Origin of the sequence: Microcoleus sp. Pol7_B2, from assembly GCF_036701035.1 — a bacterium.
In the GTDB taxonomy this organism is placed as follows: domain Bacteria; phylum Cyanobacteriota; class Cyanobacteriia; order Cyanobacteriales; family Microcoleaceae; genus Microcoleus.
The window spans coordinates 1-54,445 of record NZ_JAUBQB010000047.1 but is presented as its reverse complement, the minus strand read 5'-3'; the positions used below and the strand labels follow the sequence as shown (position 1 = coordinate 54,445).

Annotated in this window: 30 protein-coding genes and 1 riboswitch; of the genes, 7 read left to right on the top strand and 23 right to left on the bottom strand. The window is 45.7% G+C overall.

What is annotated here, in order from left to right; all coding sequences use genetic code 11:
* Window positions 1-114 precede the first annotated feature (114 nt).
* The 4 genes from QUA57_RS17950 to QUA57_RS17935 all read right to left on the bottom strand — a co-directional run bounded on the left by QUA57_RS17950 (window position 115) and on the right by QUA57_RS17935 (window position 4,119).
* Window positions 115-1,164 carry a WD40 repeat domain-containing protein gene (locus QUA57_RS17950; protein ID WP_333062594.1) on the bottom strand — a complete coding sequence of 350 codons (1,050 nt, stop codon included), beginning with the start codon at window positions 1,162-1,164 and terminating at the stop codon, window positions 115-117.
* Complete coding sequence (locus QUA57_RS17945) at window positions 1,152-2,123, bottom strand: GTP-binding protein (protein WP_333062592.1); 972 nt, start codon at window positions 2,121-2,123, stop codon at window positions 1,152-1,154. The genes QUA57_RS17950 and QUA57_RS17945 overlap by 13 nt, the downstream gene beginning before the upstream one ends.
* Before the next feature lie 182 nt (window positions 2,124-2,305).
* Window positions 2,306-3,340, bottom strand: coding sequence for a cobalamin biosynthesis protein CobW (cobW, locus tag QUA57_RS17940; protein ID WP_333062590.1), 1,035 nt, complete (start codon window positions 3,338-3,340; stop codon window positions 2,306-2,308).
* 368 nt (window positions 3,341-3,708) lie between these two features.
* Window positions 3,709-4,119: a DUF1636 domain-containing protein gene (locus QUA57_RS17935; protein WP_333062588.1), complete on the bottom strand. Its 411-nt coding sequence runs from the start codon at window positions 4,117-4,119 to the stop codon at window positions 3,709-3,711.
* Window positions 4,120-4,141: 22 nt separating this feature from the next.
* A riboswitch (cobalamin riboswitch) is annotated at window positions 4,142-4,288 on the bottom strand.
* 134 nt (window positions 4,289-4,422) lie between these two features.
* Between QUA57_RS17935 and QUA57_RS17930 the strand changes: the two genes are divergently transcribed.
* Window positions 4,423-6,468 (top strand): serine/threonine-protein kinase, encoded by a 2,046-nt coding sequence (locus tag QUA57_RS17930; RefSeq protein ID WP_333062586.1) that lies wholly within the window; start codon window positions 4,423-4,425, stop codon window positions 6,466-6,468.
* 191 nt (window positions 6,469-6,659) lie between these two features.
* A complete protein-coding gene (locus QUA57_RS17925; RefSeq protein WP_333062584.1) occupies window positions 6,660-7,937 on the top strand; it encodes a protein kinase domain-containing protein in 1,278 nt (425 codons plus the stop codon).
* Here the strand turns inward: QUA57_RS17925 and QUA57_RS17920 are convergent.
* The 3 genes from QUA57_RS17920 to cynS all read right to left on the bottom strand — a co-directional run bounded on the left by QUA57_RS17920 (window position 7,921) and on the right by cynS (window position 10,671).
* Entirely contained in the window at window positions 7,921-8,562 is a 642-nt protein-coding gene (locus QUA57_RS17920) for a type IV pilin-like G/H family protein (protein WP_333062582.1), read from the bottom strand. The two genes, QUA57_RS17925 and QUA57_RS17920, sit on opposite strands and share 17 nt — an antisense overlap.
* Before the next feature lie 55 nt (window positions 8,563-8,617).
* Window positions 8,618-10,000: an ATP-dependent protease ATP-binding subunit ClpX gene (gene clpX, locus QUA57_RS17915; RefSeq protein WP_190662461.1), complete on the bottom strand. Its 1,383-nt coding sequence runs from the start codon at window positions 9,998-10,000 to the stop codon at window positions 8,618-8,620.
* A gap of 227 nt (window positions 10,001-10,227) precedes the next feature.
* Complete coding sequence (cynS, locus tag QUA57_RS17910; RefSeq protein WP_333037104.1) at window positions 10,228-10,671, bottom strand: cyanase; 444 nt, start codon at window positions 10,669-10,671, stop codon at window positions 10,228-10,230.
* Between the two features lie 445 nt (window positions 10,672-11,116).
* On the opposite strand from cynS, the gene QUA57_RS17905 reads away from it, so the two are divergent.
* Window positions 11,117-11,461: a slr1659 superfamily regulator gene (locus tag QUA57_RS17905; protein WP_333037105.1), complete on the top strand. Its 345-nt coding sequence runs from the start codon at window positions 11,117-11,119 to the stop codon at window positions 11,459-11,461.
* 147 nt (window positions 11,462-11,608) lie between these two features.
* Window positions 11,609-13,744 (top strand): ATP-binding protein, encoded by a 2,136-nt coding sequence (locus tag QUA57_RS17900; protein WP_333062581.1) that lies wholly within the window; start codon window positions 11,609-11,611, stop codon window positions 13,742-13,744.
* 591 nt (window positions 13,745-14,335) lie between these two features.
* Here QUA57_RS17900 and QUA57_RS17895 read toward each other — a convergent pair.
* Complete coding sequence (locus QUA57_RS17895; protein WP_333062580.1) at window positions 14,336-14,593, bottom strand: hypothetical protein; 258 nt, start codon at window positions 14,591-14,593, stop codon at window positions 14,336-14,338.
* 102 nt (window positions 14,594-14,695) lie between these two features.
* On the opposite strand from QUA57_RS17895, the gene QUA57_RS17890 reads away from it, so the two are divergent.
* On the top strand, window positions 14,696-17,281 hold the full coding sequence (locus tag QUA57_RS17890) for a PAS domain S-box protein (RefSeq protein ID WP_333062579.1): 2,586 nt from the start codon (window positions 14,696-14,698) through the stop codon (window positions 17,279-17,281).
* Window positions 17,282-17,351: 70 nt separating this feature from the next.
* Here QUA57_RS17890 and QUA57_RS17885 read toward each other — a convergent pair whose 3' ends face one another.
* The 12 genes from QUA57_RS17885 to QUA57_RS17830 form a co-directional block, all read right to left on the bottom strand.
* The gene (locus tag QUA57_RS17885) at window positions 17,352-17,813 is read right to left on the bottom strand and encodes a VOC family protein (RefSeq protein WP_333062577.1); all 462 of its coding nucleotides are present in this window, start codon (window positions 17,811-17,813) and stop codon (window positions 17,352-17,354) included.
* 495 nt (window positions 17,814-18,308) lie between these two features.
* Window positions 18,309-18,794: a glutathione peroxidase gene (locus QUA57_RS17880; protein ID WP_333062575.1), complete on the bottom strand. Its 486-nt coding sequence runs from the start codon at window positions 18,792-18,794 to the stop codon at window positions 18,309-18,311.
* Between the two features lie 300 nt (window positions 18,795-19,094).
* On the bottom strand, window positions 19,095-19,988 hold the full coding sequence (locus tag QUA57_RS17875; protein WP_333062573.1) for a DUF2382 domain-containing protein: 894 nt from the start codon (window positions 19,986-19,988) through the stop codon (window positions 19,095-19,097).
* A gap of 221 nt (window positions 19,989-20,209) precedes the next feature.
* Window positions 20,210-21,067, bottom strand: coding sequence for a DUF2382 domain-containing protein (locus tag QUA57_RS17870; RefSeq protein ID WP_333062571.1), 858 nt, complete (start codon window positions 21,065-21,067; stop codon window positions 20,210-20,212).
* A 390-nt stretch (window positions 21,068-21,457) separates the two neighbouring features.
* On the bottom strand, window positions 21,458-21,973 hold the full coding sequence (locus tag QUA57_RS17865) for a DUF1499 domain-containing protein (RefSeq protein ID WP_333062569.1): 516 nt from the start codon (window positions 21,971-21,973) through the stop codon (window positions 21,458-21,460).
* A gap of 68 nt (window positions 21,974-22,041) precedes the next feature.
* Complete coding sequence (locus QUA57_RS17860; protein WP_333062567.1) at window positions 22,042-23,700, bottom strand: adenylate/guanylate cyclase domain-containing protein; 1,659 nt, start codon at window positions 23,698-23,700, stop codon at window positions 22,042-22,044.
* On the bottom strand, window positions 23,675-26,245 hold the full coding sequence (locus tag QUA57_RS17855) for a response regulator (RefSeq protein WP_333062566.1): 2,571 nt from the start codon (window positions 26,243-26,245) through the stop codon (window positions 23,675-23,677). Before QUA57_RS17855 ends, QUA57_RS17860 begins: the two co-directional genes overlap by 26 nt.
* Window positions 26,242-26,634: a response regulator gene (locus QUA57_RS17850; protein ID WP_333062564.1), complete on the bottom strand. Its 393-nt coding sequence runs from the start codon at window positions 26,632-26,634 to the stop codon at window positions 26,242-26,244. Before QUA57_RS17850 ends, QUA57_RS17855 begins: the two co-directional genes overlap by 4 nt.
* A 210-nt stretch (window positions 26,635-26,844) precedes the next feature.
* Entirely contained in the window at window positions 26,845-28,269 is a 1,425-nt protein-coding gene (locus QUA57_RS17845) for a response regulator (protein ID WP_333062562.1), read from the bottom strand.
* A gap of 7 nt (window positions 28,270-28,276) precedes the next feature.
* On the bottom strand, window positions 28,277-32,221 hold the full coding sequence (locus tag QUA57_RS17840) for a PAS domain S-box protein (RefSeq protein ID WP_333062561.1): 3,945 nt from the start codon (window positions 32,219-32,221) through the stop codon (window positions 28,277-28,279).
* A gap of 457 nt (window positions 32,222-32,678) precedes the next feature.
* Window positions 32,679-35,420 carry a family 10 glycosylhydrolase gene (locus QUA57_RS17835; protein ID WP_445304488.1) on the bottom strand — a complete coding sequence of 914 codons (2,742 nt, stop codon included), beginning with the start codon at window positions 35,418-35,420 and terminating at the stop codon, window positions 32,679-32,681.
* Between the two features lie 376 nt (window positions 35,421-35,796).
* A complete protein-coding gene (locus QUA57_RS17830) occupies window positions 35,797-38,544 on the bottom strand; it encodes a DEAD/DEAH box helicase (RefSeq protein WP_333062558.1) in 2,748 nt (915 codons plus the stop codon).
* 243 nt (window positions 38,545-38,787) lie between these two features.
* Between QUA57_RS17830 and QUA57_RS17825 the strand changes: the two genes are divergently transcribed.
* Window positions 38,788-39,921: a succinylglutamate desuccinylase/aspartoacylase domain-containing protein gene (locus QUA57_RS17825; protein WP_333062557.1), complete on the top strand. Its 1,134-nt coding sequence runs from the start codon at window positions 38,788-38,790 to the stop codon at window positions 39,919-39,921.
* Window positions 39,922-39,990: 69 nt separating this feature from the next.
* Here the strand turns inward: QUA57_RS17825 and QUA57_RS17820 are convergent, their stop codons facing one another.
* The 3 genes from QUA57_RS17820 to QUA57_RS17810 all read right to left on the bottom strand — a co-directional run bounded on the left by QUA57_RS17820 (window position 39,991) and on the right by QUA57_RS17810 (window position 48,122).
* On the bottom strand, window positions 39,991-40,203 hold the full coding sequence (locus tag QUA57_RS17820; protein ID WP_333062556.1) for a hypothetical protein: 213 nt from the start codon (window positions 40,201-40,203) through the stop codon (window positions 39,991-39,993).
* Window positions 40,204-40,364: 161 nt separating this feature from the next.
* Window positions 40,365-42,497 carry a phosphodiester glycosidase family protein gene (locus QUA57_RS17815; RefSeq protein ID WP_333062555.1) on the bottom strand — a complete coding sequence of 711 codons (2,133 nt, stop codon included), beginning with the start codon at window positions 42,495-42,497 and terminating at the stop codon, window positions 40,365-40,367.
* A 132-nt stretch (window positions 42,498-42,629) separates the two neighbouring features.
* Entirely contained in the window at window positions 42,630-48,122 is a 5,493-nt protein-coding gene (locus QUA57_RS17810) for an AAA family ATPase (protein WP_333062553.1), read from the bottom strand.
* Window positions 48,123-49,486: 1,364 nt separating this feature from the next.
* Between QUA57_RS17810 and QUA57_RS17805 the strand changes: the two genes are divergently transcribed.
* On the top strand, window positions 49,487-54,223 hold the full coding sequence (locus tag QUA57_RS17805; RefSeq protein WP_333062552.1) for a glutamate synthase-related protein: 4,737 nt from the start codon (window positions 49,487-49,489) through the stop codon (window positions 54,221-54,223).
* Window positions 54,224-54,445: the final 222 nt, after the last annotated feature.

Below are 54,445 nucleotides of genomic sequence, written 5' to 3'. Positions count from 1 at the left end.
CTGGCACATCTCTTGATGAAGTTATTCGTGCTTATTGTGCAGAAAGAGTGTCTCATACTTATTTGAAATGACTATAACAGCTTGCTCAGCCCGAACTCTTTGCCGCCCATAGATTTATGACCAAACCAGCAATTCGCCTCCACAGCCACCAGCGACCAGAAACTGGCCTTCGGGATGCCATGCCAAACAGGAAAAACCCCCTTCTGCACCTTCTAGAATTTGCAGCAATTGTGCTGCTTCAGACCACAAACAAACTTGACCGTCTGCGGCTGCGGAAGCTAATAAAAATGTGTTAGGTTGAAACGCGATCGCATTTACCACTTTTTCATGCAGTTCTAACCCCCAAGAATCCCAACCGATACTTTCATCAGCGTGTTTTTCCCACACTGAAATACCTTCAGAACTCGCAGCAGCTAACAAAGGCGCACCCAAAGAATTAGTTTTATCCGACCAAGCTAACTGCCGAACCTTCCCCGGAAAACCCTGCATTACCCACGGTTCAAAATTGCCCCATTCATTAACAATTAGAGTATTGTCCATATTGCCGCAAGCTAAATATTCCCCTTGTGGCGACCAAGAAACTGCACCTGTTGCGGAGGGTACTGATAAAATTTCCGGGTCTTCGTCCCAGTCTTCGCCATGCCAAACTTTGACGCCTTTATAGCCGCTAACTGCCAGATATTGAACCATCGGATGCCATGCTAAATCGAGTATAGATGATGACTCGAAATTCAGCGTTACTTCCACAACATTATCCTCAACATTCCATACTTGAACGTAGCGACCCATACTGAAAGCTAACTGGTTGCAGTTGGGACTCCAAGCTAACTTATCAACCCAAACGCGCTGGTTATCCAAATCAGCAATTAATTCCCCAGAATTAACGCGCCAAATTCGCACTTTTCCATCTTGTCCGCCAGCAGCTAGGAATTGGCTGTCGCGGGAAAAAGACAAGCAATCGGCTGATTTACCCGTGGCAGTTTGTAGCGTTTGCAATGACAATTCATTAACTGCCCCTACTTTCGCCAGCATCACTTCGCCTGCCGCAGAACAGACTCCTAAAGTTGTGCCATCCCGCGACCAAGTAACAGCAGTTACGTAGTCAGACAGCATGGCTGCGGCGTGAAATTTCAGGGTTTGTTCGCTACTTTTTAAACTAGACACCGACGGAAATCCTCTCGCAATTGATTTTCGTTTAAGTTGCGGCCGATGAATACGAGTTCATTTTTCGGAGTTTCGGTGGCTTTCCAAGGTCTATCCGGTCGGCCATCAAACACCATGTGTACTCCTTGGAAAACAAATCGCTTGTTGTCTGCGGCAACATTCAAAATTCCTTTTGTCCGAAAGATATTCGGGCCTTGAGTTCGCAACAATTCCTCCATCCAATCGCTGAATTTGTTGCGGTCAATAGCGCCAGATTCTACTATTGCGACGGAAGTAACAGTTTCGTCGTGTTCGTGAGTGTGTTCGCCCAAAAAGTCTGGTTCGATTTCTAAGGCCCGGTTCAAATCAAATGCTTTGATGCCCAACAAAGCATCCATTTCTAATTCAGCGTTGCGGGTAGGGTGAATTTTAGCCATTGCATTCATGGCGCGAATTCGCTTTTCTAATTTTGCTAATTCTTCCTCTGTAACTAAATCAGTTTTGTTGAGCAAAACTACATCAGCAAAGGCAATTTGTTCTTGAGCTTCGTCTGCGTCCCAGTGCTGCCAGATGTGTTTGGCATCGACTACGGTGACAACTGCATCTAGCACTAATTTTTCCCGCATATCTTCGTCTACAAAAAAGGTTTGAATTACGGGTGCTGGGTCGGCTAAACCTGTGGTTTCAATGACTATGTGGTCGAATTTGTCTCGCCGCTTCATTAAGTTGCCGATAATCCGAATTAAATCGCCTCGGACTGTACAGCAAATGCAGCCGTTGTTCATCTCAAAAATTTCTTCATCGGCATCAATTATGAGTTGGTTGTCGATGCCTACTTCGCCAAATTCGTTGACGATGACTGCAACTTTTTTGCCGTGTTCCTGTGTTAAAATGCGGTTGAGCAGCGTAGTTTTGCCTGCACCTAAATAGCCTGTGAGAACGGTAACAGGAACTGATTCGATCGCCCCAGCAGTCACCATACTTGACCTCGATTATTGTACAATGATAACCATTATCGCTATTGTACACCAGACCTGCTGGCAGCGCCCACAATATTAAATAATGTTAATAAATTGTTTGTCAGAGCTTGTCGGGGCAAGTTTTACCAATAATATTTGCTGCAATTCAAAATATCGATAAACCCGCCCCTCTCAGATGACAATTAATTGTTAATCATAGCTGCAATTCGATCGCGCTCTAACTCTCGACCGATCAGCACTAATTTGGTTTGGCGGAGTTCAGAAGGTTGCCAAGGGCGATCGTAAAAATATTCTATCCGCGAACCCACACCTTGCAACACCATCCTCATCGGTTTCTTGGGAACCGCCACAAACCCTTTAATCCGATAGATTTCCTCCTGCTGCATCAAGGATTGCAGTTTTTTCACCAAAGCTTCAGGTTCAAATTCGCGATCGGCAATAAAGTAAGTCGAGTTAATATCATCATCGTGTTCGTGTTCCTCCTCAGCATCGTGGTGACTGGGGCGAGACTCCAAATCATCCTCAACCGCCGCATTAAATCCCATAAGCACATCAGGGTTAATTTCGCCACCTTTGCAGGGCACAATTTTCACACTCGGACGCAACTCTTGCTGCAACCAGCTTTGGACTTTCTTGTGAGTTTCCGCATCTACGCGATCGACCTTCGTTAAAAGTACCATATCGGCACAGGCTAACTGGTCTTCAAACAATTCCTCGATCGGAGTTTCGTGATCCAAACTATCATCAGCCTGTCGCTGTGCCATCAAAGCATCAATATCACCGACAAAAGTACCGCTAGCAATAGCTTCGCAATCGACAACAGCAACAACACCGTCTACAGTAGCACCCGTGCGAATTTCCGGCCAGCGAAAAGCTTGAATTAAAGGTTTAGGAAGTGCGAGGCCAGAAGTCTCTATTACAATACAATCAATTTGTTCTCTACGCTTCAACAATTCCTGCATAGTCGGCAAGAATTCCTCCTGAACAGTGCAGCAAAGACAACCATTTGTTAGTTCTACAATATTGCTGCTGACATTTTCTTCTTCGTCGCAAACTTGACAATCGCGCAGCAGTTCTCCGTCAATTCCAATTTCGCCAAATTCGTTGACCAGAACAGCAATGCGGCGACCTTGATTATTTTGCAATAAGTGGCGAATTAAGGTAGTTTTGCCGCTGCCGAGAAAACCAGTGATGACAGTAACAGGAATTTTGTGCATTGATAATTTTGTGCTGATTTGGTAATGGGATATCTAGTTCCCAGGCTCTGCCTGGGAATACCGATCTAGAGGCTCTCCCTCGCTGGAATAAAAGATCGGTTTTAATAGGAGGCACAGCCTCTAGGTATGTGTTACCAGGCAGAGATAGTAGGTGACAACTTAAGACTGAAGCCTACAATAAAAGTCGCTTTTCGGCCAAGTCTAGATCCCCCTAAATCCCCCTTAATAAGGGGGACTTTGAGAATATTTCTGGTCCCCCCCTTATTAAGGGGGGTTAGGGGGTATCTAGATTTCGATAAAAACAAGAGAGACGGTGGGTTGAACGTTAAGTTGTCACCAAGGGGCCGATCCTAAAAACAAGAAAAACTCTAATTAGGAAGCGGTGGAATCTTCGCTAAAACGCCTTTTTTCAGAGCTTGAGGACGCTCAGACCAAGGCAACAAACCGTCGGGTTTAGCATAGTATTGACCCGCGCATTCGAGTACAGCCTCGACGCTTTCCGACTCATTTGCTGGTAAATCGCCAAACAGATAAGTGTACTTTCCTACCGCAGCAAAAGACACCGCACAAGAGTGACTGCAAGCACTCATGCACTCAACCTCTTGAATCTCAAACTTATCAGAAAACTCCCAATTTTTAGCGAGTTGCGACAAATTTTCCATGAATTGTTGGCCGCCGCTTTTGCCTTCGCGCTTGCCGTTTTTCCAAACACTAGCGCAAGCAGTGCAAACAAATAGACTGTGCTTTGTGCGTACAGTCGCATTAATTCCATCCATCATCCGTACCTCGCAGATGCGTTCAAAAGTGAGTTAGATATCGGCGGGCATTCTGACTTTAGAAACCACAACGGTTTCATTACAGTTGCGGGACAGCGCCGGACTTGCACCGAACTTTCCCCGTTTCCTCTAGCGACTGCTCCCCGCTAGAACCGATCGCGAAATCAAATCCTATCACACTTGCCGCCTTTTTTCAAAAAAGTTATGTTTGTAGGAGCGATCGTTTCGTTCTTAGTAAGGACTTTAGTCCTTATAAGATAACGGCTTCAGGACTAAAGTCCTTACTACCAACCATAGTAATTACCTATGAACGCTTTTCCTGACTTTTCCCAACATGGCTATCAAATAAGTCGCGAACTCGGATACAACAGTTTGGGCGGTCGCGTCACCTATCTCGCCACAAAAATTAATACAAAACAATCCGTTGTAATTAAGCAATTTCAATTTGCCCAATTAGGTGCTAGCTGGGCAGAATACGAAGCTTACGAACAAGAAATTAAAGTTTTGCAAAATCTGGATCTTCCTGGCATTCCGCGCTATCTCGATTCTTTCCAGACTGACAGCGGTTTCTGCATGGTGCAGGAATACAAAAATGCCGAATCTGCTGTCGCCCGGACTTTTTCGCCGCCGGATATTAAACAAATTGCGATCGCCACTTTAGAGATTTTAGTTTACTTGCAAGCTCAGAAACAGCCGATAATTCACCGCGACATCAAACCGGAAAACTTGTTAATAGATGACGAACTCAATGTTTATTTAGTAGACTTCGGTTTTGCGCGGCTAGGAGGTGGAAATATCGCCGCCAGCAGCGTTGTCAAAGGTACGATGGGATTTATGCCACCGGAGCAAATGTTCAACCGAGAATTAACCAAAGCCTCGGATCTTTACGGCTTGGGGATAACGCTCATTTGTTGGTTAACTGGGACAAAATCTGCGGATGTCGGTAATTTAATTGATGCTAATTATGGCATTCATTTTCGGCATTTAGTACCGCCGTTGCAGCAGGGTTGGATGAATTGGCTGGAAAGGATGGTAGCGCCGAGAATTCAAGATAGATATCAGTCGGCGGCTGATGCTTTAACTGCACTAGAATCTTTGGATGTCCGCAGCTTGCCGAAAGTGATAATTAGGCGCGATCGCATTCAATTCACAGCTACTGAATATGGAGAAATCTTAACAGGGACGATTGACATTAGCAACCCAATTCCCGATACAATACTTTGTGGCCGGTGGGAAGTCGCGCCGCATCCGAACGATCCGCCCCATACGCCCTACGACCACTCTTGGATCTCCTTTGAACCGCAGGCATTTGAAAGCAATAATATCGAGTGCAAAATCGCAGTCGATACGAGCAAATTGCTGGAAAATCAAACTTACAACCGCCAAATCATCTTGCGCGCAAATTCTGAACCCGAAACTCATACAATAGAATTGCAAGCTACAACAGCCCCGCTGCCCGTACCGCAAAAAACTAATTTTTTGTCGGTATTCAGGCTGATTTTTATGTTCTGTTTGATATTAGCAAGTTTTATGTGCTGTTTGCTGTTAACAGTTTTGATAGTTGACTGGATTGATTATGGTTTCGTCGTCGATCCGCAGGTTGACATCTTTTTGTATTCGGGGACTACTACTATCATGCTTCCCATCAGTCTTACGAGTGGCTTCTTGGGATTTTTAGTCGCCGAAATCGCTATTACAGCCCAATCAAACAAATATGATTTTAATTGGTTTCTAGCTTTATGTGGAGGGTTAATAGGATTGATATTTTATCATGTTATTAGCAGCATATTAACCAGTATTGTTTTTGATGTCGCGAAGGGTACGATCGATTATAAATTAATGGGTTTTGTGTATGCTGGGTCAGTGCTGGTTTCGCTCGCAGTCACTTTACTTGGAGCCTTAATACTAGGAGAAAGGATTACGAATGTTACGATCAAAAATGTTACGATAGTAGCAGTTATTATGCTGCTTTTATCATTTTCCTTGTATGCTAATAGCTTTAGCGTCGTCTTGATTTTAGCGCTGGCATCCCTGATTTACAAGATAGTCACTTCGGTATTTAATAAGCTGATTGACCAGCAGATAGCCAGACAAATTCTTGAAGTAGATGCTACCAAAAGAGCTTTTCTTACTGCCGGATTTTGTATGAGTTTGTCAGTAGCATTTATAAACTTTTTAAAGTTAAAATCTCACTTAGCCGGGGTTGAACCCAGAGAAATATTAGTTGTAGGAGGAACGATAATAACATCTCTAGCCGTCACGGGAATTCCGTTAATTGACTCGCTCGTTTTTCAACCAAAAAGAATGCTTGCCAACTATCGCAAATGCCGACAAAATTTAATTAAACCGTAAAAAATTGTTCGCAGCAAGGACTTTCAACCTCAATGACTGAAGTCCTCACTAAAAACCTTACCAAACATTAAGAGTCTGCATTCCTGCCTGTTGTTAACGGATTGTTTCGAGAGTTCGCTTTAAATCCAACTCTTAAAAACCTCGCTATTAACTATCACAACTCTCAACTACTAACTATCAACTATTTACCTATGAATGCTTTTCCTGACTTTTCCAACTACGGCTATCAAATAACCCGCGAACTCGGACACAATCGCGCTGGCGGTAGAGTTACTTATCTCGCTACCGAAATTAATACCAAACGTTCCGTCGCCGTCAAACAATTTCAATTTGCCCAAACAGGCGCTAATTGGGCTCAATATCAAGCCTGCGGACAAGAAATTCAGATTTTGCGAGAACTCGACTATCCTAGCATTCCCCGCTATTTAGATTCCTTCCCAACTGCATCGGGTTTCTGCATGGTGCAAGAATACAAAAATGCCCCTTCCTTGGCAAATTCTAACCGCTGGAAGCCCGAACAAATCAAGCAAATTGCTATCTCTGTTTTAGAAATACTCAAATACCTGCAAAATCGGGTTCCGCCAGTCATCCACAGAGATTTAAAACCCGAAAATATCTTAGTAAATGACCGGATGAATGTTAGCCTTGTCGATTTCGGATTTGCTAGAATCGGCGGGGGAGAAGTGGCCGCCAGCAGCGTTGTTAAAGGCACTTTGGGCTTTATGCCGCCAGAACAAATGTTCAATCGGCAGCTAACTGTTGCATCGGATTTATACAGTCTCGGCGCGACGCTAATTTGCTTGCTAATCGGCATCAATTCTACCGAAGTTGGCAGTTTGATGGACGATACCGGGCGGATTAATTTTAAAGATCGCTTGCCGCAGCTAACTCCAGAGTTTCTTGACTGGCTGCAAAAAATGGTGGAACCTAATTTCAAACACCGCTATCCTTCGGCGGATGCTGCCCTCAATGCTTTGATTCCTCTAGAGGTAGTTCAGCAGCGTAACAAGTCAAAACTCGCACTGATATCAGTCGGATTATTAACAGCAATTGCTGCTATCTTTATTCCTTTGTTCGGGAAATTTCCCGAACCTCAAACAGCAGTCAATCTCAAACCAGTAATCAACGCAGTAAAGTTAAATCCTCAGATTCAAGTGATGTTAACTGACGAACTAGAATCGACAAAAACTCGAGATTTCTGGTCTTTGAAGCAAAAGAAAAAAGTCTATTTTGCTGTAAGTGCTGCTAACTTGCCAGAAGGAAAATATAGAACTTCTTGTAAGGTTGTCAACCCTCAAGGACTATTCGCAGCCCAGAGTCAATCTTATTTAAAAACGACGGACGATCGATTAAATACTTGGTGCTGGTACCATTTTCAAAAAGAGGACAAACCTGGCAATTGGCAGTTTCAATTTTACTTAGACGGTCAAAAAGTAGTGACGCAAAAGAGTTTCAAGGTCTTACCTTAACCTCGTTGGACACGGGTGGCAGTCCACCTGTTACCGGCGATAACGTTGTTCCTGGCGGGCAGTGAATTTTTTTGCCGTCAAAAGTTGGCGGACTCCAAGTTTCTGCATAACTTGCGTTCTCCCGATCGCTCTCGCATGTAGCATCAAAAATTATTATTAGATTGCTACCCTTTTTTTTGTAAGCAAATACTGCGCCCGTGTAGGATTTACCGGGGTTCCTATCAGTAGGTTTGGCGATCGCGATCGCGCTTTCAAATTGTGCTGGTTGGCGGTGATTGTGCCTAGTTTGAACCGGGCCCATTGATGAGACGATCGTGTAATTATATTTTTTGGTCTGTTCTTTAAGTCCAATACCCAATTTTGCAATGGAATCGCTAAATTGACCGTATTCTTCATAGTAAGCTGACTGCCCATGATTGATGGATGAAATATATTTTAGGGCTTCATAACCCCTTGACGGGGACGAGGGCAGGACGATCGTATTGAGTTTGAAATCGTAACCTGACGCCATGATGCCAGCCACAAGCGCGCTGTAAATTGCAATCCTCGGCAGCAAACTGGATACTGGCAATCTCGATTTTTTACTGGCTTTAGCTACATTGACTGACATTTTTTTAACTGTCATAAAGTAAATTTGCCAAGCTTGTAGGGTGCGCTGCACACACCCTACAAACTATAAATTATGCAGTTTCGTGCTGTTTGCGCCATGCTGGATGCCAAAGCAATTCAGCAGTCGATCGCTTCTCGACCATTTCAGGAGTAATCATACAGTGAGCCACATCCTTGCGAGAAGGTAACTCGTACATCACATCGAGCATTAACTCCTCTAAAATGCTGCGGAGAGCTCTCGCGCCAGTTTTGCGACGATAGGCTTCCTGGGCGATCGCCCGCAGCGCTTCCGGCTGGAATTCCAACTCCACGCTGTCCATCTTCAATAGCTTTTGATACTGCTTCACCAGCGCATTCCGGGGCTCAGTCAATATCTGCATCAAAGCTGCTTCATCCAGCGGCGAAATCACCGTCACCACCGGTATCCGCCCGACAAACTCAGGAATCAAACCAAACTTGACTAAATCGTCTGGCTGTACCTGCTGCAAAATATCAGCCGCCCGCTTGTCTTTCGCCGGCAAAGTCGAGTTGCTGTCGCTTTCTGTTGGCTGAATAAAGCCCAAGGATTTTTTACCCAAACGCTGTTCAACTATTTTTTCCAAACCGACAAAAGCACCGCCACAAATAAATAGAATTTTGCTAGTGTCAACTTGAATAAAATCTTGGTAAGGATGTTTGCGGCCGCCTTGCGGGGGTACGTTAACCACTGTTCCTTCCAACATTTTTAGTAGCGCTTGCTGCACTCCTTCTCCCGATACATCCCTAGTGATCGAAGTGTTTTCGCTTTTGCGAGCAATCTTGTCAATTTCATCAATATAAATAATGCCGCGCTGCGCCGCTTCGACATCAAAATCCGACATTTGCAACAGCCGCAGCAAGATATTTTCTACATCGTCGCCGACATATCCAGCTTCTGTCAGTGTCGTCGCGTCCGCTACCGCAAACGGCACTTCGAGCATTTGCGCCAAACTTTGCGCTAACAAAGTTTTGCCACAACCTGTGGGGCCCACAAGCAGGATGTTGGATTTTTGCAGTTCTACATCGCTGTCAGGGGAAGACTTGTCGCTATCTTTAGCTTGGTCAACGCTCAAGCGCTTGTAGTGGTTGTAAACTGCTACAGAAAGGACTTTTTTTGCTGAATGCTGGCCGATGACGTGGTTGTCTAAATGCTGCTTAATCTCTGTTGGTTTCGGAATTTGAGCTAAAACAATTTTCGATTTATTCGATCGACCCGGGCGCCGCGTTCCTTGTCCCTGAGACTCTCGCACCTCTGATTGGGGAATCTGTTGACCAATTGTTTTACTGGAGTCAAAGAACTCCTCCTCTAAAATTTCATTGCACAGTTCCACGCATTCATCGCAAATGTAGACGCCGGGCCCAGCTATTAACTTGCGGACGTACTCTTGCGACTTGCCGCAAAAGGAGCATCTGAGATGGGAGTCATATTTTGACATATTTGCCTCTTAATTTACGGTTGCGGTTGCTTGTTTCGACTGGGGAAGTTGCCGCGGGAGCGACCTTAGCTTTGCCCTAGAAGGGTTTCCCGATCGGACACCCAAGCCAGTCAAGCTTCGCGATCTCTATTTCTAAGTTAACACTTTTGAGGCTTTAGTCATTAGTCACGAGTCATTCGAGCAAATTTGAATTTTTCATTTTCACTTGAAAATAAAGTGGCGCGGGCTTACCATTTTTTGTATTCCAAAAATTTTCCCGACATAATTATTTTCACTCGATCGCCTTTTGGGTCTGCTTCTTTCTCGACATCCAAACTAAAGTCGATCGCGCTCATAATCCCGTCACCAAATTTTTCGTGAATCACTGCTTTGAGTGGCATCCCGTAAACTTGCATAATTTCATAGAAACGATAAATCAGGGGGTCAACCGGAACCGAGGGTTCCAAAGAACCTTTTAACGGAGGTTCACAGAGAACCGCAGCCGTCTCACTATCTAGTCCTAAAGCCGAGACAATTTTCTCGGCTTCATCTTGTGATGCGGTAGCTTGACGGTAAATAAGCGCGGCAATCCAAACTTCGTCGCGCCCTAAAACTTTTTCCAAATCTGCAAAACTAATTCCCTTAGCTTTTTTAGCCGCCAAAAGCTTTTCTGTAATTCCTGAAATTGCCATTAAATATTCTCCCCTTCACTTCTGTGTCAGATGTGAAATATGTCTCACATTTTGGTAATTTTGTCAATACTAAGTTGAGAAAAAAATCGAATTGATAGCTCGCAACTTCAGCAAAAGTTGGTCTCCTTAACCCCCGCAACTCATACAATTTGAGATTTGAGATTTGAGATGTTAGATTGGCAATGACTGATGACTACCAGGGTTGAGAGCTAGTCAACAGTTGCATTCTTTATTCCAACTGGTATCACAACCGATAAATCCTAAAATAAGTCATAACTGCCCTGTGGCAATGGTACAGTTGGCAGTATATGTAATAAAAGTTACACACGCAAAGGCCTTCGGCATTCGGCAAACGGCTGAATTTTGATCGTGCTAGCCTGAAGCTCAATCCTCGCTCACGCAGCCAAAGCGCCTTTACCACTCAAAACAGGCAATTGACAAAAGTATGGAGATTCAGACCAAAGATTACACGATACAGTACGATCGCGCTACGCAAACAGTCACCTGTAGTGGCTCGTTCCGACTCAGCCAGGTGGAAGAATACGCACCCATCGTCGATCTGCTCAACGAAGTGGCTGACTCCTGCCCAAACACGGTGACTCTAGACTTGCGAAAGCTAGAATTTTTAAATAGTTCTGGAATTAATATTTTCTCAAAATTTGTGATCAAAGTGCGCCAGCAAAAAAATATTCAAATCGCCATCAAAGGTTCTAAACAGATCCCCTGGCAGATAAAATCCCTGAAAAACTTGCAGCGGCTGATGCCTTCCTTGCACTTAGAATTGGAATAATAACGAAAAAGGTAAACAGGAATCCCCGGCTAAGTGCGAGAACCAGGATGAGGGTGGCTGAAGTTAATCGGAATAAGTCATAGTTAAACTAGCACAAAACCATAAAAATCTTCAGAACCGACTAAAAATTACCAATTTTCAATTGCTATGCAGGAAGAACCATCGACAGAACAGCTACTTTTCGACGTTCAGCGGCTGAGTGCGGAACTTGAAAACTTGAAGCGCGAAAAGGTTGACCTAGAACTTTTGCTGGAGACTACCACCGAACATTCAGATACGATGGAAGCTCACTTGCTGAGCAAAGCTCAATTGGCGCTGCGTTCAAGCGAAGAGCAGTTTCGGGCGATCGCCTCGGCAACTCCCGTGCCGATATTAGTTTCTCGCCTCTGTGACGGCTTAATTATGTATGCGAACGCTCAATTGGCTTCTCTCCTGAACATACCCCTAGAAAAATTGATCGGCTGCAGCACTCCAGACTTTTACTTCAACCCCGCCGATCGCCCAAAGGTACTTGAGGCACTTGCTAAAGAGGGATACCTCCAAAACTACGAAATCCACTGCAAAAAATCAGACGGCACCGCTTTCTGGGCGATGATCTCGGTTCAGTCGCTGGTGTTTAACGGGCAGCAGACGGCATTGTGCGCCTTGTACGACCTCACCCAGCGCAAGGAAGCAGAACAAACCCTCCAAGAGAGCGAAAAGCGTCTCCGCCGCCAGAGTTTGGCTTTGTTGCAGCTAGGTAGGCAGAGGACTCTCAACAGCGGTGCGCTGAATGTGGGAATTCGGGAAATTACCGAGGCTGCTGCCCGGACTTTGGATGTGGAAAAAGTCAGCGTCTGGCTTTACAACCATGGAAGATTTGGAACTCGGTACCCCAGCGATCAGCTAAATTTTACCGAGAGAGTTCTCGCCCAGAACCAAACAGAGCCACTCGATACAGAGGCCGCTGCCCCAGAGCAAAACGAGGGGGTGAATCATTCTAAGTTTAAAATGCCCAACCTCAAATTAGTTTGTCTTGACGTGTACGATCGCACCCAGGAGAATCATTTGAGCCGGGAGTGCATATCGGCAAGCGATTTAAATTTATCAATTTTAGATGTTGAAGGCGACGCACCGGGCGAAAATGTGCGATCGGACAATGGTTTAGAACCTACGACAAAGACTCAAAACTCTCTACAAACAAATTTGTCCCACTCATCTTCCCTAGCCGAACATTCCGCTGTGCTGCCAAATGCCAGCAAGCCCAATTCATCCATATTAAATGTAGCAATTAGGCTCGGTGGGCAGATCGTGGGCATCCTCTCTCTCGAACATATCGGCGCGCCCCGCCAGTGGGCTCTGGAGGAACGCACCTTCGCTGATTCTTTGGCAAATTTGGTAGCGCTGGCGATCGAAGGATTTGAGCGCCAGCGGGCTCAGGAAGCACTCTCCAAAGCCAAAGCGCAGCTAGAAATGACCGTCGATCAGCGCACCGCTCAACTCACCGCCGCCAATAAACTGCTCCGCATCGAAATTGCCGAGCGCAAAAGAGCCGAAATAGCCTTGCAAGAAGCCTTACACAAAGCTGAAGCAGCTTCGAGAGCTAAAAGCACTTTTTTAGCCAATATGAGCCACGAGCTGCGGACGCCGCTCAACGCGATTATCGGTTACAGCGAAATGCTACAAGAAGAAGCACGAGAATCGGGACTCGAAGAGATCATTCCCGATACCCAAAAAATTTATAACGCCGGCAAACACTTGCTGACTTTAATTAACGATATTCTCGACCTTTCTAAGATAGAAGCTGGTCGGATGGAGCTTTATTTAGAAAAATTTGACCTTAGTAATTTAATAGAAGAAGTCGTTGCAACTTTGCACCCTTTGGTCGAAAAAAATCACAATCAATTGCAAGTTTCTTGCTCTGAAAATTTGGGAGTGATGTATGCAGATTTGACTAAAGTCCGGCAAATTCTGTTCAATTTGCTCTCGAATGCCCTGAAGTTTACCGAAGGTGGAACGGTGCTGTTGAGCGCGACTCGCGAACCAGCCGGCGACAGCGATTGGGTTTATTTGCAGGTATCTGATACGGGGATTGGAATGTCGGCAGAACAGCAGCAGGGTTTATTTCAACCTTTTATTCAAGGGGACGCTTCAACTACTCGCAAGTACGGTGGCACCGGTTTAGGATTGGCCATTAGCCGCTTGTTTTGCCAGATGATGGGCGGCGATATCACTGTTGAGAGTGTGTTGGATGTTGGCTCTACTTTTACTGTTCATTTAAAGACAAAAGTTGATATTAGTTAGAAGCAAATTGGGCAACTAGCAATGTAGGGGATGTAACGGATTTAATGGGTGGGGGTTTTGCCAGGAATTGTGTAGGGGATTTAACGGATTTAACGGATGGCAAAAGATGGAATAATTCCCCCATTACCCATTCTCCCATTACCAATTACTCATTACCAATTACCCATTCCCTTTTTTATTGTGACACCGATCGCGATCAACCTCTGTTTTCGATCACACAGTAGCCTTTTTTTTCAGCCTAGAATACCTATATTATTCCAAGATTGTCCTGCAGGCACGATAGGGGGCCTCGCTGCATTCACAAGTCCCACCTCAACCTAATTAAGGCGGTGGGGGGTTGCTTCCAGAAAGGCAATTTGGTAAAAGTAATGCTATGGTCGCGAAGCAGTAGAAGGCAAAATTTAACAGGAAATCAGGAAGTTTCTAAAGTCTCTGGACGCAGAAACACAATTCTGCTTTTTGCCTTCATACTGCTTCTACGGGCGAGATAGCACTGCTGCTGAAAGCAATGCACAATTTCTCAGAATCAAAGGAGTGCATCTACATGATTAAACCTTGCAGTCAACCGCTAAAAATAAACCCTTTTACTTGTTATCGCGATCCGGCTACAGGCAGGTGGACTACTGTAGTTACAAGTGTTCCAAACACTTGCGAAACAGACTCTAGTTTAAAAGCAGAAGCCGAAGGCGAAAACGAAGGTAAAGCAGAAAGGATCGTTTCTGCTTCGCCTGCTGTCTCGGTGTCGAAAAAAGTCCTTTCTTTCTCCCTGCCTCCATTTAAACACCGTGCCAAAAAATCTGCTGTTAGTGTCAGCAGGTAGATATCGCAGGGGTCTAATCTAGTTTCCACGGTTAGTCCCCGACGATCGTCAAACCAAACAAAACAAACTTATCCATAGCTTAAACTGTCAAAAAGCGATATACTGGCAGCAAACTTTCTCCTTCAATATCCGTGAAGTATTTGCTCGATCGCTGCCTCCACTTTGTATGGACAGACCGACCAATTCGCCAGCGGGGAACAGTCATCATTGGTATTCCCATGATTTTTCTGTTTGCTTCGCTGCTAGCAATTGCAGCCCTCCGGGATAGTGCCATACAGATAAGAAAGCGAGGAGATACTAATAAGGCAATACTTCAGGAAACTAACCGCATGATAACCCTGGTGGTGGATGCGGAAACGAGCGTTAGGGGTTATGGCTTGACAAAGCGCCGCGAATTTCTATCACCCTACTTAGAAGCAAAGAAGAGTTTGCCTCCGCTGCTGGCTAAACTCAACGTTTTGGCTCAAGAAAACAAACTGCAAGCTCAGCGATTTGAAGAAATTAAAAAAAGTACCGAACAGCATATAAATTTCTTGCAAAACACTTTGAATAAGCTGGACAGTTCGGCAATAAGGATGCAGTCGCCGGAAATAATTGAGGTGTTCACTCAAGGCAAATTGAGGAGGGAGAACCTGCGCGCAAAAATTAATGTGTTTGCTAATGCCGGCGAAGCCTACCAGAAAAGTCTAGATCGGCAATTAGGGGAGTTGGTAGATTTCATTAATTTTGTGCAAGTTGCGGGTTTACTTTCCGGCTGTTTGGGTGCAGGGGCTTCCTGGTATTTATTTGATAGTTTAGAGAAGGAATTGAGCAAGCGGGAAGCTGGCTTGGAAGAAAGTAAAAGTCGCATTCAAGCTGTGGTAGACAATGCCGCTGACGGGATTATTACTTTGGACGCACAGGGAAATATTGAGTCTTTTAATAGGGCAGCAGAAAAGATTTTTGGCGAGAAAGCCGATCGAATAATTGGCTCTAACCTGCGGCGGCTGATAGCTCAACCGCTACCGCACAGCAGCGTGGGGGATTATTCAATCGAATATTTTGTGTTACATCCCGATACTACGCTGAAGACTTACCAGCAAGAAACAGTTGGAGTTCGCCACGACGGAACGAAGTTTCCGATGGAGTTAGCTGTCAGCGAAATGCGTCTGGCAAATCAACACTTGTTTATTGCGATTTGCCGCGATGCCAGAGGACGGAAACAAGCCGAGGAAACTCTGCGAAAGCAAGCGCAAATTCTGGATTTGGCAAACGATACGATCGCGGTACTAGACTTGAACGGGGCGATTTCTTATTGGAATTCGGGGGCAAAGTGGCTCTACGGCTGGCGGAAGTCGCAAGCAATAGGAAAAAATATTCACAAGCTTTTACAAACAGAATGGACCCAACCTTTTGAGGTAATTCAAAAAGTATTTTTCGAGCATGGTTCTTGGCAAGGAGAACTGGTGCGAACCAAGAAAGACGGCACAAAAATAACGGTGGCAAGCCGATGGACTTTGCAGCATGACGATCAAAATCAACCAGTGGCTATTTTAGAAATCAGCAACGATATTAGCGATCGCAAACGCTCAGAAATTGCTTTGGCCCAAAGCGCGCAGCGGTTTCGCGCTACTTTTGAGCAGGCGGCAGTCGGCATGGTTCAAGCCAGTGTGGAAGGCAAATTTCTGTTAGTCAATCAAAAACTTTGCGAAATTTTGGGCTACAGCCGCAAAGAATTGGGGGAGAAAAGATTTCAGGACATTACTTGGCCCGGAGATTGGGCAAGCGAACAGGAACTTTTGCGCCAATTGTTAGCAGGAGAAATTGAAAATTTCTCTCTGGAAAAGCGCTACATCCGCAACGACGGAGAGTTGGTGTGGGCAAACTTAACGGTTTCGCTGCTGCGAGAACAAGATGGCAGTCAATTTCTGATGGGTGTGGTAGAAGATATTAGGGATCGCAAACAAGTGGAGGAATCGCTGCGGTTGCGCGCTCAAGAATTGAGGTTGACAGCCCAAAGTCTGGCTCAAACGACGAATGTTTTAAGAAAGCGGAATCAAGAATTAGACCAGTTTGCTTATGTAGTTTCTCACGATTTGAAAGCGCCGCTCAGGGCGATCGCAAATCTCAGCAGTTGGATAGAAGAAGACCTCAGCGAGTCGATGACAGAGGATACTCTGCACCAAATGAACCTGCTGCGCGGCAGAGTTCACAGGATGGAAGGTTTAATTGAGGGACTGCTGCAATATTCGCGCGTCGGACGGATTCAAGTGCCTTCAGAAATGGTAAAAGTTGAGAATTTATTAGCAGAAATTATTGATTCGTTGGCGCCGCCATCTGAATTTGAGGTGAAAGTGGAACCGGGAATGCCAGCTTTTGTGACCGAAAAATTGCCGCTACAGCAGGTTTTTTCTAATTTAATTAGCAACGCAATTAAGCACAACCGAGCTGAATCGGGTCATGTAAAAATATCCGTTAAAGAGTTAGATGATTTTTACGAGTTTTCTGTAGAGGATGACGGGCCGGGGATTGCTCCTCAATATCACGAGAAAGTTTTTGTGATTTTTCAGACCTTGGAAGCTCGCGATAAAGTAGAAAATACTGGGATTGGTTTGTCGCTGGTGAAAAAAATTGTCGAAGGTCAAGGGGGCAGTATTTCCCTCGAATCTGCTGAAGGTGAGGGAGCAACTTTTCGGTTTACTTGGCCGAAGCAACCTATTAGCCAAGACGGAAAATAACACTACTCACGGCGATCCAAAGAGTAAATGTAGGGTGCACCCGGACTACCAAGAACCAGATAGCGACTGTTTAAACTGCATCACAACGGATTTCTATGATAAATCCATCAGGATCGTAAAAGTAAATGCCACGTCCTGTAGCGCGAGTGACGGGGCCGCTGTCGATCGCAATTTGATTTGACTTTAGCACTTCCAAAGCGCGATCGAACAAAGCCGGATCGATATCGAAGGCTAAGTGGTTGGCGCGGGTAAAAGCTTTCTCCGGGTCTGGGTTTGGCGGTTCTAAGTCGGGCTGCCAAAATAAGTCAATAACAGTGCCGTCTGGGGTAACGAAATTAGCAACTTTACCAGCGACTACCATTTCTGTTAAAGTTGCGGGAATTTCTGCACCTGTTAGTTCGTGGAGGCCGAGAATTGTACCGTAGAAGTGGCGGGAAGATTTCATGTCGCGCACGTTTAAAGCGATATGGTGAACGCGGCGCAAATTCCCCGGCGCGAGGACAATTTTGACGTTGTTTTCGGTAGTTTGCATGATTGTCAATTGCGAATGTTCAAATTGAATGCAGTTTGATTTATTCAGAGGGTGTCCTGTAAAATAAGCATTTTAAGTTGGTAGTGAGGACTGCTGCCATCCGATTTCTAGGAAGACTTCAGTCCTCACTACCAAAACTTTTATTCGAGTTGTGCGATCGCACATACTATCCATTAGTATTATTATTTTTCTTTAGGAAAGGACGCCATGCCTACAAATAACATGACTATACCGCCTGCAAGAATTGCGAAAGCAAGTACACCTACAACTAAATCTAATCCCGATGTATTTTCCATTAAATTAAACCGTTCTCCAATTAAATACAATCATCGGTATTTGTTCATGGTTGAGTGCTTGCACACAATGGGGAAGATCGCCAGAAAAAAATTAGCTCTTAACTTCTTAGAAAAAAAGCCTATTAATTTCTTCCGTCTTCCCTAAACATCCATCCCTTAAATCCGTTAAATTCTGTACACTGCTTATTTGCCGAACTTCTTATTTTGCCAATTCTCGCTCAATAGCAGCGATTAGTTCGGGCGAATCGGGGCCAACACTGCTGCGGAATCTGGCAACCACTTCACCCTGTTTGCTAACTAAGAATTTCTCAAAATTCCAGGAAACCTCACCCTTGGGCTCGACTGCATTCGTAAGCTTAGCGTACAGCGGGTGCTGCTGAGTGCCTTTAGCGCGTACTTTGTCAAATAATTCAAAGCTGACGCCGTATTTTGTAGTACAGAAATTGACGATTTCTGGATTACTTCCGGGTTCTTGACCTCCGAAGTCGTTACAGGGAAATCCTAAAACGCGGAGTCCAGCCGCGCTGTACTTCTGGCTCAATTCTTCGAGCCCTTTGTATTGAGGTGTATAACCACATTGGGAAGCTACATTAACTATCAAGAGTACCTGGCCAGCGTACTCTCCTAGCTGCTTGTCTTCGCCTGCGATCGTTTTTACTTTAATGTCGGAGATTGTGCTGGGCATTTTCAAATACTTTTAAATTTGACCACCACAATTTTACCGCAATTCGCTACAATTTTGTCGAGAGGTCGATCGCTAAAAATTTCAATATCCCGGTCGGGGCGGGTTGACGGATCTCGCGCTTATATTATAGATATGGATAGATATGGGTGAACCCGCCACTACCAAAATTACGGTTAATTTACCGAACACGATCTTAGTAGATGGCGGTGAACTTTCTCCCCAGCACGACTCGCCACAGTCCGCTCTTAGATTTAAGTTTCTCGTTAATAGGTAAAATCTACACCGAAAAGGACGAATGTTTTAACTATCTGAGTGGTGTTCAGTCATCCATTTTTGGTAAGTATCCTCAAGCTGCTTGTCTTCCAGAACGAGTTCTAGACGGACTTTAACGCAACCGTGACGGGGTTGAGAGGCGATCGAATTTAAGATCCTGCTAGCTTTCTGGACAGAGGTAAATTCAGCCTTAACTGTCGGTTCTTGGCGATCGCTCTTAATCTCCGTCAAATCTATACCGGTGATGTTTCCCTCACCTAAATCTATTTCTGCCAACACCTTCGGATCGTCGCCGACTTGTTCGACAATCAGCTTTTCCCACTGGATGGGGACTTGTACCATCCGAGTTTCAATTTCTTTACGCACTATGACTTCGCCGACTTTGCGCTTGCTGCGATTGATCACCAATCGTTCTTCTAGCAGGCGAATTACTTCTTGATCGACAATATCAAAGTTTTCCTCATCCTCATCTGTCTCCAAATTTGGATCTGTGAGCTCGGCATCTGTTAGATTTGACATAACTGTTGAGGGATTTTTTAACTCACTGTTGCTAAATTCACTATGCGCTTCAGAGGCATTTTCTAAATACGGATGCGCGCCATTAGCCGACACTATCGGCAGCAGATCGACTTGATCCGAATTAATAGTTACAAACAGCGCTTTTTGGTGGTAATCAACTTTTTGGAGCAGCTTAATACTTAATAAAAAAGTGCGGGGGTTTTCGCTACCCAACCCTGTCACCACAAAGTTTAACTGACCTTTAGCATCAAAATAGACATCTTTAACTTTGCCTACTAAGTGACCTTTGTTGTCTTTGACGGTAAAACTTTTTAGCTTAGTTCTGACTTTTTCAGGCACCCGGTTGAGACGGGTTATTGATTTTGCAGTTTCTATCTTTTCTGCTGATGCTTGACCGTTCATTTTTTAAACTTTCCTGCTTAGGGATTTTTATTATGAATTGGTAAGGGGAAATTGGTAAAGGCGGGGAAAGTGCATAAACGTTGCCAAAACCAGACAAGTTTTGTACCCCCCCCGCCGCTCACATAGGAATTGCACGATCGCTACCAATCCAATCAAACCTGCGCGGTGACAGAATTATGTCATTAAGGCGCAATTCCTATGCAATAGCTGTTGCGGTTGGTTTAGAGCTTGTTATTTTTATTATCTACAACCGCAGTTCCATCAGTCTTAACGTCTAATTCTTCACGACGCAAGGTTTCTTCGCCCTCAACCGTGCTGCGAACAACTTCTTTTCTGACGTTGACTTCTTCCCGGACGAAAGCTTCCTTGTGAATGTCGGCCGTTTCTTCGTAGACTTCCATGCGTGCAACTTCCCCTGATTGGAAGTCAGCCTCACCGACTGAAACTACTCGACCCGCTTCTACCGGGGTTACTCGATCGATTACAACTCGTTCTTTTTCAATGGGTACTGAAGCTCGCGCTGTTTCAGTTTCCACGCGCTTGCCCACTGCTACTTCGCCTGTTTTTGCGCGGTGTTTGTTGGCAATCAAGCGTTCTTCATAAAGCTTGAGATTTTGGTGCTGCTGTTCGTTGGTTTCGTAGAGAGGGCGGTCGATATCGTAGTTGTAGCTGCTACGATCGTAGCTAGCAGGAGTTGCAGTGGCAGCGGCAGTTCCTTGATTGCGGTAGACGCCTCTTACCTGTTCTTCGCGATCGTAATCTACTGCTTCTAAATCATTGTAAGCAGGCAATTGTTCTGCTTGAGCTTTGTTGCGAAGGCCTGTGGCGTGGACGCGACGGGCTCCGTAGTCGAAGCGGGCCGAGCCGATTGGCAGCAATACTTTTTTGCCAAAAATCCAAATACCGGTATCAATTACCAGATAGCGGAAACGACCAGTGTCATCAACCAAAGCATCATAAACTGTACCTACTTTTTCATCAGAGTCGCCAGCATAAACATCAAATCCCTTGATGTCGTCTCCAGCAAAGATTTCTTCCTGATAGTTAGGGTAAAATTCTGCTAATCTTTGAAGTGCCATGTGTTTTTTCCTCTTTGCTCTACTTAAATTAATAGTAGAAATTAATTCGCCAACTTCCCTCTCCCTAAAGTCAGAAGTGTATAATTTAGGTTGTTTAATACTATAGGAATACTACGGCATCTCTGCTTCTGTGCTAGCGCGCTCAGCTATTTTAAAGATTGTAAAACTCTACAATCGTCAATCTTATAACAAGTATTAAAACTCAAAGCCAACCGTAGGAACACGGCATTGCTGTGTCCTCCTCCCTCTGCAGGAGACTCCTTTGTGGTGTGCCTATTGTTAATAATTGTTAACTAGGTGGTGACAAATCAGCATTACATAGTAATAGACAAAAATTAAAGCCCCTCATCTTGCAGGAGAGGGGCTTCGGGAAAGTTAGAAATTTTAAGTTCAGAGTTGATTGAATTGAGTTCTGATAGCTTCTATCCGACTGCGGTTAACTCCCAAATCCGACTGTCCCAGACGCGAAGCCGATCGCACATGGATGACTTTTGCTTCATCATCTACCAAAAATTCAACGTCATCAACAAACCCCATCAAAGCACTGGTGAACTCCGCATACAGGTAATTATCAGTTGCCGTGATAATTTTAGTTTTTCCATAGGACTCGATCGCCCCTTTGAGCTTTACCATCGCTTCACTCTGGGACGAAGTGTATGCCAAAGGCTCAATTTTGTGTTCGGCATCTTGACTGAAGCTGCTGACGCAGTTGGGAGAACTCGGACACGCTGCGAGTTTTCCTGACTGAATCCCGATATTGGCAGGTCTTGTTCCAGCAAACATTGTTTTTTCTCCGGGTATAGCGATAAAAGTAGCGATCGACAGTACCGCTACTGCTAGTAGTGATATTAAAATAACCACGACTTTTTTCCATGCTGTCGGCGATTTTGTTTCAACTGTTTGCAAAGGATTAGCCCTCCTGAAAGTATAAATGCGGTCTACTTTTCATATTAATTGAAATTTACATCAAAACATTAAAAAGATTTTTTTTGTTCTTCAATTAACCAGTAAGTCAGCATTTTTCCTTTACCTTTAATCGGGATATGACCCCGTTCTTCCAAAACAAACTGCTCTTTCAAACGCTCGTAAGTCGCCGCCGTCACTTGAATTTTACCAGGCAATCCGTTAGATTCCATGCGTGAAGCAACATTAACAGTATCACCCCACAAATCATAGCTAAATTTACTAATCCCAATAATGCCAGCCACCACCGAACCGCTGTGAATTCCGAGCCTCAATTGAAAATTTTCTCCCATTTTGGCATTAAACCTCTTCAAAGCTGCCTGCATCTCCAAAGCTAAAAGTGCGATCGCCTCAGAATGATCCTCCCGCGGCGTCGGCAAACCCCCAACCACCATGTAAGCATCCCCAATCGTCTTAATCTTTTCCAAACCGTGCAATTCAGACAACCTATCGAACTCCGAGAAAATCCCGTTCAAAATTTCTACCAACTGCGTCGGACTTTTGTGAGCCGAAAACTCTGTAAAACCCACCAAATCAGCAAATAAGACGCTCACATCATCAAAATGATCCGCTATCAACTTTTGCTCTTTTTGCAAGCGATCTGCAATAGGTTTCGGTAAAATATTCAGCAGCAATTTCTCGGTTTGTCCTTGCTGCACTTTCAGCGCTGCTTCAGCTTGTTTCCGCTGAATCAACGAACCTAGCTGCGTAGCAACCGCGCTGACTAATTCCAACAAGCGCGGCTGACATTTCAGAACTTTTTCGCGATAGAAAATCAAAATAGCTAACACTTGGTTGTCCGCCACAATGGGCACCCCAAAAGCCGCTTTCAATCCCACACTCACCGCAATTTCCGCTCGTAAAAAAACTTGTTCCGGTGCAGTAGAAACATCATCGATCCATTCAGACTGCTGCGACTGCCAAATCCTGCCTGGGAGTCCCACACCGGGAGCAAAAATCAACTGCCAACTTGTTTGTCGGAATTGGGCCAACTTCAAGTCGCTGACGTACCTGCCTGTAGCGCATTTTAAAAAGCCCTCACTGGCAGGAATCCAAGCTTCGCCCAGATTCCATTCAATAGTTTCGCAAATTAAACCTAAAATCACATCTATAGCCGACTCAAAATCCTCCGATTTGCTAATAGCTTGAGTTGCCTGCAGCAGCAATCTTGTTTCCATTTCCACCTGGTGGCGTTCAGCGATTTCCTGGTGTAACTGGATATTTTGAGCGGTCAATTTTTGATTTTTTTCTTGCAATTGTATTTGCAATGAACGCACAGTAAGTTGATTGCTCACTCGTGCCAATACTTCTTTCACTTGAAAAGGTTTGGTGATATAATCTGCTCCGCCAACTTCAAAAGCTTTTGCTTTATTTATTCCTTCTTCTAGCGCGCTGAGAAAAATAATTGGAATTTCCCTAAATTCCGATTGTGATTTTAATTTTTTACATAGTTCGTAGCCGTCAATATCCGGCATCATAATATCGAGTAAAATCAAATCGGGTGGGCTGGATTGAATTGCATCTAACGCCGAAAAACCATTAGTAACTGGTCGAACTTTATAGCCATTTTTTTGCAAAATTCTAATCACCAAACGCAGATTATCTGGCGTATCGTCAACTACTAAAATATCTGCTTGATCGTTTTCAGTTTGTTCCGCCTTCATCTGCATTATCTGATTCCTCCGCCTCGGCAATTAAATTGAGAATTTTCTGGTAATCAAAATTATCGAGATGACCCTGGAGGATTTCCGCCAATTCAGGATGAGGCTCCCTTATTTCGTCGATTGTCCTGACAATTAAGTCAAAATCAGCACTGCGGATTACCTGCTTTATGTTGTCTCTCCATTCTGCGGGAAGTGTAGGTAAATAAGCAAGCGCAGCATTAGGGAGCGAACCCGATAAATTATTGCGATCGCCTGTTGAGATAAAGTCCATTGAGTTAGAGTAGACATACTTCACCCCCAAATGTTTGCTGAGGGTATCAAATATATCTGTTTTGCGGAAAGGTTTGCTAATAAAATCGTCGCAGCCGACTAATAAAGCAAACGATCGCTTTCCTTCAATTGTACTAGCTGTCAAAGCAATAATCTTCGGAATCGGGCAGTCGGCGTGGGAAATATTCATTTCCCCATTTCCTTGCTGCTCTTGCTCTCTCTGCTTGATTCTAGCCTTAATTTGTTTAGTAGCTTCGTAGCCGTCCATCACTGGCATTCGCACATCCATCAAAATTAAATGCGGATGCCAATTTTGCCACATTTCTATTGCTTCCTGGCCGTTGGTGGCTTGTTCCACCGCGAAACCTAAAGGAGAAAGCATTTTGACTAAAAGTTGGCGGTTGTCTTCGCGATCGTCCACAATTAAAATCCGGTAGCACGGTTGATTGGGTTCCAACCCACTAACTTGGCGGTTAAGTTGCGGATCTGGAATATCGGCCGCATAAACCGCACCGACTGGAATTTCAAATTTAAAAGTGGTGCCGAGTTCCAGTTGACTTTCTACGAGAATTTCTCCTCCCATCAGGCGGACAAATTGACGGCTAATCTTCAATCCTAAACCCGTACCTTTATGATTTTTTTTACCGGAATCGGTTTGCACAAAAGCCTTAAAAATATTGCCCAATTCTTCCGGAGCAATGCCAACTCCTGTATCTTCTATTTCAAACAGAAGGAAAAAAGTCGGCACAGTTGACTCCTCAGCCTCATCCCTCCATATAACCTTTGCAAAATCACTGCTAGTTTTCGCAAAATCCCGAATACTTCTTGTGGTATCAAAGCAAGCTGTGGGACTATCAAATAAATCCAGAGATGCAGATTTTTCTAATTTTATAACTCTTAAGATGATTTCGCCTGTTTCCGTAAACTTAATCGCATTACTCAGAAGATTAATCAGCACTTGCCGCAGTTTAATATCATCGGTTCGCACGTACTGAGGAACGTCAGCATCGCGCTGGAAACGCAACTGCAACTCTTGATTCTCTATCCGCAGTTGAAACATATCTTGCAAATCGTCAAGCAAGCGGTAGAGGTCGAAGTTTTTCGGGTTGAGCGTCATCCGCCCCGCTTCGATTTTTGACAAGTCTAAAACTTCATTGATCAAGGTCAGCAAGTGTTCGCCACTACGCCGAATAATTCTCATATTTTCTCGGTTTTCGACAGTAAGATCCGGGCTGGGTTCCATGATTTGTGCAAAGCCGAGTATAGAATTGAGAGGGGTGCGTAACTCGTGGCTCATATTGGCCAGAAAGGTGCTTTTAGCTCTGTTTGCTGCTTCAGCAGCTAATGCGGCTTGTTGCAGTTGTTCTGTGCGTTCGTCAATTTTGGCTTCTAAGGTGTGGTGGTATTCTGCTAGTATTTTTTCGGCTTGTTTGCGATCGCTAATATCTTGAAAAGCTGCGATCGCATAAACAATATTTCCGCTAGCGTCAAAAATCGGCGTGGTATTGATCTCGATCGCAATTCTTTTGCCATCTTGACGGATTTCTACATCGTCAACCTTGACAGATTCTCCTTTCAGTGACCGCAAAATTGGCAGATTATCCGGCGGGTACAGCTCATCAGTATTGGCAACATAAAGTTGATAAGTGGCAGCTAATTGTTCCGCAGTGCTTTCCGGGATAGTGTCTGCACCCAGCAAATCCCGCGCTGCCTGGTTGAAATAGGCGATCGAGCCATCTGGATGATAAACAGATACCCCCACTGGCAAAGCTTCTAAAAATTGACTCAGGCGGCTTTCACTCGCAGACAGCGCCTCATTTACTAGCTTTAACTCCTCGTTTGCTTCTTGGCGCTTATGAATTTCATCTGTTAGCTTTTGATCTTGCAAATAACTGTGAACCGCTTCTACTACGGTTAATTTTAAGTCTTCATTTTGCCAAGGTTTAGGAATATAACGGTACAATTTAGCATACTTGATAGCATTACTCAGGGCTTCCAAATCTGCTTGCCCCGTTAGCATTATGGTCAGCGTCTCCGGCGAGCTTTCGTGAATTCTTCTGAGCAGTTCATCCCCTTTAATATCCGGCATGATATAATCGGAAAGCACCAAAGCAATCTCGTATTCATCTGCCTGCAAATCGGCCAGCAACTCTAAAGCATCAGCCCCCCCTTCAGCGGTTTCAATTATACACCGATCGCCGATCGCCTTTTTCAGTTCAATCTTTAAACTATTCAAAACGTCAGGTTCATCATCAATACAAACAATCACAGGTTTTTTCATAACTTAGCCAGCCCAGATTTTATAATCTCTATTAAGTCTTTGCTTTGCCAGGGTTTGTACAAACAACAGTATAAATCTGCTTCTTCTAATGCCCGCTGAACTGCCCCTGCATCTGCTTGTCCAGTCAACATCACTTTAATAATTTTAGGATATTTTTGGTGAACTTTAATTAAAAGTTCGTCACCTTTAATTCCCGGCATCAGCCAATCAGAAACAACCACAATCACCTGAGCTTTTTCTTGAAATTCTTCCAGTAAATCTAAAGCTTCATCACCACTTTCAGCTAATTCATAAAAGTAATCATTTTTAAATTCCTTTTTGAGCTGCATCTTGAGAGTATTCAAGATATCCGGTTCATCATCAACACAAAGAATTATAGGCTTATCCATCTTTTCTTCTCTGCTTAAATTTTAGTATGTTTACTGACATGACTTGCTCTTACATTATTGATTTCGGGCAAGGATGCAGGATATCTGTCCCCTATCTTATTTTAATAGGACTTCCCAAGATCAACCCGGTTTCTTGTAATAAATCTTGTATTTGTCAGCGAGACAGCGCCGAGTGTCACCGGGAATCAGCCCCCGGCAGGTAAGTTTTGTTTAATAAATAGGCAGCGAGACTGTAAAAGTTGTCTGCCCCGGTACAGAATCTACAGCAATTGTGCCTTCGTGTTTTTCCACAATTTTTCTCACAATATCCAATCCCAAACCGCTACCTTCGCCCGCAGATTTAGTCGTAAAAAACGGCTGAAAAATTTTGGGAATAACTTCGGAGGGAATACCTTTGCCGTTATCAGTAAACTTGAGGAAAATAGTTGCCTCTTGCTGCCGAGTTTCAATCGTCAAAATACCTTTATAATCCATTGCTTGCAGGGCATTATGAACCAGATTAGTCCAAACTTGATTTAAGTCATCAGGATAGCACATAATTTGGGGTAAATCTCCATAGTTTTTAACTACTTCTATACCGTGTTTCAGTTGATTTTGATAAAGGGTTAATACCGTTTCAATGCCATCGTGCAAGTCCGCCTGGACTTTTTCTAGTTTGCTATCAAAATGAGCGTAGGTTTTTAAGGCAAATACTACTTTCCCAGACTTCGCTGTTGCTCTTTGGATCAGGCTAATACTTTTTTTAAAGCTCGCAAACTGGTAAGCACTATTTAAAACTACTTCCCAATCGGGGGATTTAAAAAGCGGCAAGAACTCTTCTATTTTTTCGTAGATTTCCATGTCAACTAAAGTATCCGCAATTTCCTCGGCGTTTTCAACAGATTCTGCCATCAAATCCGCCGTCAACTGCTGCTTAAATTTGCGTTTTTCTCTGCTTGTGAATAAAACTTCTTGATGGGTGGCTCTGTACAGTAAAGCTAAAAAATAAGCTTTGCTCTCGGCAGAAAGTTGTTGATAAATTTCAGGAAATTTTTCTAAGAACTCGTCGGAAAAGTTAGCTATATTATGAATAGAGGAACCTATAATGCCCAGGGGGGTATTGATTTCGTGGGCAATGCCGGCAATAAGTTGTCCCAGAGCTGCCATTTTTTCCGATTGAATCAAATGCTCTTGGGTGGCTTGCAGTTGGTGCAGCGCCGATGCTAAATCTTGATTTTTCTCTTGCAAAGTTTGTTGCAGCGAACAAATTTTTAAATGAGTTTCTATGCGGGCTAAAACTTCTTCAACATGAAACGGTTTAGTAATAAAGTCAACTCCGCCAACTGCAAAAGCTTTAACTTTATCCAGCACGTCATTAATCGCACTAATAAAAATAACAGGAATGTCTTTTGTAATTTCCGAAGCTTTGAGTTGCTGACAAACTTGATAGCCGTCCATTTCCGGCATCATAATATCCAACAGCACTATATCTGGGGGTATTTTTTGAGCTGCAGACAATGCTAGCTTGCCATTGGGTACGGGGCGAACTTGATAGCCTTTTTCGCTCAAAATTCCGGCCAGCAGCCGCAGGTTTTCTGGCGTATCGTCCACTACTAAAATATTAGCTCGATTGGTTATAGGTAAAGTTGAAGTCATCGGGTATTTACTGTTTTTCGCTGATATCGATTATGTTCAAAATTCTGTCATATTCAAAATTATTAATGCAATCTTGAAGCTTGCCCGCGAGAGAGGGATTGACAGTGCCGATTTGTGCGATCGAAGTCGCGATCGCCTCCATGTCCACACTCAAAATACTTTGCTTAAATTGGGCCATCCAGTCTGGAGAAAGAGAGGCAAAAGCCTCCGGTGTCAGCACCTCCTGACTTGACTCCTCTACACCTGCGGCACTTACTGCGGTTGGATCTTCATAAATATAGCGTACTCCTAAATGTTTTCCCATTGCCACAAAGATATCCTCCTCGCGGAACGGTTTCCGCATAAAATCATCGCAACCCGCCGAAAGAATCACCGCCCGTTCTTCCTCCAAAACGCTAGCAGTTAGGGCCACAATCGCCGTTGCTTGCCCGCCAGTTGTAGTTTTAATCTGTTTCGTTGCCTCATAGCCGTCCATGACAGGCATTCTCATGTCCATCCAAATCAGATGCGGTTCCCACTCCATAAAAATATCAACCGCTTCTTTACCGTTATTTGCTTCTCTCAACTCAAATCCGAGTGGACTGAGAAGTTTTACTAACAGTTGGCGATTCAAAGGTTTGTCGTCCACAATTAGCAAGCGATAACTCGGCTGATTCGGTTCGAGGGCAACAACTCGACGTTGAGTTTTTTTGCTTTCAATATCACTAGCTTCAACCAGATAAACTTGGATGTCAAACTGAAACAATGCACCCTTTCCGATGTCGCTGCTAACAGTAATTTCACCTCCCATTAATTGCACGAACTGACGGCTAATAGCTAAACCTAAACCCGTTCCTTCCTGAGAATCTTTCCCGGTTTTCGTCTGCACAAATGCTTCAAACAACTGATGGATTTCCTCAGCAGCAATGCCTGCACCAGTATCTTGAACTTCAAAATGCAGCCAGTAGCGGCCGGGCAATTGGTCAGTGCTGTTTTTATGTATATTCTGCCTTCCTCCTTTGACTTGCACCGACACTCCCCCTTCTGAGGTAAATTTAATCGCATTATTGAGCAAATTAATTAAGACTTGCCGCAATTTAACTTCATCAGTACAAATGTAATGGGGAACTTCTGCGTCTGTGTCGAAGATTAATTGCAAACCTTTTTGCTCAGCTTTGAGAGCAAACATATCTTCTAAATCGTCGATTAGTTGGTACAAATCGAAGCTTTTTGCATTAAGAGTCGTGCGTCCGGCTTCGATTTTTGACAAGTCTAAGACTTGGTTAATTAAAGCCAGTAAATGTTCGCCACTCCGCAGGATAATTCCGACATTTTCTTGATTTTCCTGAGACAACTTTTGACTGCGGATCAGGACTTGAGCAAAGCCGATGACCGCGTTCAGGGGCGATCGCAATTCGTGGCTCATATTGGCGAGAAAGGTACTCTTAGCTTTGTTTGCTGCTTCGGCCGCTTCTTTCGCCTGCTGCATTTTGATTTCCGCTTGTTTGTTATCAGTAATGTCTTTAATAAAACCTTCGTAGTAAAGTAAATTTCCTGCTTCATCGCAGACAGCGCGACAATTTTCCGAAATCCAGATTATGCTGCCATCTTTGCGGTAAATTTCCGATTCAAAGTTTGATAGTATGCCGTACTCGTTGATCAGCGCTGCAAATTCGTCGCGGCGGTTGGGTTTCACGTAAAGCTGATTATTGAAATTCGGCTGTGCTGCTATTAAATCTGCAGGCGAGTCGTAACCGTAGATGTTAGCTAAAGCGGGGTTAGCACTGATGTATTTCCCGTCAACAGCAGTTTGAAAAATTCCATTCAAAGCATTTTCATAAATGTTGCGGTACTTTTCTTCGGCTTCCCGGAGGGCAGTTTCTGCTTTTTGGCGATCGGTAATATCGCTAGACATCGACAAAAAACAAGCTTCTCCGTCAATATCGATGGTTTCTATAGACAGCAGTGCCGTTCTTTCTGTACCATTTTTATTGCGAAACCTCAGCTCATAATTGTGAATTGCTGTCTTGTCTTTTAACATTTTAATCATGCGGTCACGCTCTTTCAAACTCGCCCAAAAGTTGAGTTCAACCGCTGTTTTACCGATAATTTCTTCCTGGGTGTAGCCCATCATCCGGCAAAAACTATCATTAACTTCTAGATGACAACCGTCACGAATTCTTGTAATTGTAATCGCATTCGGGCTCGAACGAAAAGCTTTAGAAAACTTTTCCTTTGCCTTAGCAAGATCTGCGGTGCGTTCGGCAACTTGCACTGCTAAATTTTGGTTGTATGCTCTTAATAATTTCTCCGCTATTTTTCGTTTCGTAATATTTTGAAAAGCGCACATTCCGTAAATAATATTTCCTTGGGAGTCGTAAATAGGAGTACCCCAAACTTGCAGGGGAACAGTTTTGTTATTGGAGAAGATTTCAATGTCATCAACAGTTACACTTTTGCCCTGCAAAGCATTTAAAATTGGGTCGCGTTCCGCCGGGTAAATTTCCTGAGTCCCAGCTAAATAAACTCTGTATAATTGGCGCAATTCTTCGGCATCTGCTGCCACAATTCCTTGAGATAAAAGTTTTTCTCCTGTAGGGTTAATGTAGTGAGGTTGACCATTTGGCTCTGCAATAAAAATCCCTAGCGGTACTGCATTGAGAAATTGTTTGAGTCGGCTTTCGCTTTCTGAGAGGGAAGTAAATGAATGCTGCAATTGCTCTGCCATGCTGTTAAAAGCAGTGGCAAGTTCTCCGAGTTCGTCTTCGCGATTTAGAGTGAGCTTTGTATCCCATTTATTCCGCGCCAAAGCTTTCGCCGCCGCATTCAATCTTAAAATCGGTTGAACAACCCATTTAGCAGTAAGAATCCCCAGGATTGTCGCTCCCATCAAAGCTGCAAGCGACAGTAAAAAAGTCGTGCGCGTGTTGAGGTTAATTTGCTCCATAAAGTCAGACTCGGGTACAACTACTACAATCAGCCAATCCAACCCTCGATCGTCTTTAAAAGGAGCTACCTGAATAAAATTTCGCTTGCGGTCAACATCAAAAGTAAGCTGTTGAGAATTATTGATTTTAGCTAAGCTGTCGTAGTGTTTATCTAAATGCTGTGCCGTTTGTCTAATTACCGGATTGTCGCTTTCTGAAGCTTTGATGCGTCTTGTTTCTTTACCTTCCACCACAAATTCTGCACTCGCCGTTGAAGTGGCAATTAACATCCCCGATCGCTCCATGACAAAAGTTTGTCCCGATTTGCCAATTTTGAGGCTGACGAGAAATTCTTTGATTCGAGAAAACAGCAAATCGCTGCCAGCTACGCCTAACAATTTGCCAGCGTCATCGTAGATAGGCAAAGCAGCAGTAATTGCCAGTTCCCTTGTCAAAAAATCTGTATAGATTGGAGTCCAAATTGGTTTTTTAGCCGCAGCGGCAGCTATGTACCAAGGGCGAGTTCGCGGGTCGTAGATATTGGGTGAAATTTGCACTAATTGAAGGCGGTTTCCCTGAGAATCCGCAGTATATCGAGCTAATTTATTGCCCGTAGAGCTGTCAGCAGCCGATATCAAAATCCTATCTTTAGTGCGGATTGCTCCCGAATGTTCTCCATTTTCTTTACCTGTGTAAATGATGCTGATCGAATCAAAATATTGAATTTGTTCTAGGAAATGATGTTCTAGTTTTTGGTTGTCTTCTAGGTTCAACTGCCCCAATTTTATGCCTTGAACGTTCAGGTGATTGACAATGTGGGGAATTGACATATAATTTTCCATGCGGTCTTTGATGCGATCGCTAATTTCTCCCCGCAACTGAGCGGCTACCTCGTTGACTGCCCGCTGACCGTTTTGGAAAGATAGCCAACCTACAACTCCTACCGTGCCGACAATTTGCACTAAAAAGGGAACTACGAGCACCGTTTGTAATGGAGCTTTGCCGATAAATTTTGTAGCAAAACGATTGAGGGGTTTAGGAAACATATTCATCCTAAGAGGAATTGGGCATTGGGCATTGGGAATTGGGCATTGGTAATTGTTGGGAGTTTTGAGTGTAAATTATGTTCCCTTTGCCCTTCTTTTTCTCCTTATGCTGTAGTTTACTGACGACAGTACCGTCAATCAATTTATATCAAAATAGCGTATTTCTACTCGGAGTTTTTTCGTAACTACTGATACAGCTCATTGGGCGCGATCGACCTAAGTCGAAATCATCTGATCTATTGCACCATTCTCAATTACTTATTTAGGAACAGGCAAGATGCCTGTTCCACAAGAGATGAATTTTATTGTGGAACAGGCATCTTGCCTGTTCCACAACAAGTACATTTTATTGTGGGGTGGGCAGGAGAACCCGCCCAGGGAAGGGTTATTGAGAATGGTGCAACATCTCAGTTTGAACAAACAGTAGCTAACAAGCACACACCCCAAAAATCTTTATTTACCTGCGGTTCAACTCCATCCTTTCGCCGTAACGTAACAGCATATCCAAACTCTCCAAACGATTTTGCCAAGTTTGCACCTGATAGCTATTTTCGACAGAATGCAAGCGCATCGAAGATTGAAATTGAGCTTGAAAACCCCTTAACAATCTTTTAGCAGTGGCTAAACTTTCCGTAGAAGGATTTGCCGCCAAGTTGCTCAAAGCTTGCGCCAATTCATCGGCTCGACTTTGCAAAACTTTTAGTTCAGATTCCGACACCCGCAACTGATTGTTAGCCAACAAAAAACTCCATTCCTGCTTGAGAGCAGTATACCGCGAAGCCGCCGCCGCAAACGGCTGTCGGTAAGGAATCGGCTCCGCAGCAGAAGTGGAACGCACTGGCGTGCCTTGAGTGCGGTTAAAAAACCCCTGCATCCCGCTGCTGATACTTTCCACCGCAAAAATAGCATAGCCCCCTGTCGGCAAATCGCGCAAAGCTTGAATTTGGTCGATCGCCACCACTTCCGGGAGACTCAACAACTTAACCGACGGAGAAATCAAAGCCGAACCCAGAATTTGTTCCTTTACCAACGGTTCCGTAATGCGCTGAAGTCGGTTCGTATCCAAAGCATAAGTCATCGGCACAATCAAATCTACAATGCCCTGACGAGCCCAAACTTCCCAATTTTGTTGAATTTTGTAAATACGCTGACTTTCCGGGTGCGGAAACACCGCCACCGACAGAATTGTTCGCGGATAATTCTGCCGCAAAAGCTGAGAAACTTCAGCTACAAAACTATTAATTTGATTAGTTTTAAACTCAACCCACTGCCGCCACAAACTGCCGTCCCTGGGGGAAATATTCACCGGATCTGCACCAGTCAACTGCCTAAATTGCTGCCTCGCCGCAATACCGTAACCGTAAGTAAAATTCGCATTGTCATCTTGAAAAGGATAGCGAATATAGTCTAATTGCACCCCATCTACTTTGTAGTTGTTGGCAATTTCGCTGACAATTCGCAGCAAATAATTACGCGCTTCCGGGTTCGCCGGATCGATATAAAATTTACCATCGTTAGGATTTTGCGTGCGTCCTTTATTGTCAAGATTTGCCCACTGTGGATGAGAGGAAAGTACCGGCCCGGGATAAGAAGTAGGCTGGCCAATTAAAGTATTGTGGCGCTTATTTCCTGTAGCAAAAACCCAAACCCAAGCGTGCAGTTCCATGCCTCGCTCGTGAGCTAATTTAACCGCAGATGCCAGCGGGTCCCAGCCAACTGTTAGGGGATTTTGTTGCTGTGCAACTTGACTGGGATAAATCGTATATCCGGCATTCAAAGTTTCAAAGAAAACGGTATTGATACCGGCGGCGGCGAGCCGATCGAACACTGCGGCCAAACCCTGTTCCGATCGCGCTGCGACGATCGTCCCGCGATCGAGCCAAACCGCCCGAATTTCCGCCCCAACGCGCTGTCCTTCCTTCGGGTAATTTTGCCACAGCAACTGCCGCGCTTCCACCCACTGCTTTCTAGCCTCCGCGTAGTTTTGCTGTTGCAGGAGTTGGTCAAAAGTTTGCAAAACCTGCCGCGCTTGGGCGATCGCTCCCGTCCTGCTCGCTTGCAGAATAGTCAAGCGACTTGCTGCCGGGCCGCCGCCCCCTTGTTCTGCCGCCACCAGTTGAGGGGTGTTAGCAGCATTGAGATTGACGGCGGTATTGGCTGAATTAGATGCTGTCAGGGCGCTTTCAAAACGGCCGAGGAGGTTAGTGAGTTCTTGGCGCATCAAGTACGCTTCAATGCTGACGATCGGCTTATTGGAATTTGCCTGCACGTCCAAACCCGGCGGCGCCGACTGATCCGAAGGGTCTGTAAAAGTTGCAGGAACTGGATCGGGAACCGAGCCAGAGGGAGAAAGTCGGCTCAGCGGGGTAGTACGCGGCGAATTAGGGCTGTTTCTAGTGACTCGGGAGGGGGGAGTTGGCAGCGGTGTCGCGGCGGCAGGCGGCGGCGCAGAGGGCTGCGAAGCGATCGTGCCTCCCCAGCGGGCGATCGAGGCTTGCAGCCAAGCCTTATCTACATTTGCCGAACCGTCGCTACCCCAGCGCCAGCCGAGGTAGGTAGCGCGATCCGTGGCGATGGCTGCGGAGGAACCGGAACTATCTTTCCAAGTAGCAATAGTTTGACTGTTCGCATCAGCCGGAATCAAGACACCGCCTTGAACAGAAGCATTTTGTTGTGCAGTCGGCACCCAATTGCTAGAAGTAGTGCAAGCAAGATCCCGACAGCGGTTGCGCGGTTGTGGAGTAGCCGGCTGGGTTAACGGAAAAGCCCAATAGGCCCCGAGGAGCGATCGCAAAGATTGGCGCACCAAGGCCGGAGAACTGCGGCCGACGGGGCCCGAAGCAATCAAGCGGCCGCCCTGGGAGGCCCAAGCTTCTAAAACTTTAATTTGCGCCGGACTCAAAGTTTCAATATTGGGCAAAAACAGCACGTTAACGCCTGCTAAATCCGCCACATTTTTGATTTCTTCGAGATTGATTGGTTTGTAAGCAATGCCACTTTCCCAGAGGCGCGTCGTAATCTTCACCCAGTCGGGAGAATTCTCGGAACTGCGAACAACGCCCAGAACTACTTCTGCGAAACTCGGAGAGGGAAATAGGATGAAGAGATTTAGTAATGTACTCGCTAGAGTTCCAATTAAGACTCTTTGCAAGAAAGTGAAAAAGCGATTTTTTTTAGCCTGGGAGCAGGCATCAGGCATTTGATGAGGCTTTTTGATTTGTTGCATCATAAATATGAGAATTACCCAGCGCACTGCTAGACAAAAATTCAATAACAATTAAGAGCGATCGATCCGCACCATACAATTTTCTATCCTGCCCTGCAACCTGAATCAGGAAAAAGTGCGATCGAGCGATTTTAGATTTTAGATTTTAGATTTTGGATTTTAGATTTAAATCTGGGTGTAGTCCTGATGACAGTTGACAGTTGACTGTTGAGTATTGACTGTTTGGACATTTGAAAAATACCGATGCAACCGCAAACGATTTTAGATTAAAATCTGCGTGCATTTGGGTTGAAAAACCAAAAATACAATTTAGATGCGGGACAGCCAACAGCCAACAGCCAACAGTCAACTAATTTTCTGGCGTTGCAGCTTCATTCACCGGGAATCGATCGATTAACTGCATCGCCCGACAAGCATTCCTCCGCAAAGAATCCGAGACGTGAGGAACGTGAGGAATCTGAGACAAGAAATCCAAAGTCCGGCGCAAAATCCGCACCACATCCCCTTCATCCAAACTCGTATGGCTAATCAGTTCCAGCCATTCAACTCCCAGAGCCCACTGTTCGACCAAAGTCACTAAATCCCGTTCCAGCCAAATCGGGATGGCAGCTTCGTGACGGTACTGCACTTGAAACAATCGGCGGCGCAGGCCTTTTTGCAGATTGTCCAAAGGTGCCAAAACTTCTGGCGAAAGCGAGTAGTGAGTCCAACTGTCGGGCCTGGAAACTTCTGTAACTAAGGCAGCGCAAGCAGCAGCGAGGTGGTGGGGGTCGAGTTCATCAAACTCTGCAGACATCAGGGACAAACCCAGCCACAGTTCGTTATCGCCGCGAATGGCGGCGCAAGCTTGACCCAAGACTGTGGGCACCAATCTGTCGGAGGAGTCATCTCGGTTTCCCGTTGCCGAAACTACTCTTTCCAAGCAGCCGAAATTAAGCAAGATGTCGATTAAGTTGAGAAATTGCTCCCAGTAGCGAGCTCGCTGCTTTTCTAATTCTTGTTCGCTTTTGCGGATTTCTTTTTTCAATTCTTCCCGGCGGCGCTGGCGTTTGAGCAAAGTACCGGGATTTCCCCATTCTAGAACCGGGTGAATTTCTAGCTTAGCTTCTAGGGCTGCGATTTTCTGCTGTTGCTCGATCGCCTCTGGGCTCGGTTCTGGTGTCGGCAATTGTGGGATCGATGCAGCAATTGAAGCAGTTTCTTCATTTCCCAAGCGGCACTGGCCGAGTCTCAGGGGCATTTCCGACGGCGGGTTCAAGGTATCTGCAACGCTCAAGCGAGGTAATTCGGCGTGCAGGGTAGCGACATCGCTAATGGCGACGACATACCAGCGGTTATCTTTGCCCAAGCACACCAAATTTGGTGCTTGGCCGGAACCTGCGATTTTGGCAACCAATACGGCGGGTACAGGATTTGTGTGGGATCTTTTGGCTGTCGGAACGTGCTTGCCTTTGAGACTCATAACCGTGCCGAGCACTGCAAAAGCCACAGCTACGGACATCTCCTTAAATCTGGCTTCTTCTGCTTGCTGCAAGAGAATTTTGAGCAAACGTTTGTCTTCTTTGAGTCTTGCCTGCAATTTTTCGTAATGGGCGAGCTCTTTTTCCAGAGTGGAGACATTTCCTCCGGCCGCCAGGGACTGTTCGAGCACCGCCAATTCTGTTTGCAATCGGTCTAATTCTTCTTGCTGCGGCTGCAAGTACAAGGTAGACAGGTATTGACCAAAACTCCGCTCTACCAACTCTTGAGCTTCGTCGAGAGTGTGAGTTTGCAGCAAATTCAGCACCATGCCGTAGCTGGGCGTAAACTGACTGGCGAGAGGGTCGGCTTTGGCTGTTGCCAAATAAGAGGCTTCTTTTGCGCCTTCAAAGCGCGTCTGAACTGCGACGACGTGCCCCAGCTTGTCCATGCCCCGCCGACCAGCCCGACCGGCCATTTGCAGGAATTCTGAAGCGTTTAGCAGTCGGTGTCCCTTGTCGGTGCGCTTGGACAGGGTGGAAATGACTGTGGTGCGGGCGGGCATATTAATCCCGGCTGCTAGGGTTTCGGTGGCAAATACGACTTTAATCAAACCTCTGCCAAATAGTTCTTCTACTAAACCTTTCCAAGCGGGCAAAATGCCTGCGTGGTGGGCGGCGATGCCTTTTAAAAGAGCTTCTTTTTGACCGAAGCGTTCTGCTTCTGGGTTTCGCTGTAAAAAATCGTCAATGATGCGTTTGAGTTCGGCTGTTTCGGCTTCGTTAACCAGGGAGAAATTGCCGACTTCGGCGACTGCTTGGTCGCACCCGCGACGGCTGAAGATGAAGTAAATTGCTGGTAGCATATCTCGATCGTCCAACCGCGCCAAAACATCGGTCAAACTCGGAGTGGGGATGCTGCCTCTTTCTACTTTTTGCTGCTTCTTTTTGGGGACTAACCGGACATTCGCTCTTTTGCCGGTCTCGTCTAGCAGGGGAAATATCCCTTTTTGGTTGGCGAAGTGAAATTGCAGCGGCACTGGCCGAAAGTCTGAGTAGACGAGCTCTGTGGGCCCGTGGACTTTGTTAATCCAGTCTGTGAGTTGCTCGCTATTGGCAACGGTTGCTGAGAGGGCCAGCAGTTGAATTTCGCTGGAACAGTAGATGATGGATTCTTCCCAGACAGTACCGCGCTGGCGATCGTTCATGTAGTGACACTCGTCGAGCACCACGGTTTCGACTCCGGTGAGGGAAGTACCGACTTCTCCGATCGGCGTACCGTAGAGCATATTCCGAAATATTTCGGTAGTCATCACCAAAATCGGCGCATCTCGATTGACGGAGATGTCGCCCGTGAGCAAACCTACGTTGTCGTCTCCAAATTGACTGCGGAAGTCGCGCAGCTTTTGGTTAGAGAGTGCTTTGAGGGGAGTGGTATAGAAGACGCGCCGCCCCCTGGAGAGTGCTTGATGGATGGCGTATTCCCCGATTAACGTTTTCCCAGAGCCTGTGGGAGCGCACACAACAACCGATTTACCTGCATCGAGGGCGGCGATCGCCTCTCTCTGAAAGTTATCTAGCTCGAATGGAAATATGGTCTTCAGATCCAGCTCTGGGCGGTTCTGGGCGGTGTCTGGCACAAGAATTATTATAAGGTTGCAGGATAAGTATGCTTAAATCTTGCTGAAAGCAAGTCAGCAGAGGACTGTATTGATTTTAGACCTTCGTCAGCAAATCGGCTATTAAGGAATAAGTCTGTTGGCAGTTGTCATTAGTCATTAGTCATTAGTAACCATTACCAATTACCAGTTACCAATGCCCGATGCCCCATGCCCCATGCCCCATGCCCAATTCCCAATTCCCCATTCCCCGTTTCCTTCTCTATGATTCCAGTTATTTCGACTATTCCTGTGGTGCAGCTTGCTTCGGGCGATCGGCTTTCACTGCAAGTCTATCAGTTCCAAGGTGCGATTCCCGGCAAAAAAGCTTATCTCCAATCTAACCTCCACGGCGCTGAGATTAGCGGTAATGCTGTGATTTACCAATTAATTGAGTTTTTAATGTCTTTGGACAGCAGCCAGTTAAGCGGGGAAATTTGCCTAGTTCCGGTTTGCAATCCTGTGGGTGTCAGCCAGCGATCGCACCATTTTTCCCCAGGTCGTTACAATCTTTATGATGGGGTAAATTGGAACCGGATTTTCTGGGATTTTGAAAAACAAGGGGAAGATATTCTAGGTTTTGCTAAGTCTCACATCCATCTTGATGCCCATACTGTCAAAGTTAATTATAGAAAAGCGATTGCTTTGAGTTTTGCGAAAGAGTTGGAAAAAATTAACGCTCCTAGTTGCCGCCCCTACAGCGAATTTTACCGATATCAGCTACAATCTTTGTGTTTGGATGCTGACTATGTGTTGGACTTGCACAGTTCTACTAATCAAAGTTTAGATTACCTTTACTGTTTTAATTCCCGGGAGGAGAGTGCGAAAGCTTTTTTGCTCGATCGCGCAATCTTGATGGACGAGTACGATGGGGATGCTTTTGACGAGGCGTTTCTCAAGCCTTGGCTGGCTTTGGAGAAGATTTTAGCAGAGTTGGGAAGTGCGATCAAATTTGATGTGGAAGCTTGGACTTTAGAATTAGGTTCGGGGATGCAAATGAATCCCGATTCGGTGGCGAATGGCTTGCGGGGCATCAAAAATTACTTAGCAAGTAAAGGTTTATTGAAAATAGATGGATTCCCTCTCCCGGAAACTGCGAATCATCAAGTTATTTTCACCCCCAAGCATTCGCTGAACACCTACTATGCGCCGGCGGGCGGGATGATTCAAAATCGAGTGCAATTGGGGAGTTATGTCAAAAAGGGCGATCGGCTTTATCAAATTCTCAGCTTTAATAAGAATGGGGAATTTCCGACTTTGGTTGATGTTTGTGCTGAGTCGGATCTTTTCATTTTTGATGTTTCGACCAATCACTCAGTAAATCAAGGAGAGTATGTATTGTGTGTGATGGCAGATTGAGAATACCAAAAAAACGGGTTTTTTGAAGAAACCGGGTTGCTGAAAACCTATTGGTAGTCGAACCATAATTTACGATATACTATTGAATAGGGCTTGTTTAAATTCAGCCGCACTTTTATAATAAATATCAGGATTGTCAATTAAAGCGCGATCGATAACGGTGGCTAGCGGTTGAGGAATTGCAAAAGTGCGATCGCGCACAGGAACCGCATCATTTTGTAAAATCGCCAAAAACGAATTTTGAGCCTCCAAATTTCGCGGGGAATATCCCGTTATCATCACATACAAACAAGCCGCTCGATTTGCGATTTTGGATTATAAAAACTTTTACTCCCACCCTTAATCAGGGTGGTACAAGAGTTTGTAAGGTGCGTCAGTGCGGAGATTCTAGATTGTTGAGAAGATAACGCACACTGACGCACCCTACAATTTAAGGTGACGGTTTATGGTTGAATGAAAATACCGATCGCATTATGAACTCTCGCAGCAGTTGACGGAGGTCGATCGAGCAAACTACCTCCCAAATACAAACTCGTTGAACTTCCCCCATCCAAATTTAAAGCATCCACAGCACCCATTTGCTGCAATATCTGCGCCAGTTCTGCGAAATTTGGTCCCGCCCCGCCCGCGCGGTTGTGCACCGCTACAATCAGCAAATTTCCCGCAGCATTTCGCCCGATCGCACTTCTAATTGCTGTCTGTCTAACATAGGCATCGCTAAACCCTTCCGCCTTCGCATCCAGCACAACTCGACTGTTTTGTACCAACACCGGCCCGCCGCCGAGAATGTAAGGAAAACGGTTAAAATCAGCAGGAAAAGTGTTAGTTTCCAGACGCAATAATGTACCGGGAGTGAATTGAGAGGCAGGCGAAAAATCGGAACGCAAAGCCAAAATATAACCGTTAGCTGGAATGGGAAAACTTGTTGTTCCCGGCGCACCTCCGGGGGATTGGCTGACAACTCGCTCGCCCGCAACTGTCACAACTATTTCATTGCCAGACAGCGGAGTATAAGTTGTTCCCCAATCAGGAGTGTAGCGACCAATTCCCGATTGCACGTAGGCACTATTGAGATGAGAAACAGGGAAAAATTGATTGGCCCGAGTTATCAAGGTTTCTTGCAAAGTCAAACGATCAATCGCAAATTCTCCCCCATCGTTCCAGGCGATCGCCCCCCGGTTCAATATAGGCCCGGAAAGCCATTTATTGTCACGCCGAATTGCCCCTAAAGCTAAGCGATTAATTCGATTGAAAAAACCTGCATTAATCGCCGCACCCGCACCCGATACTTCTGCTGTTTGCAATAAAGGTGCAGTGCCTTGATCTGTCGGCGGATTGCTGAGAATCGGTCGAATTTTTACACCGGATTGACGCGGATTAACTTCTAACCAAACTACTGGAAAACGCGCAGTTCCTAAATTCTGATACTGCTGCCGCCACTGCACACCGGGAGCCCAAAGAATATTTTTTTCTACTAACGAATCGGGGCGAATGTCGATAACTAATCGATTGGGATTTCCCAGGCTGAAAACTTGCGGCCGCCAACCTAAAGGAATCTTCACTTTGACTTTAGTTTGAGCGCCGTCAGGTTCGACTTTTAGCGATAGCAATTGTTTGCTGGTTTGAAAAGTGTCCTGAAGTAAGGCGGGAGCGACTTTGGCATCGATCGCGATCGACCATTCTTGACCGGCGATCGGCCCTGCGGGCGTTATTGGCAGCGGGAGGCCGGGTTTGGTCGGGTCGTCTGGTGTTTCGAGGTTTGGCGCTGCGCGGAGGTTTTGCAGTGGGATAGCGGGCTTTGTGGGGTCGTCCGGGGGGTTGGGCGTGGGTGTCGGCGACGGGCTTGGTTTATCGACAAAGTTGACTTGCCAAGGGGCGGGCCGATCGAGATCTACAACAATGCGATCGCCCGATTCTATTTCCGCTTGCCGAATTCCGGTAACACTTGCAGTTTGAGAAGTAATTTTGAGAATATTCCCATCAGCAGATATCTCCCAGCCCGCAAGTCTAGCAAAATCGGTAACATCTAAGTAACGATACGAGCCTGTTGCCCGCGCTGCTAAGCTTTGAGGACCGGTTAAAGATACCGAAAACCACTGCACCGGTTGTTGGGCACTGTCGGCGCTGCTAAGCAAATCCACTCCCGCACTTTGCATCAATCCCACATCAGCAATCCAAGTTCGGAAATTCCCCGAAGTGCTGTTTGCCGGCTGCTGAGTCCAAGCTAAGGGCAGAATGCGACCGTTTAGAGAAACTTGGCGGCCTTGTCTAATTATCGAAGATGGCGGTACAGATTGAGCCAAAAGCCTAGAGTCCGACAGGGGTTTCAACCCCTGTCTCATAGTTAAAGTTTTCTCAAGAGAACTATGGCTCAATATTTCAGTCGGTTTTAACCGACTTTCGCTATCAGCCAGGGAATGAATTCCCTGGCGGGCTCTCGAAGCATGAATTAACCCAGCCCTCTCCCCCTCTTGTGCTCTTGCGGGTTGATTCCACACTAAAGACGGGGCGATCGCCAGTACGGGTAAAATCGAGACTGAAAATATTATACGCCAATAGAAAAAATTACCTTTCACAGCTTACAACTCACAATTTCACTTCTAAACGCCTGGGGATGTAGAAACCCGGAAAATCCGTATGTCTCTTCTTACTAAATCCGATATTTTTGGCGATCGCACTAATTGCCCTCAAGCCCTACTACAAAAGGCTCACCCCGGAATAGAAATCACAAACTCCGAACCCTGCCCCAAAGAAGAATTTACGAGTAACGTACCTCCATGTTTTTCCACAACAATTTGGTGTGCGATCGACAATCCTAACCCGGTTCCTTGACCCACAGGCTTGGTTGTAAATAAGTGGTTAAAGATGTTTTCCTGAACTTCCGCCGACATCCCCACTCCATTATCCTTAATCCGAATCAAAACCTGATTTTTGTCTTCGCTCAGAGCAGTTTGAACCGTGATTTTATTAGGTAGGGCTTTAATTTCACTAAAACTGCGCTCCTTATTTGACTCCTCCAAAGCGTCAATGGCATTAGCCAGCACATTCATAAATACCTGGTTTAACTGTCCGGGAAAGCATTTCACTAGGGGCAAGTTACCATACTCTCTCACCACTTCAATGGCAGGGCGCAATTCGCTGGCTTTTAAACGGTGCTTGAGAATTAGCAGAGTGCTTTCAATCCCATCGTGAATATTGAAAGAAACGGGTCGATCGCTATCTGCCCTCGAAAACGTTCTCAAACTCGTACTAATATTGCGAATGCGCTCGACTCCCTCCTTCATTGAACTAATTAATTTGGGCAAATCTTCCCGCAAATACTCCAAGTCCATATCTTCTATTTCGGCTTCAATTTCCCCTCCCGGATTGGGAAATTTTTCTTGATACAAATCAATCAAATTGAATAAATCCCCCACGTATTCTTGAGCAGGTTGCAAGTTCCCGGCGATAAAGCCTACGGGATTGTTAATTTCGTGGGCTACCCCTGCGACTAAATTTCCCAGAGCCGACATCTTTTCACCCTGCACCAATTGCAGTTGCGTCTGTTTGAGATCTTGGATAGACTGCTCCAGTTTTTGGGCATAATCCTGAGATTGTTGATAAAGCTGTTGAGATTGCTGATATAAGCGGGCGTTTTCCAGCGAGATGGCAGCTTGGGAACAGAGGATGTTGAGGAGAGCGACGCGATCGCCAGTGAATGCCCCTGTCGTCAGATTATTTTCCAAATACAGAATTGCCATCATTTTGCCTTGATGGATAATCGGAGTACATAGGATACTCTTAGGTTGGTGCTGCTTGATATAGAGGTCAGAAGCAAATATTAATTCAGTCTTGACATCATCGAAAACTAGGATTTTCTGGGTGCGTTTGACGTAATTAATGACAGTCTGGGGAATTGATTCGCTCTCCTCGATCCCAATAGTTTCTTGCAGAAGACAGCCTTGGCGATCGCTACAGTGGACGGCGATTGTCCACTTGTCGTCTTCTTTCAAAATCAATACTCCTATTTGAGCGCCTGCATTCTGAATCGCTACTTCCATAAGGGTAGTGAGCAATTGTTCCAGCTTAATTTCGCTAGACAAAGCTTGATAAGCTTTGATAACAGTTGGTAAATCTATTACTGTGGTACTCGTACTTCCAGCAATTGTTTGGCGATGACTAGAAATCAATGAAGTCTCATGGGAGATAGTACCTTCCTCAAACGAACGAGCTTTCTCCTGTTTGAAGATAGGAGCCAGAAGTTCGGGGTAGCGTTGTTCTAAATCGTCGATTTTTGCTTTCGCTCCCCACCGAGCATAAGCATAGTAAGCATCTATTAGATATACCTGACCAACTTTTTCTTTCCCCCATGCCAAGTAAAATTTAGCAGCCAATTCATTCGCTAGAGCTTCCTCGTTGAGATAATCGTTTTCTTTAGCAAGAAAAATGGCGCGATCGTAACTCTCCATCGCCAACACATTTTCACCCAGCACTCGGAACAGTTCGGCTTCCACTAGGTAACATTTGTGAGAGAAATTCATGGGGGCGTGATGTGCCCATTTATGAAGGGTTTCCTGGTTGCTTTTCACTTTTTGCAGATGTTCTTGTTTCTCTTCCGATGAACCCACCTCGCGACAAACTCCCAGCCGTGCTAGAGAGTCATAAAAGTAGAACATCGGCACATTGAGCATACCTGTCACCGCGTCTAAATACTGTTCGGCTTGCCGAGCATTTTCTAAAGCTTGCTCGGTTTCTCCAAATAGGTAACACACAAGCATTTTATGGAAGTACAAATAGTGGAGCCCGTTGCGATCGTTTGCTTGGATATGAAAGGGGAGCATTTTTTCTTCATTGTAGGCATCTCCCACAAATTGACAGGGGTTTTCCGATCGCCCCAGCAGATTTAATAAAGCCTGATGAACGATTTGAGTATAATTTAACGCTGCTTCTTGTTTAAATTGAACCAGCGCCTTGCAGTAAGTCGCTACCTCCTCTTCGAGTCCGCTAATTTCCCGACCGATTAAATATGAATATTGAGAGATTTCTTTGGCTGAATATCCTAATTCTAGCTCTCCCGTTTCCAGCCCTCTCGTGTAGCCCTCTTTTAAAAGAGGGATGGTTTCTTTAACATGATGTTTACCATGTATGATGTGAACGCCTACTGTATAGTATACTTTAGTTTTGAGGTAATTAGCATTAAATAAATCAACAACATTTAACGCTAATTTTCCAAACTCAAACCCTGTTTCAATGTCTTGAACTACACCGCTTAATACCAATCCATACAAGCCGTAAGCAAAAGCAGATAAGGGAGCATTCCCATAACTAACCGACAAATGAACCATTTCGACAATAACCAGTGGCAGGAGAAGTGGAGCCGTGATGTAGGCTGGAGAAACTAAACCTGATAAAATTCGCAAGGCTGCTTGCTTTTGGAGATTTTCCATTTCTGGCAAATCAATAAAGTCCGCAACTTTTTTGCCAGCAAAAAGTGACGCCGTTTGTTCTAGTCTCTGCTGAATATCTGCCGGAGTTGGATTTTCTGGAAAGCAGATTCCCAAGAGTTTGAGAACTGCTAACCCCATTTCAACTGCTTGTTGAGGTTTGACTTGCGCCGTACAAGCAGAAAGCTCGATTTCATAAACTTTGACCTTATCCAGCAGCGTTTTGGCATGGTGCTGCACTAAAGCTGCTAATTCCTCCATTTCCTGAAAATCATAGCTCAGGTATGCAGTTTCTGCCGCTAATACGTGCAGTTCCAGGGCTGTTTCATAGTGAGTGTGCCAGCTATCGGGAGCTAGGATTTCCCTGCCAAAACTTAAATATTTGCGTGCCGCAGCATAAGCGGTAGCAGTCTTCGCCTTACGTCCAGCAATCAAATTTAACTCCGCCAGTTGATAACGCTCTGTTGGTTCGGCAATTAAATCAACACCATAATTCAACTGGTTGACTATATTAAAAATTCTCTCTTCCCTTTCTGCTGTTGGAGTATTAATCAACAAAAGTTGACCAATATTGAGGTGAGTGGATTGTTTCTGAGATTCGGGAATTAAAACGTAAGCTGCTTGCTGTACGCGATCGTGCAGAAATTTGTAATAACAGGATTCTGGATTCGGGAACCACGAGTCAGAAGTATTGCTTTCTCCTTCTGAATTCTGATTTGTGAATTCAAACTCCTCTGAAGTGAAAAATTTATAAACTTCAGTTAGTGGGAGAATCAACCCTGCTTGCAAAGCTGGCCACAAGGTGGCTGCCGTATCTGAAGAAGATTTTTCACACACTACCGCCAGCATTTCTATATCAAATTCGTTGCCAATGCAGGCAGCTAATTTTAAAACTTCTTGCGTCTGGATTGGCAACTTTTGCAATTGAATCGCCATGAACTCGACAACATCATCAGTCAGGGCTAAGGTTCGCACGGTCGCGATATCGCACTGCCAATACCGCTCGTCAAAATCAAAGGTAATTAGCCCATCTTCATGCAATAATTTGAGAAATTGTGTGCTAAAAAATGGATTGCCTTGGGTTTTTTGATCGACCAGTTCTGTTAAGGGCATAGCCAACGCTCTAGAACAAACTAAAGTATCGGCAATCAAACAATTCAAATTGACGCAATCGAGCGGCGCGAGGGTGATGGTATTTACAGTAGCTCCCGTTTGTTGAATGTCGGATAATGTCACTACCAAAGGGTGTACGGGACTGACTTCGTTATCTCGATACGCTCCAATTAAAAAGAGATACCGCCGATCGCGATCGCTCGTCAAAAGTTGAATCAACTTTAATGAGGCTGAGTCAGCCCATTGCAAGTCATCTAAGAAAATGACGAGGGGATGTTCTTTGGTTGTGAAGAGTTGAATGAAGTTCTCTAATAAGCGATTGAAGCGATTCTGGGCAGCACTGCCCGAAAGCTCTGGTGCTGGTGGTTGCTCTCCGATAATCCGTTCTAGTTCAGGAATTACCTCAACGATTACCTGAGCATTCTCGCCCAATGCTGCCAGGATTTGAGTCTTCCACTGTTCAACTTTAGCATCTCTTTCGCTCAGCAATTGCTTCATTAAATCGCGAAAAGCTTGTACAAAAGCTGAGAATGGTTGGCTGCGTCCAAATTGGTCGAATTTGCCTTTAATGAAGTAGCCTCTAGCTGCAACAATCGGTTTGTGAACTTCGTTGACGACGGCGGTTTTGCCAATACCTGAGTAGCCAGCCACCAGCATCATTTCCGCGCTTCCTGCACTTACGCGATCGAAGGCTGCCAGTAGGGAGAATACTTCGTTCTCTCTACCATATAATTTTTCGGGGATGATGAAGCGATCGCACAAATCTCGCTGCCCTAGTTTAAAAGATGCGATTTCTCCAGTTTGTTGCCACTGGTACAAACAAGTCTCCAAATCAAACTTGAGCCCGATCGCACTTTGATACCTATCTTCAGCATTCTTCGCCATTAGTTTGCTAACAATTTCAGACAGCACCAATGGAACGCTTTTGTTAAGGTTATGGAGTGGGATAGGCTGCTTGGCAAGGTGACAGTGTACTAACTCTATTGGATCTTCGCTTTGAAAAGGCAACTGTCTCGTCAGCAGTTCGTAGAATGTAACTCCCAGAGAGTAGAAATCCGTGCGGTAGTCAATGCCTCGGTTCATTCGCCCAGTTTGTTCGGGAGATATGTAAGGTAAAGTGCCTTCCAGGAGGTTGGGATTTTGAACTTCTTGGGTTTGGCGCGGCAACCGGGAAGCGATGCTGAAGTCAATCAGCTTAACTTGTTTGCTGACAGGGTTAATTAAAATATTGGCGGGTTTGAGGTCTTTATGGATGACGTGGTGGCGATAAAGTCCATCAAGCGAGTTGGCAATTTGAATGGCAATGGGAAGAAACTCGTTAATAGGCAACCCTTCCAGAGGTTCCCTGCTGGCGAACACTAGACTAGCGAGGTAGCTATTTAAGGAAATTCCGCCAAAGTCTTCCATCACCAGAGCATAGTGGTTATGGTAAGTCTCCAGGCTGTATGCCTTGACAGTGCCGGGGATCTCTAAGTTTTTAGTAATGACAAACTGATTGCGGAAGTGAACCAGTTCGTGGAAGCGGGGAAAGTCATTTCGCAGCAGTTTTATCACTACGGGCTGCTGATCGGAAGACCGATGGGCACGATAAACTAGAGTTCGATTGCCTGCATATATTTGCTCGTTAATCTGATATCCTCGAAAAATATTTGTTATGCTAGCCATACCTACCTATTCCTATTGCTTCTGTCAAGCCTGAAGCTTTTTAGAGTTAATATCTACTATTTTCGCTCTATCGGCCGTACTATTCATTAATTATACTTAGTTTAATCTACTTTGTACCTCAAATTATGAAAACGCCATTTAAAAAAACAAGACTTAATATTTTAGGTAAGAGATGTTGATAAGGAAGTTAAGACTAAGTAGAAAATGAAGGAGGCTAACGCTGATTGAATCACAGCCGTTCATTGAAGAGGAACTTAATAAGCTAATGAATAGGATAAAAAGCATGGTGAAAAATCCTTGCCTAGCTAAGTCAATTAACGATGGGTAGTGGTATCGACGCCTGTTTCTGGATTGAATACTTTGCAAAAGTATTTAAGAGAGGCAGGGTTGCGGTTAATCCGCAATAAAACCAGCCAAGAAGGCTCTAGTTGCGGAGTCGTGGTAAAGAAAATGCTATATACCAAAACCCCTATTTGCAAGTGTGGTTGTGTATTAGCTCGCTAGGAAAACGCAGCTATAAACATCCTCCAGGAGAGGATGGGGTACGGTCGGGAAGACCGATACCTCTGGATTAAATCTAGGCAACGCTTGGGGAGAGATAAGATGTACTGAAGAAGATAGAAATCCTGCATCAGCAAATCGCCTCAACGAATCAAGAATCAAGCGCGTCTTTAGACCTGAGAGTGTCAAAAAAGTTTGTGGGTAAAAAAATACAAAATAGGCTTATGGAAAACTGTCAACCTTTTTCGGCTAGGCATCTTAGCCTGGGTTCTGGACATCGCTGACAAGACTTGCGCGCAAACTCTGAGTGTAAGGGGTGAAATTTTATCAATTTTTTGATAAACTTGATGTTCGCGGCTTGAGAGTTGACTTCACAATAAGACAGGTTTCACCAGTTGTGAACCGCGCTGCTACATTGCACCTACCGACTGAGCGGGCAGGTGGCTTTTGTGTCTGCGGGCGCTGACGAAAGCAACTCAACAGCGCAGCAAGCAAAATAACGCTAAAGTTACTATCTACCTGAGTCCGCAAGGCTACCCTTCCAAACTCAGGAAAAACCCACACAAAAAACTAGAGCGCCTGCAATGTATCTAGTTGCAGGGCGGCGATTTCCCAAAGAATCACTGCTTTTTAACAGCAGGGTATTCTAGGAGACATCTCCGAGGCGATGCGAGCGAGATAATTTGAAATCTGCAAACAGGGTTTTAGTGCTAAGTACAGGCAGCATCGACGTAAATTTTTATCCAATCAGCTTCCAATGTGCTGTTTTAAAGTTTACTAGGCTCCCACCGCTCGGCAGCCTTCTCTCTCCGAGCTATAAAAACGCATCCACCATACAATCACGGAAATAACATTCAATCAACATGGGTAACACGATCGATCCAAACAGAAACAGAAACGTGCATCAGACTGAGCGAGGAACTCCATTCGCCGGCCAAAGCTGGTTAGTGGAAGAAAGAGATGCCTGCGGTGTGGGGTTTATTGCCAACCAAAGCGGCGAAGCTACGCACTCGATTATTGAGAAAGCGCTGCCAGCTTTAACTTGTCTGGAACATCGCGGCGGTTGCAGCGCTGACTCAGATTCCGGCGACGGTGCGGGTTTAATGACCGCGATTCCTTGGGAATTGCTGGATGCTTGGTTTGCCGAACAGGGAATTGTGCCTCCCGCACGGGAAAACTGCGGCGTGGGAATGCTGTTTCTGTCTCAAGATAAATTTCAAGCGACTATAGCGCGGCAGGTGGTTGAGCAAGTTCTGACAGATCGCGGGCTGACAGTTGTGGGATGGCGCAAAGTTCCCATTGTACCGTCGGTTTTGGGCGAGCAAGCGCTAGAAAATCAACCTCAAATCGAACAAGTAATTGTCAGTTCACCGCAATTAGCCGGAGACGAACTTGACAGACATCTATTTCTGGCGCGCCGCACGATCGGACACGCGCTGTCAAATCGCCCTAACTTCACCCGCGAAGACTTTTATACTTGCTCTTTCTCCTGCCGCACGATCGTCTATAAAGGCATGGTGCGATCGGCCGTACTGGCAGAATTTTACCCAGACCTGAAAAATCCCGCTTATAAAAGCTCCTTTGCCGTCTATCACCGGCGCTTCAGCACCAACACCCTGCCCCGCTGGCGCTTAGCCCAGCCGATGCGCTTGCTGGGACACAACGGGGAAATTAACACGTTGTTGGGCAATATTACCTGGATGAAGGCGCGACAAGCGAATTTAGCTCACCCGAATTGGAGTCAAGCTGATATCGACACGTTTAACCCAATTGTCAATCCCGAAAGCAGCGATTCGGCAAACTTGGACAACGTGATGGAGTTGTTGGTACACTCCGGCCGCACCCCCCTGGAGTCCCTGACAATTCTGGTGCCCGAAGCCTACAAAAATCAGCCGGATTTGGCTCCTTATCCAGAAATTGTCGATTTTTACGAATATTACAGCGGCATTCAAGAACCTTGGGACGGCCCCGCACTGCTGGTGTTCAGCGACGGCAAACAAGTAGGTGCTACGCTCGATCGCAACGGTTTGCGGCCGGCGCGCTACTGCATTACTAAAGACGGTTTGGTAATTGTGGCTTCCGAAGCCGGAGTTGTCGATATTCCCGAAGCAGATATTGTCGAAAAAGGCCGTTTGGGGCCAGGACAAATGATTGCAGTTGACCTGCAAACTCAAGAAATTCTCAAAAATTGGCAACTCAAACAGCGAATTGCTAAGCGGCATCCCTACGGTGAATGGCTGCAAAAACACCGCGAAACCTTGGAACCGCAGCCTTTTGCCGAAACCCCAACCCTCGACTCGCAAACGCTGTTGGCAACCCAAACTGCTTTCGGCTACACAGCAGAAGATTTGGACATGGTGATCGTCGAGATGGCGAGTTCTGGGAAAGAACCGACTTTCTGCATGGGCGACGACGTTCCCTTGGCTGTGTTGTCAGAAAAGCCTCAGTTGCTGTACAACTATTTCAAACAGCGGTTCGCTCAAGTGACAAATCCGCCGATCGACCCCCTGCGCGAGGGGATGGTGATGTCGCTGACGATGAATGTGGGCCTGCGGGGCAATTTACTGCAAGCAATACCAGAAAATGCCAAGCGGCTAAAAATTGATTCCCCCGTACTCAACGACGCTGAACTGTGTTTCTTGAAAGAGCAAAAGTCTTTCCCCGCAACCGAATTGTCAACGCTTTACAAAATTGCGGCCGGGCCTGGCGGTTTGAAAACCGCAGTCGAGCAACTTTGTCAAAAGGCGGCTCAAGCCGTGCGCGAGGGTTCGAGAATTCTGATTTTGAGCGATCGACTTTTGAAGAAAGAAGGCGATGGATCTTCTGTTGGATTGAGTGCAGAATGCACTTATATTCCGCCCTTCCTGGCAGTTGGTGCGGTTCACCACCACTTAATTAGCGTCGGCCTGCGGATGCAAACTTCCCTAGTTGTGGATACCGCCCAATGTTGGAGCACTCACCACTTCGCTTGTTTGCTGGGTTACGGGGCGGTGGCTGTTTGCCCTTACTTGGCATTGGAAAGCGTGCGCGCCTGGTGGTCTGACCCCAAGACTCAAAACTTGATGCAGCACGGCAAAGTTCCCAATATTACCGTGACGCAGGCTCAAGCTAGATACCGCACAGCGGTGGAAAACGGCTTGCTGAAGATTATGTCGAAAATGGGGATTTCGCTGCTGTCTAGCTATCAGGGGGCGCAAATCTTTGAGGCGATCGGCATTGGCGGCGATCTGCTCGATTTGGGCTTCAAAGGCACGGTTTCTCGCATCGGCGGTTTGAGTGTCGCGGAACTGGCTAACGAGGTAATGTCTTTCCACAGTCAGGCTTTCCCAGAATTGGTTCTGAAAAAGCTGGAAAACTTCGGCTTCGTGCAGTACCGCCGGGGCGGCGAATATCACATGAACAGCCCGGAAATGGCTAAGGCTTTGCACAAGGCTGTGACTACTTTTAAGGCTCAAACTAACAGTAATGGCAACGGGGCCGAACCCAAAATGACACCAATTGGTGACAAAAATTCGGAAAGTGCCTACGACCATTACGAGGTTTACAAGAAACAGCTCGAAAATCGCCCGGTAACGGCTTTGCGGGATTTGCTGGATTTCCAGAGCGATCGTCCTCCGATTCCTCTCGAAGAAGTAGAATCTGTAGCAGATATTGTCAAACGCTTTGCCACGGGCGGAATGTCTCTCGGCGCTTTGTCCCCGGAAGCCCACGAAACGCTAGCGATTGCCATGAACCGCATCGGCGGCAAATCCAACTCCGGCGAAGGCGGCGAAGACCCGGTGCGCTACAAAGTGCTAAACGATGTGAGCGAAGCCGGTTTCTCACAAACGCTACCTCACTTGAAAGGTTTGCAGAACGGCGATACAGCTTCTTCATCCATCAAACAGGTAGCTTCGGGACGCTTCGGGGTGACTCCTGAGTATCTGATGAACGCCGAACAAATCGAAATTAAGATCGCACAAGGTGCGAAACCGGGTGAAGGCGGTCAATTGCCGGGGCCGAAAGTGAGCGAGTACATTGCTTATTTGCGCCGGTCGAAACCTGGTGTCACCCTGATTTCGCCTCCTCCTCACCACGATATTTATTCGATCGAGGATTTGGCGCAGTTGATCTTTGACTTGCACCAAATCAATCCGAAAGCGGGAGTTTCGGTGAAGTTGGTGTCGGAAGTCGGCATCGGTACTGTCGCGGCTGGTGTCGCCAAGGCAAATGCTGATGTGATTCAAATTTCCGGCCACGATGGCGGCACCGGTGCTTCGCCACTGAGTTCGATTAAGCACGCAGGTTCTCCGTGGGAGCTCGGATTGACCGAAGTTCACCGGGTGCTGATGGAGAATAAATTGCGCGATCGAGTTTTGCTGCGCGTTGACGGTGGCTTTAAAAGCGGCTGGGACGTGATTGTAGGCGCTTTGATGGGCGGCGAAGAGTACGGTTTCGGCACCGTGGCAATGATTGCAGAAGGCTGTATTATGGCTCGCGTTTGCCACATGAATAGTTGTCCGGTGGGCGTGACAACTCAACAAGAACACTTGCGGAAACGGTTCCCCGGAACGCCGGAACACGTTGTTAATTTCTTCTATTTCGTAGCACAAGAAGTGCGGAGTTTGCTGGCGAAATTGGGTTATAAGTCGATCGCAGATATCATCGGCCGCGCGGATTTGTTGAAAATGCGCGAGGGGGTTCAACTAACTAAAACGCAAGCAATTAATTTGGATTGTTTGACCAAGTTACCGGATACTAAGAGCGATCGATCTTTCTTGATCCACGGCGACGTAAACACCAACGGGCCAGTGTTAGACGACGATTTGCTGGCGGATGCTGAGATTCAAAGTGCGATCGCCAATCACGGCACTGTTAGCAAGAATGTAAAATTGGTGAATACCGATCGCACTGTGGGTGCACGTTTGGCAGGTGCGATCGCACAGCAACACGGTAACACCGGCTTTAGCGGTCAAATCACCCTCAACTTTACTGGTAGCGCAGGCCAAAGCTTCGGCGCGTTCAATTTGCCGGGAATGACGCTGGTACTGTCAGGCCAAGCCAATGACTACGTGGGTAAAGGAATGCACGGCGGCGAAATCGCGATCGCACCGCCGGCTGGTGCAACTTATGATGCTTCCGAAAATGCGATCGTCGGCAACACTTGTTTGTACGGTGCGACGGGCGGAACTCTGTTGGCTGCGGGTAAAGCTGGCGAACGGTTTGCGGTGCGTAACTCGATGGCGAAAGCAGTCATTGAAGGTGCAGGCGATCACTGCTGCGAGTACATGACTGGTGGCGCGATCGTCGTGTTAGGAAAAGTCGGCCGCAACGTCGGCGCTGGAATGACTGGCGGCTTGGCTTATTTCCTCGATGAAGATGGGACTTTCCCAGCTCACGTCAACGGGGAGATTGTGAAGATGCAGCGGGTTTGTACGGCCGCTGGGGAGGCGCAATTGAAGGAGTTGATTGAGGCTCAGCGCGATCGAACTGGCAGCAAGAAAGCTGCGAAGATTTTAGCAAATTGGTCGGAATATTTGCCTAAGTTCTGGCAAGTTGTGCCGCCAAGTGAAGTGAATTCGCCGGAGGCTTCGGAACAAAAGATTGCTGTGGAAGTGTAATTTTGCAGTTGATTAAATAGATGAGGGGCGACACGAGTTGCCTCTTTTTTAATCTACTTAGGGCTTGCGGAATAATCGATCGCTTTCCCAAGAGCAAGAGTGCTCTATAGAAGCTGTTGTGACTTTAAATAGGGTATGATAAAAATTTATAGTCATTTCAAATAAGTATGAGACACTCTTTCTGCACAATAAGCACGAATAACTTCATCAAGAGATGTGCCA

Bases quoted from the DNA above. Each gene is read 5' to 3' on its own strand.
- clpX (WP_190662461.1), bottom strand. From the start codon at position 10,000: ATGTCAAAATATGACTCCCATCTCAGATGCTCCTTTTGCGGCAAGTCG.
- QUA57_RS17930 (WP_333062586.1), top strand. From the start codon at position 4,423: ATGAACGCTTTTCCTGACTTTTCCCAACATGGCTATCAAATAAGTCGC.
- QUA57_RS17905 (WP_333037105.1), top strand. From the start codon at position 11,117: ATGGAGATTCAGACCAAAGATTACACGATACAGTACGATCGCGCTACG.
- QUA57_RS17870 (WP_333062571.1), bottom strand. From the start codon at position 21,067: ATGGCACTTCAAAGATTAGCAGAATTTTACCCTAACTATCAGGAAGAA.
- QUA57_RS17920 (WP_333062582.1), bottom strand. From the start codon at position 8,562: ATGACAGTTAAAAAAATGTCAGTCAATGTAGCTAAAGCCAGTAAAAAA.
- QUA57_RS17900 (WP_333062581.1), top strand. From the start codon at position 11,609: ATGCAGGAAGAACCATCGACAGAACAGCTACTTTTCGACGTTCAGCGG.
- QUA57_RS17810 (WP_333062553.1), bottom strand. From the start codon at position 48,122: ATGGCTAGCATAACAAATATTTTTCGAGGATATCAGATTAACGAGCAA.
- QUA57_RS17835 (WP_445304488.1), bottom strand. From the start codon at position 35,420: ATGCCTGATGCCTGCTCCCAGGCTAAAAAAAATCGCTTTTTCACTTTC.
- cynS (WP_333037104.1), bottom strand. From the start codon at position 10,671: ATGGCAATTTCAGGAATTACAGAAAAGCTTTTGGCGGCTAAAAAAGCT.
- QUA57_RS17840 (WP_333062561.1), bottom strand. From the start codon at position 32,221: ATGTTTCCTAAACCCCTCAATCGTTTTGCTACAAAATTTATCGGCAAA.
- QUA57_RS17845 (WP_333062562.1), bottom strand. From the start codon at position 28,269: ATGACTTCAACTTTACCTATAACCAATCGAGCTAATATTTTAGTAGTG.
- QUA57_RS17855 (WP_333062566.1), bottom strand. From the start codon at position 26,245: ATGAAAAAACCTGTGATTGTTTGTATTGATGATGAACCTGACGTTTTG.
- QUA57_RS17850 (WP_333062564.1), bottom strand. From the start codon at position 26,634: ATGGATAAGCCTATAATTCTTTGTGTTGATGATGAACCGGATATCTTG.
- QUA57_RS17880 (WP_333062575.1), bottom strand. From the start codon at position 18,794: ATGCCCAGCACAATCTCCGACATTAAAGTAAAAACGATCGCAGGCGAA.
- QUA57_RS17805 (WP_333062552.1), top strand. From the start codon at position 49,487: ATGGGTAACACGATCGATCCAAACAGAAACAGAAACGTGCATCAGACT.
- QUA57_RS17875 (WP_333062573.1), bottom strand. From the start codon at position 19,988: ATGAACGGTCAAGCATCAGCAGAAAAGATAGAAACTGCAAAATCAATA.
- cobW (WP_333062590.1), bottom strand. From the start codon at position 3,340: ATGCACAAAATTCCTGTTACTGTCATCACTGGTTTTCTCGGCAGCGGC.
- QUA57_RS17925 (WP_333062584.1), top strand. From the start codon at position 6,660: ATGAATGCTTTTCCTGACTTTTCCAACTACGGCTATCAAATAACCCGC.
- QUA57_RS17885 (WP_333062577.1), bottom strand. From the start codon at position 17,813: ATGCAAACTACCGAAAACAACGTCAAAATTGTCCTCGCGCCGGGGAAT.
- QUA57_RS17935 (WP_333062588.1), bottom strand. From the start codon at position 4,119: ATGATGGATGGAATTAATGCGACTGTACGCACAAAGCACAGTCTATTT.
- QUA57_RS17825 (WP_333062557.1), top strand. From the start codon at position 38,788: ATGATTCCAGTTATTTCGACTATTCCTGTGGTGCAGCTTGCTTCGGGC.
- QUA57_RS17945 (WP_333062592.1), bottom strand. From the start codon at position 2,123: ATGGTGACTGCTGGGGCGATCGAATCAGTTCCTGTTACCGTTCTCACA.
- QUA57_RS17860 (WP_333062567.1), bottom strand. From the start codon at position 23,700: ATGCAGATGAAGGCGGAACAAACTGAAAACGATCAAGCAGATATTTTA.